51 protein-coding genes (2 of these 51 cut by a window edge) are annotated in these 57,671 nt (G+C 46.9%); 9 read left to right on the top strand and 42 right to left on the bottom strand.

Going from position 1 to position 57,671, the window contains the following annotated elements; all coding sequences use genetic code 11:
* The 4 genes from ACR1R9_RS06125 to ACR1R9_RS06110 all read right to left on the bottom strand — a co-directional run.
* Nucleotides 1–329, bottom strand: partial view of a GNAT family N-acetyltransferase gene (locus ACR1R9_RS06125; RefSeq protein ID WP_433921509.1) — the 5' portion only. It extends 154 nt beyond the left edge of the window; the window shows 329 of its 483 coding nt (coding positions 1–329); the start codon lies at nucleotides 327–329; its stop codon lies beyond the left edge, outside the window.
* A gap of 204 nt (nucleotides 330–533) precedes the next feature.
* Complete coding sequence (locus ACR1R9_RS06120) at nucleotides 534–1,826, bottom strand: L-lactate MFS transporter (protein ID WP_175383106.1); 1,293 nt, start codon at nucleotides 1,824–1,826, stop codon at nucleotides 534–536.
* Nucleotides 1,827–1,946: 120 nt separating this feature from the next.
* Nucleotides 1,947–2,759 carry a LytR/AlgR family response regulator transcription factor gene (locus ACR1R9_RS06115; protein ID WP_076288239.1) on the bottom strand — a complete coding sequence of 271 codons (813 nt, stop codon included), beginning with the start codon at nucleotides 2,757–2,759 and terminating at the stop codon, nucleotides 1,947–1,949.
* A 10-nt stretch (nucleotides 2,760–2,769) separates the two neighbouring features.
* On the bottom strand, nucleotides 2,770–4,422 hold the full coding sequence (locus ACR1R9_RS06110) for a LytS/YhcK type 5TM receptor domain-containing protein (RefSeq protein WP_433923754.1): 1,653 nt from the start codon (nucleotides 4,420–4,422) through the stop codon (nucleotides 2,770–2,772).
* Between the two features lie 691 nt (nucleotides 4,423–5,113).
* Between ACR1R9_RS06110 and ACR1R9_RS06105 the strand changes: the two genes are divergently transcribed.
* Together ACR1R9_RS06105 and ACR1R9_RS06100 are read left to right on the top strand one after the other, a co-directional pair.
* The gene (locus ACR1R9_RS06105) at nucleotides 5,114–5,479 is read left to right on the top strand and encodes a hypothetical protein (protein WP_433921510.1); all 366 of its coding nucleotides are present in this window, start codon (nucleotides 5,114–5,116) and stop codon (nucleotides 5,477–5,479) included.
* 44 nt (nucleotides 5,480–5,523) lie between these two features.
* Nucleotides 5,524–5,700: a hypothetical protein gene (locus ACR1R9_RS06100; protein WP_433921511.1), complete on the top strand. Its 177-nt coding sequence runs from the start codon at nucleotides 5,524–5,526 to the stop codon at nucleotides 5,698–5,700.
* A 140-nt stretch (nucleotides 5,701–5,840) separates the two neighbouring features.
* Here ACR1R9_RS06100 and ACR1R9_RS06095 read toward each other — a convergent pair whose 3' ends face one another.
* The 5 genes from ACR1R9_RS06095 to ACR1R9_RS06075 all read right to left on the bottom strand — a co-directional run bounded on the left by ACR1R9_RS06095 (nucleotide 5,841) and on the right by ACR1R9_RS06075 (nucleotide 12,151).
* Nucleotides 5,841–6,377 (bottom strand): nucleotidyltransferase domain-containing protein, encoded by a 537-nt coding sequence (locus ACR1R9_RS06095; protein ID WP_099858244.1) that lies wholly within the window; start codon nucleotides 6,375–6,377, stop codon nucleotides 5,841–5,843.
* 566 nt (nucleotides 6,378–6,943) lie between these two features.
* On the bottom strand, nucleotides 6,944–7,231 hold the full coding sequence (locus ACR1R9_RS06090; RefSeq protein ID WP_053784316.1) for a stage VI sporulation protein F: 288 nt from the start codon (nucleotides 7,229–7,231) through the stop codon (nucleotides 6,944–6,946).
* 114 nt (nucleotides 7,232–7,345) lie between these two features.
* Nucleotides 7,346–9,391, bottom strand: a complete 2,046-nt coding sequence (gene recG, locus ACR1R9_RS06085) for an ATP-dependent DNA helicase RecG (RefSeq protein ID WP_433921512.1) — start codon at nucleotides 9,389–9,391, stop codon at nucleotides 7,346–7,348.
* 10 nt (nucleotides 9,392–9,401) lie between these two features.
* Nucleotides 9,402–10,265, bottom strand: coding sequence for a DegV family protein (locus tag ACR1R9_RS06080; protein ID WP_175383109.1), 864 nt, complete (start codon nucleotides 10,263–10,265; stop codon nucleotides 9,402–9,404).
* A 77-nt stretch (nucleotides 10,266–10,342) separates the two neighbouring features.
* Entirely contained in the window at nucleotides 10,343–12,151 is a 1,809-nt protein-coding gene (locus tag ACR1R9_RS06075) for a DAK2 domain-containing protein (protein ID WP_433921513.1), read from the bottom strand.
* 643 nt (nucleotides 12,152–12,794) lie between these two features.
* Between ACR1R9_RS06075 and rpmB the strand changes: the two genes are divergently transcribed.
* Nucleotides 12,795–12,983, top strand: coding sequence for a 50S ribosomal protein L28 (gene rpmB / locus ACR1R9_RS06070; protein ID WP_024631107.1), 189 nt, complete (start codon nucleotides 12,795–12,797; stop codon nucleotides 12,981–12,983).
* A 196-nt stretch (nucleotides 12,984–13,179) separates the two neighbouring features.
* Here rpmB and spoVM read toward each other — a convergent pair whose 3' ends face one another.
* The 19 genes from spoVM to ACR1R9_RS05975 all read right to left on the bottom strand — a co-directional run bounded on the left by spoVM (nucleotide 13,180) and on the right by ACR1R9_RS05975 (nucleotide 34,777).
* Nucleotides 13,180–13,260, bottom strand: coding sequence for a stage V sporulation protein SpoVM (gene spoVM / locus ACR1R9_RS06065; RefSeq protein ID WP_019424875.1), 81 nt, complete (start codon nucleotides 13,258–13,260; stop codon nucleotides 13,180–13,182).
* A gap of 166 nt (nucleotides 13,261–13,426) precedes the next feature.
* Nucleotides 13,427–13,678 (bottom strand): hypothetical protein, encoded by a 252-nt coding sequence (locus ACR1R9_RS06060; RefSeq protein WP_024631109.1) that lies wholly within the window; start codon nucleotides 13,676–13,678, stop codon nucleotides 13,427–13,429.
* Between the two features lie 2 nt (nucleotides 13,679–13,680).
* Nucleotides 13,681–14,340, bottom strand: coding sequence for a ribulose-phosphate 3-epimerase (rpe, locus tag ACR1R9_RS06055; RefSeq protein WP_053784310.1), 660 nt, complete (start codon nucleotides 14,338–14,340; stop codon nucleotides 13,681–13,683).
* A gap of 1 nt (nucleotide 14,341) precedes the next feature.
* The gene (gene rsgA / locus ACR1R9_RS06050; RefSeq protein ID WP_076288235.1) at nucleotides 14,342–15,259 is read right to left on the bottom strand and encodes a ribosome small subunit-dependent GTPase A; all 918 of its coding nucleotides are present in this window, start codon (nucleotides 15,257–15,259) and stop codon (nucleotides 14,342–14,344) included.
* Between the two features lie 62 nt (nucleotides 15,260–15,321).
* Nucleotides 15,322–17,529, bottom strand: coding sequence for a Stk1 family PASTA domain-containing Ser/Thr kinase (gene pknB, locus ACR1R9_RS06045; protein ID WP_433921514.1), 2,208 nt, complete (start codon nucleotides 17,527–17,529; stop codon nucleotides 15,322–15,324).
* Nucleotides 17,526–18,302: a Stp1/IreP family PP2C-type Ser/Thr phosphatase gene (locus ACR1R9_RS06040; protein ID WP_063565604.1), complete on the bottom strand. Its 777-nt coding sequence runs from the start codon at nucleotides 18,300–18,302 to the stop codon at nucleotides 17,526–17,528. The genes pknB and ACR1R9_RS06040 overlap by 4 nt, the downstream gene beginning before the upstream one ends.
* 7 nt (nucleotides 18,303–18,309) lie before the next feature.
* Nucleotides 18,310–19,350: a 23S rRNA (adenine(2503)-C(2))-methyltransferase RlmN gene (gene rlmN / locus ACR1R9_RS06035; RefSeq protein ID WP_063565754.1), complete on the bottom strand. Its 1,041-nt coding sequence runs from the start codon at nucleotides 19,348–19,350 to the stop codon at nucleotides 18,310–18,312.
* Between the two features lie 232 nt (nucleotides 19,351–19,582).
* Nucleotides 19,583–21,100 carry a 16S rRNA (cytosine(967)-C(5))-methyltransferase RsmB gene (gene rsmB / locus ACR1R9_RS06030; RefSeq protein WP_433921515.1) on the bottom strand — a complete coding sequence of 506 codons (1,518 nt, stop codon included), beginning with the start codon at nucleotides 21,098–21,100 and terminating at the stop codon, nucleotides 19,583–19,585.
* On the bottom strand, nucleotides 21,097–22,050 hold the full coding sequence (fmt, locus tag ACR1R9_RS06025) for a methionyl-tRNA formyltransferase (protein WP_326065825.1): 954 nt from the start codon (nucleotides 22,048–22,050) through the stop codon (nucleotides 21,097–21,099). Before fmt ends, rsmB begins: the two co-directional genes overlap by 4 nt.
* 12 nt (nucleotides 22,051–22,062) lie before the next feature.
* Nucleotides 22,063–22,551, bottom strand: coding sequence for a peptide deformylase (def, locus tag ACR1R9_RS06020; protein WP_024631117.1), 489 nt, complete (start codon nucleotides 22,549–22,551; stop codon nucleotides 22,063–22,065).
* A gap of 182 nt (nucleotides 22,552–22,733) precedes the next feature.
* Nucleotides 22,734–25,283: a primosomal protein N' gene (priA, locus tag ACR1R9_RS06015; RefSeq protein WP_076288231.1), complete on the bottom strand. Its 2,550-nt coding sequence runs from the start codon at nucleotides 25,281–25,283 to the stop codon at nucleotides 22,734–22,736.
* A gap of 1 nt (nucleotide 25,284) precedes the next feature.
* Entirely contained in the window at nucleotides 25,285–26,520 is a 1,236-nt protein-coding gene (gene coaBC / locus ACR1R9_RS06010) for a bifunctional phosphopantothenoylcysteine decarboxylase/phosphopantothenate--cysteine ligase CoaBC (protein WP_076288230.1), read from the bottom strand.
* Between the two features lie 118 nt (nucleotides 26,521–26,638).
* Nucleotides 26,639–26,854: a DNA-directed RNA polymerase subunit omega gene (rpoZ, locus tag ACR1R9_RS06005; protein WP_024631120.1), complete on the bottom strand. Its 216-nt coding sequence runs from the start codon at nucleotides 26,852–26,854 to the stop codon at nucleotides 26,639–26,641.
* A 155-nt stretch (nucleotides 26,855–27,009) separates the two neighbouring features.
* Nucleotides 27,010–27,582, bottom strand: a complete 573-nt coding sequence (gene gmk, locus ACR1R9_RS06000) for a guanylate kinase (RefSeq protein ID WP_024631121.1) — start codon at nucleotides 27,580–27,582, stop codon at nucleotides 27,010–27,012.
* Nucleotides 27,583–27,595: 13 nt separating this feature from the next.
* Nucleotides 27,596–27,856, bottom strand: a complete 261-nt coding sequence (gene remA, locus ACR1R9_RS05995) for an extracellular matrix/biofilm regulator RemA (RefSeq protein WP_006209218.1) — start codon at nucleotides 27,854–27,856, stop codon at nucleotides 27,596–27,598.
* Nucleotides 27,857–27,907: 51 nt separating this feature from the next.
* Entirely contained in the window at nucleotides 27,908–28,807 is a 900-nt protein-coding gene (locus ACR1R9_RS05990) for a YicC/YloC family endoribonuclease (RefSeq protein WP_076288229.1), read from the bottom strand.
* 19 nt (nucleotides 28,808–28,826) lie between these two features.
* Entirely contained in the window at nucleotides 28,827–30,716 is a 1,890-nt protein-coding gene (locus ACR1R9_RS05985; RefSeq protein ID WP_433921516.1) for a bifunctional homocysteine S-methyltransferase/methylenetetrahydrofolate reductase, read from the bottom strand.
* Between the two features lie 176 nt (nucleotides 30,717–30,892).
* Nucleotides 30,893–31,726, bottom strand: coding sequence for a diaminopimelate epimerase (dapF, locus tag ACR1R9_RS05980; RefSeq protein WP_076288227.1), 834 nt, complete (start codon nucleotides 31,724–31,726; stop codon nucleotides 30,893–30,895).
* Between the two features lie 186 nt (nucleotides 31,727–31,912).
* Complete coding sequence (locus tag ACR1R9_RS05975) at nucleotides 31,913–34,777, bottom strand: calcium-translocating P-type ATPase, SERCA-type (RefSeq protein WP_433921517.1); 2,865 nt, start codon at nucleotides 34,775–34,777, stop codon at nucleotides 31,913–31,915.
* 313 nt (nucleotides 34,778–35,090) lie between these two features.
* Here ACR1R9_RS05975 and ACR1R9_RS05970 point away from each other — a divergent pair, with 313 nt between their 5' ends.
* Nucleotides 35,091–36,857: an Rqc2 family fibronectin-binding protein gene (locus tag ACR1R9_RS05970; RefSeq protein ID WP_433923755.1), complete on the top strand. Its 1,767-nt coding sequence runs from the start codon at nucleotides 35,091–35,093 to the stop codon at nucleotides 36,855–36,857.
* A gap of 376 nt (nucleotides 36,858–37,233) precedes the next feature.
* On the opposite strand, the gene ACR1R9_RS05965 is transcribed toward ACR1R9_RS05970, so the two are convergent.
* The 8 genes from ACR1R9_RS05965 to ACR1R9_RS05930 all read right to left on the bottom strand — a co-directional run bounded on the left by ACR1R9_RS05965 (nucleotide 37,234) and on the right by ACR1R9_RS05930 (nucleotide 45,788).
* Nucleotides 37,234–38,094, bottom strand: coding sequence for a PHP domain-containing protein (locus ACR1R9_RS05965; RefSeq protein WP_433921518.1), 861 nt, complete (start codon nucleotides 38,092–38,094; stop codon nucleotides 37,234–37,236).
* 63 nt (nucleotides 38,095–38,157) lie between these two features.
* Entirely contained in the window at nucleotides 38,158–39,075 is a 918-nt protein-coding gene (locus tag ACR1R9_RS05960; RefSeq protein ID WP_076288223.1) for a selenium metabolism-associated LysR family transcriptional regulator, read from the bottom strand.
* Between the two features lie 131 nt (nucleotides 39,076–39,206).
* The gene (locus tag ACR1R9_RS05955) at nucleotides 39,207–39,644 is read right to left on the bottom strand and encodes a hypothetical protein (protein WP_063565592.1); all 438 of its coding nucleotides are present in this window, start codon (nucleotides 39,642–39,644) and stop codon (nucleotides 39,207–39,209) included.
* A 216-nt stretch (nucleotides 39,645–39,860) separates the two neighbouring features.
* Nucleotides 39,861–40,124: a YlbG family protein gene (locus ACR1R9_RS05950; protein WP_063565591.1), complete on the bottom strand. Its 264-nt coding sequence runs from the start codon at nucleotides 40,122–40,124 to the stop codon at nucleotides 39,861–39,863.
* Nucleotides 40,125–40,203: 79 nt separating this feature from the next.
* The gene (locus ACR1R9_RS05945; protein WP_076288222.1) at nucleotides 40,204–40,641 is read right to left on the bottom strand and encodes a YlbF family regulator; all 438 of its coding nucleotides are present in this window, start codon (nucleotides 40,639–40,641) and stop codon (nucleotides 40,204–40,206) included.
* Nucleotides 40,642–40,782: 141 nt separating this feature from the next.
* A complete protein-coding gene (locus ACR1R9_RS05940) occupies nucleotides 40,783–42,693 on the bottom strand; it encodes a helicase-associated domain-containing protein (RefSeq protein ID WP_433956423.1) in 1,911 nt (636 codons plus the stop codon).
* Between the two features lie 49 nt (nucleotides 42,694–42,742).
* On the bottom strand, nucleotides 42,743–44,419 hold the full coding sequence (locus ACR1R9_RS05935) for a DNA repair helicase XPB (protein WP_433921520.1): 1,677 nt from the start codon (nucleotides 44,417–44,419) through the stop codon (nucleotides 42,743–42,745).
* Nucleotides 44,420–44,618: 199 nt separating this feature from the next.
* Entirely contained in the window at nucleotides 44,619–45,788 is a 1,170-nt protein-coding gene (locus ACR1R9_RS05930; RefSeq protein ID WP_076288219.1) for a M20 family metallopeptidase, read from the bottom strand.
* A 212-nt stretch (nucleotides 45,789–46,000) separates the two neighbouring features.
* Here ACR1R9_RS05930 and ACR1R9_RS05925 point away from each other — a divergent pair, with 212 nt between their 5' ends.
* Nucleotides 46,001–46,348, top strand: a complete 348-nt coding sequence (locus ACR1R9_RS05925) for a YugN family protein (RefSeq protein WP_053784292.1) — start codon at nucleotides 46,001–46,003, stop codon at nucleotides 46,346–46,348.
* A 13-nt stretch (nucleotides 46,349–46,361) separates the two neighbouring features.
* Nucleotides 46,362–47,648 (top strand): putative lipid II flippase FtsW, encoded by a 1,287-nt coding sequence (gene ftsW, locus ACR1R9_RS05920; RefSeq protein ID WP_175383118.1) that lies wholly within the window; start codon nucleotides 46,362–46,364, stop codon nucleotides 47,646–47,648.
* A gap of 158 nt (nucleotides 47,649–47,806) precedes the next feature.
* On the opposite strand, the gene ACR1R9_RS05915 is transcribed toward ftsW, so the two are convergent.
* Entirely contained in the window at nucleotides 47,807–48,169 is a 363-nt protein-coding gene (locus tag ACR1R9_RS05915; protein ID WP_024631137.1) for an Asp23/Gls24 family envelope stress response protein, read from the bottom strand.
* Between the two features lie 183 nt (nucleotides 48,170–48,352).
* On the opposite strand from ACR1R9_RS05915, the gene cax reads away from it, so the two are divergent.
* Nucleotides 48,353–49,423, top strand: a complete 1,071-nt coding sequence (gene cax, locus ACR1R9_RS05910) for a calcium/proton exchanger (RefSeq protein ID WP_099858258.1) — start codon at nucleotides 48,353–48,355, stop codon at nucleotides 49,421–49,423.
* Between the two features lie 193 nt (nucleotides 49,424–49,616).
* Here cax and ACR1R9_RS05905 read toward each other — a convergent pair whose 3' ends face one another.
* From ACR1R9_RS05905 to ACR1R9_RS05885, 5 genes are all read right to left on the bottom strand, one after another.
* On the bottom strand, nucleotides 49,617–49,910 hold the full coding sequence (locus tag ACR1R9_RS05905) for a YlaN family protein (RefSeq protein WP_024631139.1): 294 nt from the start codon (nucleotides 49,908–49,910) through the stop codon (nucleotides 49,617–49,619).
* 225 nt (nucleotides 49,911–50,135) lie between these two features.
* Entirely contained in the window at nucleotides 50,136–50,381 is a 246-nt protein-coding gene (locus ACR1R9_RS05900; RefSeq protein WP_433921521.1) for an HPr family phosphocarrier protein, read from the bottom strand.
* Nucleotides 50,382–50,477: 96 nt separating this feature from the next.
* Nucleotides 50,478–51,593 carry an aminopeptidase gene (locus tag ACR1R9_RS05895; protein ID WP_175383119.1) on the bottom strand — a complete coding sequence of 372 codons (1,116 nt, stop codon included), beginning with the start codon at nucleotides 51,591–51,593 and terminating at the stop codon, nucleotides 50,478–50,480.
* A gap of 110 nt (nucleotides 51,594–51,703) precedes the next feature.
* The gene (locus tag ACR1R9_RS05890) at nucleotides 51,704–52,570 is read right to left on the bottom strand and encodes a hypothetical protein (RefSeq protein WP_433921522.1); all 867 of its coding nucleotides are present in this window, start codon (nucleotides 52,568–52,570) and stop codon (nucleotides 51,704–51,706) included.
* 131 nt (nucleotides 52,571–52,701) lie between these two features.
* Nucleotides 52,702–54,681 carry a diguanylate cyclase gene (locus ACR1R9_RS05885; protein ID WP_433921523.1) on the bottom strand — a complete coding sequence of 660 codons (1,980 nt, stop codon included), beginning with the start codon at nucleotides 54,679–54,681 and terminating at the stop codon, nucleotides 52,702–52,704.
* 463 nt (nucleotides 54,682–55,144) lie between these two features.
* Between ACR1R9_RS05885 and rpsD the strand changes: the two genes are divergently transcribed.
* Both rpsD and ACR1R9_RS05875 read left to right on the top strand, forming a co-directional pair.
* Nucleotides 55,145–55,744 (top strand): 30S ribosomal protein S4, encoded by a 600-nt coding sequence (gene rpsD, locus ACR1R9_RS05880; protein WP_076288214.1) that lies wholly within the window; start codon nucleotides 55,145–55,147, stop codon nucleotides 55,742–55,744.
* A 357-nt stretch (nucleotides 55,745–56,101) separates the two neighbouring features.
* A protein-coding gene (locus ACR1R9_RS05875) for a transglycosylase domain-containing protein (protein WP_433921524.1) crosses the window boundary here: on the top strand, nucleotides 56,102–57,671 show its 5' portion. The gene runs 1,550 nt beyond the window's last position; the window shows 1,570 of its 3,120 coding nt (coding positions 1–1,570); its start codon is at nucleotides 56,102–56,104; the stop codon falls past the right edge of the window.

Here is a 57,671-nt window from a genome sequence, read left to right as displayed (position 1 = left end):
GCCTGTGCCTGAATAATCAGCCGAGCTGCGATGGAAGTCCCATGTCCTTTCCCCCAATGCTCCGGCAGAATCATGTAACCCATCTCCGCCCGGGACGGATCGGATTCATCCGGGATCAGTTTCGCGTAGGCCATGCCTACCCCATCTTCACCAGATATCCGATAATAGCCACAATTGTTGCCGAGATTATAGTTCAGCATGGATTCAAATTCCGCCGTAGCTTCATGCTCAGGCAGAGCACGTTCGGTAATCTGTTGCATGACTTCAATATTGGACACAAGTGCATAATAATCAGCAAAATCAGATGGTGCATATTTCAAGAAATTCATGACGTACATACCTCCTCCAAATGGCTAATAAGGACTTGCTCTTTTTATTTCACCTAGAGTATACCAGAAGCAAAGTATGCATTGCACACAACCACTTCATGTACAGAAGTCTCATCCCTCTCAGGTTGAGCCGGTACCAAAAAAGCGGCCTCCGTAGAGACCGCCAGCTTGCTTTTTATAAAATAGAACTAATCCCCACTACGATCAGCTTGCCCGGGATGAAGGGTTAAGATTCATCTGCTGTTCCCGTTGGCGTGTACGACGTCCTTGACCCGGAGGCGTAATAATCAACGCCAGCAAGAGCGAGACGGCACACAGTACAGCGATCACAATAAAGGTAAGATGGAATCCACCCAGCAGGGCGCTGATAAACGATCCAGCCAGGGCACCAAATCCAAATCCCTGATAGATCACGCCGTAGTTTTTGCTCTGATTTTTCAGTCCAAAGTAATCTGCCACAATCGCCGGGAAGACCGTGATATTCCCACCAAAGCAGAACGCGATAGCGGCCACACAGGCGAAGAAGATGCCAAAGCTCAGCGGTACCAGACTCAGCGTCATTACGGCAACAGCCGTAACCAGCAGTGCTCCGGCAATAACTTTCATCCGTCCTACTTTATCCGACAGCGCGCCCAGAATGATACGTCCAGCGGTGTTAAAGATGGCAACCATCGCCACCGCATTCGCAGCTGTAGCCACATTAAGACCTGCCAACTGAACACCGATGTCTTTCACAATACCAATCAGATACAGTCCACTCATACATGCCGTGAAGAAAATAACGAACAGCATATAAGCTTCTTTCGTACGCAGCATTTCTTTGACCGTATAATCATGACGTGTTACTTGTTGCTTCCCACCGTCCGTGCTGCTTGCAGCCGGAGCTTGTTCACGTACAACCGCTTCACGGATCAGGAACGAGCCGCCTACAATCAATACCAGTACAATAATGCCCCAGTACATAAAAGCTTGAGCAGGACCAACAGCACCGATTAATGCCGAGTTCACGTATTTGAACAACAGACTGCCTGTACCAAAGGCCCCGACCGAAATACCTGAGATCAGACCTTTTCGTTCAGGGAACCACTTGATCAGGTTGGACAGGGAAGTAATGTACGCCGTACCATCCGCGAATCCAACCACAAATCCGGCCAGAATATAGAGCAGTGTCAACGAACTCACTTGAGAACTGAGCACGAGTCCCAGACCCAGCACAACTCCGGCTACCCGAATCAGGCGACGAAGCCCCCATCGTTCTTGCAGTCGACCTGCAAATAGTGTGGCAAATGCCAAAGCAAAGCTGGTAATCGAAAAAGTTATCGCGACCGAGCTGACGTCCCATCCGAAACGATCAGACAACGGTTGATTAAATAAACTCCAGGTGTAGATGGTTCCGAGACCCATTTGTACAATAATGGTACCCAGTACAATAAGCCAGCGGTTCATTTTCATAGTTGTAGATGCTGAATTAGGTGCGGATGAAATAGCTGCTTTCATCGTGATCTCCCCTTTGCCGATGTCATATATATGAATGCGTTCACAAGCTAATCATACATGAAAGGGGATTCATTACACCGATTTGAGCATGAGTTGCATCAGATGCGGAATGAAATGCCTCTAGATGCGCATGAGCTGCCTGAATTCTTTGACTTTGCCCCGGCTAACGGGCACTTCAGCCTCCAGATCACGTAAACGAAGCAGGTACGTATTGTTAAACCAGGGCACAATTTCACGAATTTGAGACAAATTCACCACGTAAGAACGATGGCAGCGGAAAAAGGTTTCCTGTGGCAATCGACCGTGAAAATCCGAAATGCTGACCGGCATCGTAAACTCACCGTTTTTGGTATACACCTTTGTCACTTTCTCTTGAGCTTCCGCATAATAAATATCGGCGGTGTCAGTCACAATAATATTGTCATTGCGCAGCAGATTGATGCGTCGTCCCGTCTGGGCATTGGATTCCCGCGCCTGCAGATTTGATGCAGACCATTCATCGTTTGTTTGAGCCGTATTGTGAATGGGTCCATCATCACTGCCACGTTCACGTTCGTCCTGCTCATGATCTCGTTTGAACGCCGTTTCGAGTTTATGCAGCATCGTGGCAATTCGTTTCTCATCATAGGGCTTCAGAATATAGTCAAACGCCTCCAGCTCAAACGCTTCAGCGGCATGTTCCTTGTACGCCGTTGTGAATACGATATATGGCTTGCTCGCAAACTTCCCAATATGATGTGCCAGCATCATGCCATCCAGCGAAGGGATATTTATATCCAGAAAAATAACGTCGACTTCCTGCTCCTGCAGAAACTTCAGCACATCTAGTCCATCTTCCAAACAATCCACCACTTCAATTTGGCTATGTTCCTGTATCAAGTAATTCAGTTCCTCACTGGCCGGAATTTCATCTTCAACAATAAGTGCTCTCATTAACGGTTCATCACCTTGTCACTACATCTCCTTTGGGTACATCAAATAAAATATCAGTTCCTTGATCCAGCCGAGTAATCGTTAACCCTTGTCCATAAATGAGCTTCACCCGCCGATGCACGTTGTACAACCCGATCTGGTTGGCTGGCATCCGGTCATGGTATACACGCTCAATAATGTCGGCTCCAATGCCTGGTCCTGTGTCACTGACCCCAATTCGCACAAAGTCAGGATAGTCCTGTACCCGAATCCGTACGGTTCCGGGTCCCTTTACCTTGAGAATACCGTGAATAATGGCATTTTCCACAAGCGGCTGAATGACCAGACTTGGAATATGCACAGCCACCTCATCAATATCATAGATCACGTTAAGCCTGCTGCCGAAGCGCGCCTTCTCGATTTCCACATAATTGCGGACTTGCTCCAGCTCTTTGTGGATATCAATAAGCTCATCCGATAGCTCCAGGTTATAACGCATATATCCAGACAGATTCACAATCAGCTCGCGCGCCCGATCCGGCTTGGTTCGAATCGATGAGGCAATCGCGTTCAGCGCATTGAATAGAAAATGAGGATGAATTGTGGTCTGCAATGCACGAAGCTCCGCTTTATTGGCGGCAGCCTTGATCTCCTCTACACGTGATACTTCCATCTGGGTGGAAATAATCTGGGACAGGCCCACAGCCATCGTTTGCAACGGATACGTAATCTTGTACGCTTTGCGGTAATAGATTTTCAGGGCACCCGTCACTTCGCCCCGCTCTTTGAGCGGAATGATGAGCAGAGAGTGGATATCCGGCGTTTTCTCGTCAATGACATCATTGCTGATCGTAATCTCTCCGCTGGAGATCGTCTTCTTCGTCATCTCACTAATAATTTCATTACCGATGTGATATCGTTCCTCACCAAATCCCACATAAGCCAGTACATTTCGAGTATCCGTAATCGCAACCGCATCCGCCTGAATATCCTCCTGAATAATCCGACAGATCTTCCGCAGAGAGTCTTCATCAATGGAACGGAAGTACGGCAAGGTCTTGTTGGCAATCTCCAGCGCCAGCTTAGCCTGACGAGCTGCAATCATTTCCTTTTCCCCTTCTACACTCTGCACCAGCAGCACGATCAGTCCAATGTTCACCTCACCCAATATCATCGGCAGCGCAATCTTCGAGACAATATCGGCACCCAGAGGATCGGGATAGGAATACAACAGGATAAGCAGCATCGTAAGCGCCTCACAGATCATTCCCGCCGCAATACCGATCATCCAACGCTTCGACTTAGGCGTATACTTATGTATATACCCGGAGACCAGACCTGCAAGGATACTCGTAATCAGACACGGAATCGCCGTGACACCATCCATATCGATCAAATACCGATGCACCCCGGAGACAATCCCCGTAATGATGCCCACAGGCGCTCCAAACAGAATGCCGCCAGACATGATCGCAATAATGCGCACATTCACCAGCGAGCCTTCCACATTAATACCGGTATAAGTACCAAAGATGGCAAATGCACAGAATAACAACGTAACCGCAATGTACTCCTGCCATCTCAATTTTCCCTTTTGCAAAATCTGTCTAAACCGCGGTATTCTCGATAGAAAGAATAAAAATATAATCAGCAGTGCCGCCCGTTCAAACAGCCCCAGCAGCATCGTAAACATCTCCGTCAATCTGACTTCCTCCACATCCGTCAAAAATAAACGCCCCTCATCGCAGCAGCGTTTTCCTCACTTTGATTTCCATATAAGCTTGTATGCAACAGTTTACCGCTCCAATAGGAGGAAAGCAAAGTCGATCCTGTGAAAATAAGATGACTAAAGTCGCTAACCTATTGAACAGACAATACGGAATTCATTTTTCTCCAAACCTTTCTCTTCCCTGCCAACAAAGCTTCACTTTCCTACACATAAAACTCTACTTCCAGAAATCCACTGTGTTATAATTAATTGGAACATTATGCTAATTAATTAACTGAAATTTATTTAAGAAAGGTGTATTTAAATGTTTGTAATGCTACTGTTAGGCTTACTCCTGCTTTTTAGTGGTTTGTGGTAAATCATTTACTTTATCTCGAAACGTACCCAAAACCCTAATCGCTCGTCTGCTCATGTGCTGAGAGTGATTTTAAGTATTTCGATCCTCGTACTAATAGTTGAAAACTACATATACGAAACAACAGTACCTTCTAATGCCATTTTAATTTTAGTATTTATTGCATCCTTAATAGCTACGAGCCCTTTTTTTGTTAAGAATAAAGAGTGATGGGATGACACTAGAGGACCTGCAAAAAATTTTGTTAATAAGGATTATTTATAACTAGTTCAGCAATCAACGGAGGATAAAATGATAACAACAATCCAGCAGGTTTTGAAAGTTATCTCTGACCGAGTTTCAGTTTATACAGATCTGGATTGGATTATAGCTGGTTCAACAGCTTCTTTGATTCAAGGTTGTAACAATTTCCGGCCGAATGATATTGATATCTTGGTCAAACAAAACTGTGATGTTGATAAAATCGCCAACTTATTTATAGATTATTTGCCCGAAACAAATCCCTCCCTTCTATTCAACAAAAATTGGGTTTCTACAAAGCGCTTACCAACCTTTATGATAAATAACGATAGAGAGAAATGGGCTTTTGCCCGACTAACATTTATAGCGTCATTATTGAAATTGCCAACACCGTGTCGGACGAATACCTTGAATTAAGCCCTGTAGTCTGGGAATTAAAAAGATATGAGGAGTTTTCTGGAATGCTGATTCCCGTGGTCCCCTTAGGATTGCAGCTGAACTCCAGTTATGAACAAAAGAAACCGGATCGCGTCAAAGCAATCAGCGAGGTCATTAAGTTGAAAAATCTGGATCTACAATTCATGGAGAACTATTTATCAAGCAGCTCCTATCGACAGCTCATAGAACAATTTAGATGATAATTCAAATAAAATCCGTTTAGAATCTGCAAATAGGTGTTTCATAAGCAACTTTTCCCCGGCAAATATAAAGAAGAAACCACTCCTCACAAAATGGAGTGGTTTTCTGAAAGTTAGAACTAAACCTTTGGTTCGAACAGTCAATTTAACTCTGCTATGATACGATGTAAAACCTTTTTGCTTTCTACGTCTTTTGGCCGTGGTATCCTGCCAATCTGTTCGTAAACCTCTTTCTCTTCCAAGAGCTGCCTAGGGTTCAAGACATAAGCTGATATTCCGTTCAACATAAAACGTTGTGGTAACAAGGAATCAAACCGCCAGACCCACTCAGGTAAGCCGTTCATAATAATGCTTCTATCCTCCGATGTGGTTATATAGCAAAAAGTGATGTCTACGCCATCCTTCTGGAAATCGGATTGCCTACCTCGAAATTCTTCTTTGACGGTAACCTGTTCATATCCAGCTTCGACAAGAGCCGACTCTAACTGATCTCGGTATTGTATCCAAGTTATCAAGTCTATATCGTCATGTAGACGGGTGACCTTACCAAGTAAAAAATCAATTGCCCATCCGCCACGTAACCAAAAATCAATTTTCATTGTTGCAGATATTGTACTGATTTCACTTAATAAATTTAATTGTGACTCTGTTTGAGTTTGGAAAAGTGGATCAATCATATTTAACCTCCTGTAAAGCAGTTCTTCGCTTCTCTATGTAATCACCTGTTCAATACATTCCATTTTTAAAGGAGCAAAGCTCATGGTACCATATGTTGGAATATATTTCTATATCGTCAATTATCCTCTATTTCCCTCGGACATGCCTCAGTACTCCATATTTATCTACCATTGATTGACGATTTCTAGCACTCCATTTCTGCATAAATCCATAAATCCTCCTTAATATTCACAATACCATATGGCTCTCACTGCCTTAAACAAACAAAAGGGCGGTTCATAAGTCATCTTGCTGACTTATGAACCGCCCATCCACTATAATTACTTCATACACATTCGATGTAATTTGGTTTTTATAAAATGAACTTCCAGTTACACAGTAACGGAGAGTGCAGAACCAATCTGGAGAAGCGAAGCGCTCGCCTTTATCACCGGATTTTACCCTTTCAAAGGGTAATTCAAAAAAATCCGGGGATAACAGCGATTGGAAGATGGTACTGCACTCGGAGTGGCCACGTGTAACACCCAGTAGTTCATTTTATACCACCCAACATTCCATCGAATCCCTACCTAAACATGCCCCACAACTTAATCAAATGAAACGTATTGTTTGGATCAATCTTCTGCGCAAGAACAAAAGCAACAAATTGTTCCTCCTGAGTCGTAGAAAAATTCTCGTTCAAAATGACCGCTGACGACTTGACCAACCTTCTCACCTTGGCCTTATCCTGCAAATCAGACTTGGTGACCCCATCTATCAACTTTTTGATACGCTCTTTGACAGCGGGATTTTTCATCTTTGTTTTGATCCGCTCCACCAGCTGCGGACTGATTCCATATTGTTGGTAACCCAAAACGTACAGCACCTCCTGAATAATGAACTCACTTCTTATTCATATGACAGGAGGGCCTGTACACTTGACATTTTCCCACGGAAAATGTGGAAAACCACACATCTACAGCTCCGATTAATCGATCAGATCACCTTGGAATACCTGCTGCTGCTGTAAAAAGTCACGTAAAGGAGCGTAGTCAACAGACGTCCAGAAGTTCGCATCCGCAATCAGGCTGGACACATCATCTCGCGCCTGCTCCAATATGGCAAAATCTGCAACCATGTCGGCAAGACGGAACTCCGGTAATCCACTTTGCTTGGTGCCAAAGAAATCGCCCGGTCCCCGCAGATCCAGATCTCGACGGGATACTTCGAATCCATCTTCAGTTTCCGTCATGACCTTCATGCGCTCCTGCCCAACTTCTGTCTTGGGATCAGCAATAAGCACACAATAGGAGGCATGAGCGCCCCGACCGACCCGGCCACGAAGCTGATGCAGCTGTGACAGACCGAAGCGGTCCGCATCCATAATAACCATCAGCGTTGCGTTAGGCACATCGACCCCGACCTCCACAACCGTTGTGGAGACCAGGAGCTGAATTTCGTTGCTGTAGAAGTCCCGCATCATCTCTTCTTTCTCGCCAGCCGTCATCCGTCCATGCAGCAGACCTACACGGTACTTCGGAAAGTTCTGCTGCATCTGGATATGCAGGTCAATCGCATTCTGTACATCCAGCTTCTCCGACTCTTCAATGAGCGGACAGATCAGATAGGCCTGACGTCCCTGGTCCACTTCTCGCGAAATAAAACCAAGTACCCGGTCCATCATGTCGTGCTTAACCCAGTACGTTGAGATTGGAATCCGTCCCTTTGGACGTTCCGAGATGGTCGATACCTCAATATCACCAAAAGCCGTAATCGCCAGTGTTCGCGGTATCGGCGTCGCCGTCATCGTTAACACATCCGGGTTATAGCCTTTACGCCGCAAAACGCTGCGCTGATTCACACCGAAGCGATGCTGTTCATCCGTAACGACAAGACCCAGATCGCGGAAAAATACATCTTCCTGGATCAGAGCGTGTGTACCGACAACGATATCGATCATCCCCATCTGCAAGGATGCAATCAGATCTTTGCGCTTCCGTCCATTCACACTGCCCGTTAACAGACCCACAGTTACGCCAAAGGGTTCAAACAGCTTTTGCAGTGAGCGCATATGCTGTTCTGCCAGAATCTCCGTAGGGACCATCAGAGCCCCCTGAAAACCGGAACGAACGGTCGTATACAGCGCAATCGCTGCAATAACCGTTTTACCTGAGCCTACATCTCCCTGCAGCAACCGGTTCATCGAATACGGTGAACGCATATCATGCAGAATTTCAAGCTCTACCTTCTTCTGCGCATCCGTCAGTTCAAATGGCAAACTGCGAACGAACTCCCGAATCGTCGTATTATCCGTTGTGTGTACTACACCATCCATACGATCCCGGTTCAATGCACGATAGGCCTGCATCTTGAGTTGAAACAAAAATAACTCCTCATACACCATCCGTTGTCTGGCCTGCTGGCCTTCCCGGTTATCCTGCGGACGGTGAATCCCGGCAATCGCCTGTTTGCGAGCCATGAATCCATATTTCTTCATGAGGGATTGAGGCAGAATTTCGGGGATCATTTCCCCGAATTGGACTAACCCCTGATTAATCGTTTTGCGCATCCAGGACTGCGTAAGCTTGCCGGTTACGGAGTACACAGGCTGCAGCGTGCCCGAACGCCCTTCCCCTTTATCCGGGAACTCCGAATCCGTTACGGTCATCTGCATACGTTTCTGTTCCCATTTCCCTGTAATGACAATCTCCCGATTGGGCGTAAGCTGCTCCTTGAGAAAATGCCGATTGAACCAGGTGGCTGAGATCATCCATTCTTCCGTCATCACTTTACAGGTAAGACGTGACTTTTTGCCATAACGTTGCAACACCGGGATACCCATCACTTTACCCTGTACCGTAATTTTATCCCCGTCCTTCACTTCACTGAGCGAACGCAGCCGATAATCCTCATAACGAAACGGGTAATATTCAAGCAAGTCTTTTACAGTAGAGATGCCAAAGGCGTGAAGCTCTCCCTCTTTGAGAGCACTCACGCCGCTAATTTGTTTTACCGATATTTCTTCCCATTTCATGTCTAATCCCTCATTCCGGAACAGGCCACATAAAGATGGCAATTACGCCTGGCCCAACATGGCTGCCAATGACGGCCCCAATATTGGTATATACCACTTCATTCAGTGTAAAATGCCCGCGTAATTGCTCTGCACAAGCGATCGCCGATCCAGGGTCTGCGGTATGACCTACCGCAAGATTAACACGTTGACCCGCCAGATCCTGCTGAAACAGCTCAATAATGCGTGCCATGGCTTTTTTGTGACCTCTGACTTTCTCCACTGCGTAAATAACGCCTTCCTCATCAATGGACAAGATCGGTTTAATATTCAACAGTGTTCCCAAGATGGCCGCAGCCTTGCCTATCCGACCGCCTTTCTGCAGATACTCTAATGTATCTACAAGAAAGAACAGCTTGCGGCTCTGCTGCATGGCTGCTACAGCCGCAGCGATCTCCGCAGCGGACTTGCCTTGTTCAGCAAGCTCGGCAGCCTGTACGACCAATAAACCATATCCATAGGATGCAGACTTCGAATCCAGTACCGTTATGTCTCCCTCACGTTCCAGCAACGATTTGCCAAGCAGTGCCGATTGATAGGTACCACTCATGCCGGAAGACAAATGAATCGATACAATGGGCCGCTCTGGGTCCTCATCCAACAATGTGTTATAGATATTCATAAAATCGGTGGGAGAAGGCTGTGAGGTTGTAGGCAGCACGGATACCTTCTCCAATTTTGCATAGAACTGTTCCGAAGTCAGATCAACGCCGTCTGCATAAGCTTCCTCCCCGAACAAAACACGCAGCGGAACAACATGAATCCCGTATTTATGGATCAGTTCTTCCGGTATATCTGCCGTGCTATCGGTTACGATCGCAACCTTGTGGCTCATCAGATTTCCTCCTCTTTGCTTAAGTGCTATTAGTGCATGTTCAAAAAGTTAACTGGGAACTTTTTGAACAACCTCTATTAGGACTCTACAGAGAACAAATAATAATAAACCGGCTGTCCTCCAAGATGCACCTCTACCTCAGCATCAGGATATTGTTCTTCAAGCCATGCGACAAGCGCAGCGGTAATCTCAGGGGTGGCCTCGTCCCCTTCAAGGATGGTCACTACTTCATCTCCGCTCTCCATCATCTGTTGCAGCAGGCCTTCACATGCGTGCAGCATGCTTTCATCCGTTGCCACGATCTTGGAATTATGGATACCGATATAGTGCCCAGCTTTGATATCAAGCTCGTCATATTGTGTATCTCTGACCGCATGAGTCACTTGACCGGACTGTACCCGGCTAATCGCCTCAAGCATATGGTCACGATTGGTTTCCGCAGATTCATCCTCCTGGAAAGCAAAAGCCGCTGCCATGCCCTGAGGGATCGTCTTGCTCGGAATTACAATAATTCGACGCTCATCTTCAAGCAACTCGCGAGCCTGTTCGGCAGCAAGTACAATATTGGAGTTGTTCGGCAAAATAAATACCTGCTCTGCCGCGATCGAACGCACCGCTTTCACAAAATCTTCAGTGCTCGGATTCATCGTCTGTCCACCAGACAGAACAACATCCACGCCGAGACTCTGGAAAATCTCCGCAATGCCTTCACCAGAAGATACCGCGATGAAACCATATGGTGCCATCTCGTCTGCTGGGAGCACAGCTTTTTCCACGCTACGCGTCGCTTCAGGAGGAATCTCTGCGAACAGCTCAGGCGAAGGCGCAATGTCCATACCTGCAGTCAGCAGATCACGATGCTGCTCACGCATATTGAGAATGTGAATTTGTGTGATTTCTCCATAACGGAGAGCTAGATTTAATACATCCCCAGGTGTCTTGGAATGCACGTGAACCTTAATCACTTCATCGTCAGCAATAATAATGATGGAGTCCCCGTTAACTGACAACGCTTTCCGGAATGCTTCGTCATCAAATGCAACGCCTGCGTTCTCTCCAAGCTCACGGTTAATAAAGAACTCCATGTCATATAGGAACTCAATATCTTCCGTTTCCAGTCGTGCTTGGGCAGACATTGGCATCTCCGGCACGATTACCTGCTGTGCAGGCTTCGCAGAAACCACTTCTGACGGTGCAGCTGGTTTCAATGCAGATGCCGCTACGGTTGGTTGTACGTCTCTCTGGAAGGATGTACGACTTGCCCCATCCGTTTGCAGCAGAACGTCCATAAAGCCTTCGTAAATATATACAAGCCCCTGACCGCCCGAATCCACAACACCGACCTGTTTCAATACAGGCAGCAATTCCGGAGTCATTGCCAGTGCTTCTTTTGCTTTTAACAATACTTCATTCATTAATTCAGTTATATCATTCGTCCGTCTTGCGTAGTAGCTGGCATGTTTCGCCGCTTCCTTGGCTACGGTAAGAATGGTCCCTTCAACGGGCTTCACTACGGCTTTATAAGCTGCGTCCACACCGTTCTGCAGGGCTGCGGCGAACTGGAGTGTATTCAGTTCCTCGTAAGGAGCAGCTGAACGACTGAATCCGCGGAACAATTGCGATAATATTACTCCGGAATTCCCCCGTGCACCCATAAGCAGGCCTTTTGATAAAATACCGGCAGCTTCTCCGATGGAGGCAGAACTCTTACGTTTAATCTCTGCCACTCCTGCACTCATTGTCAAATTCATGTTCGTTCCCGTGTCACCATCCGGCACAGGGAAAACATTCAGGGAATTGACGTGCTCTGCATGCTGTCCAAGTTGTTCCGCTCCGGCAAGTACCATTGCGGTGAAATCTGTTCCATTTAAAGAACGTATACTCAAGTGAGAATTCCCCTTCCTAGCTTGATACACGAACATCTTGCACCAAGATGTTATCTGGTCTGTTCATGCGCAAACGCTTATCGCGTTATTCTTCGTCCATACCTTGTCCGGCACAGGCATAATAATACATAATGTCAGCCGGATTAACGGTCTGGGCGGCCGGGCAACCGATATCCTGCAATTGCTCTGTAACCCCTAACTCGGGGCATACGGATATGCACCGGTATCAAGAGCCGGCATGAATGCCGCATGGAGACTGGTGCCAATGATGGAATGCCGCAGCTCACAGCGTTGCCAAAAAAGCAGACCACCGACCTTTAAGGCCGGTTTTTTCTCCGGCTTCCCCGCGGCAACAGCCTGTTCACCGCTGTATTATGGACTATTCAACATTGTACTATATTAGACAGGAGAAATAAATAAAGTTTTTGGATCAGTTGACGAAGCTTTTTTCAATATGATATTATATTCAAGTATTGTTTTATGCAGGTTTAGTAATGGAAATGATCCGGCTATGCCGGCTTGAACAACGCCATTAGCTACTGGAACCTGACCATTGCGGTCAGGAAGAACAATTTAGCCCGTTTGGAATGGCATTCGTGTCTCCTTAGGGCAACTGGTTATTTTAGGATAGGAGGTGTAATCTATGTCTCGCAAATGTTATGTGACAGGTAAGAAACCGGGCACCGGTAACCACGTATCCCACGCTAACAACCGTAACCGTCGTTCTTGGGGCGTAAACGTTCAGAAGGTCCGCATTCTCGTGAACGGTAAACCAAAACGTGTATACGTAAGCACCCGTGCACTGAAAGCCGGTAAAGTGACTCGCGTATAATCACGCAAAGCTACTATAAATCGGGTAAGCAAAAAGCACCTTGTTCCTTGCAGGTGCTTTTTTGGTATTCAGAAATAAAATCATGAATACACACATCAGCATGTGAATGGCCGCCGCATGGCGCTTCGCAGGTCCGAATTCCAGATGATCCTGTAGCCAAAGCGGCGGTATTCGCCAATGGAACCTTTTAATCATGTCAGTTCTTTTGAAACGTATTAAGAATCGCCTTTACAAACCCTCCCAAAAACTTCGGCAGTTTGAATGTGTAAAATTTCATACTTCACCCTCCCCATCATGCTCATGCATCCGCCGTATCCTATGCTCCAGGCCTTCCTTGCCTTAAACACGACAAAAAAGGCTACATGAGAAACCTGCTCATGTAACCATATTTATGCGGAACCCTCTGTCCCTATTCCACAATGACGAGCCTGTTATTAGGTCATTTAGGTTTGGGTAGGGATATATTGATAGACAGCGATCATGAATACACTCAATAAGTAATACAGTATGCTGAATATCACAAAAGTAACCCGAAGTCCTGTACGGTCAAATTTGCGGAAGTACATAATGACAACACCAACCCCGATCAATGACGTAATCGCATTGTATGGGGATTGAATAACCGCAAACATAGCCAGCACCAGTCCCGTAACGAGACTCGCAGCCATTGTCCACAGCGTCTCCTTGAGGTTCATGCTCAGCCTCCGTAACTACTGCGAATTTCGGCAATCGCGGCAGCGCGATCTTCACGTCCAAATACAGCACTTCCCGCAACAAGCACATCCGCGCCAGCTTCAACCACAAGCGGAGCCGTGTCGGCAGCAATACCGCCATCCACTTCAATATGCACGTCATGACGTCCTTTTTCGTTAAGCCAGCTACGAATTTGCTTGATTTTGTTCATCGTGCCAGAGATGAAAGCCTGTCCACCAAAACCGGGATTTACGGTCATGACAAGCACCATATCCACATCGTCCAGCACTTCCTGAATAGCACTCGCCGGAGTTCCCGGATTAAGAGCAACCCCTGCCTTAACTCCCTGTTCTTTGATCAGATGAATAACGCGGTGCAGATGCACACAAGCCTCGGCATGAACCGTAATAACCGCCGCACCAGCTTTCGCAAATTCCTCCACATAACGTTCTGGGTTCTCGATCATCAAATGCACATCAAGCGGCAAGCTTGTATGTGGAGCGATCGCTTTTACAATCGCAGGTCCAAGCGTAATATTAGGGACGAAATGACCGTCCATGACATCAACATGAATCCAGTCTCCGCCAGCAGCTTGGGCTTCCGCCACTTCCGCGCCGAGACGGGCAAAATCCGCAGATAAAATAGATGGTGCAATTTTAATCATATTAATACCTCCGCTTTTTGTCTTTCATTTCTGTAAGGAATTGTTCGTAGTGCTGATAACGGCTTTCGGAGATCATTCCCTCCGCTTTGGCTGCAAGCACCCGACAACCTGGTTCGTGCGTATGGGTACAGCCTCGGAACTTACATTGATCCGCATATTGAGCGAACTCCCGGAAACAAGTGGATAACTCCTCCACACCAATCTCCAGGAAGTCCAGTTGGCTGAATCCCGGCGTATCCGCGACAAAGCCACCATTATCCAGCGGTATGAGCTCCACGTGCCTGGTGGTGTGTTTCCCTCGGCCAAGGCGCATGCTGATTGCACTGGTCTCCAGGGTTAGACCTGGCATCAAGGCATTCAGCATCGAAGATTTACCTACACCGGATTGCCCGGAGAATACGCTAATCTTGCCGGCAAGACGCTCCTTGAGCAGTTCATTGCCTTCACCGGTTCGTGAACTGGTAGAGATAACTTCATATCCAATTTGCTCGTACATAGCTTTTACTTCTGCTACTGTATCACGGGCATCGTTTTCTGGATCAGCCAGGTCCTGCTTCGTGAGCACAATCAGTGCATCCAGTCCAGCTTGTTCGATATGTACCAGGAATTTGTCCAACAGATTGAGATTCATGTCCGGTTCCTTAACGGAAAATAACAGAACAGCCAGACTTACATTGGCAACAGGTGGACGAATTAACTCCGTTTCACGTTTGCGAATCTCATCTACTGTTCCTTCTCCGTTCTCTGTCAGCATATAGCTGACACGGTCACCCACAAGTGGTGAAGTACCCCGTTTTCTGAAGATACCTCTGGCCCGACATTGAACGGCGGAGCCTTCAACCGAAGGCACCCCGCTGTCTTCCAGTGGCATGACATAATAGTAACCGCTTAGCGCTTTAACGATGATACCTTCTGGCATAGCTCCGTCGCCCTCCTTTAATTTACAGTACATTTACCCTGAACGTCGGCAATAAGCCGCCCTTATGGACGGCTTGATGCGTTAACGACTTCCTTTTTCTTGTCTTTTCCTTTGGCGAGACCATTTCCGTTCTTCATCGCAGAAGTATCTGCTTCGTCATGCTCCCCTTCACCCTCAACAGGTGTATCCGGTTCACCTTCCTGTTGTGTATCCACGGTGCCTTCATCACCACCACCGCCTTGTTCAGGCTCCTCCGTTGTTGGAGGCGGCTCTGCACCCTTCTCAGGCTCAATGGTAGGCACAACTACCGTTCCGTTCTTGGCATCACTGTAGGACACCAGATACGTATCCAGGAATTGGCCATCCCGGTAGACAGAGACAACACCATCGACGTTTGGAGCCAAAATAAGCGGAATTGTCAGCATTTGGGCAGACTTGATTGTCCGGGTCCCCCATTCCTGACTTTTGCCACGAGCATCCTCGAAAGTAATTCGAATTTTGCTGTTCTTTCCTTCTTCTTTTGGTGAAACGTTAATGTTATAGGCGTAGTTCAATGCCTCTGGCGGATATCCAGTACTAATGAAAATGGTGATTTTGTCACCAGGATTCACGTCTGCACCGGCTTCCACAGGCCATTGCTGTGTCACTTTGCCTTTATCTACAGTGTAGCTAAACTCTTCCTGAACTTGAGCAAGGATTAAGCCGGCGGATTGAAGCTTTTTCTCGGCCTCGCTTCGTGTGAGATTTTTCAAGTCAGGCATTTTTATCGTTTCGGATCCTTTGCTCACAGTCAGAACAATCTGAACCTCTGCCGGATCGTATTCTTCATTCACCCCAGGAGTTTGGGACAGAACCGTACCCGCAGATTTATCATTTGAAAATTCCTCTTTTCGCTGGATCTGATCCTCTTTGATTCCAAGTCCGGTGAGTTGTGAGACCGCCTCATCATAAGATTTGTCTTTGAGATCATTCATCTTCAACAACTCTTTTTCTGCCCCAACGCTCAGCTGGACCTCAGAGCCTTCTTTGACCACATCGCCTTCATTTCGGGTCTGGTCAAATACGATACCTGGGTCCACATCCTCCTTGTACTCCCGGATGACATTATCACTGACCACAAGCCCTTGATCCTGCAACATTTGACGAGCCTTTTCCTCGGTTTGGCCAATGACATTGGGTACAGTCACATCTGGCACAACAAGCATGCCTTTCACGTACCATACAACTCCAACCATCGCGATTAGAATAAGCACGGTCAACGAGATCAGCAGTGCTGGCTTCTTCCAGTTCTTTGTTTTGGTTTTGCCCTTGTTGTTATCTTGGTCAGACTCCATCACGGGTATAGCACCTGTGGATGTAACTCCACGTGGCTCCGGCTTGATCGCCGGCATAACACGGGTCTGATCGATATCATCCTCATCCGGAAAATCAATTTTCGTTTCATTACGTCTTTCCGGCATCAGGCAGGTTTCCAGATCCGTCTGCATTTCTTTAGCAGATTGGTAACGCTCCTGCGGATTTTTGCGCATGGATTTAAGAATAACGTTCTCCACGCTTTGCGGGATAAGCGGATTAAATTTGCGAGGTTCATCAAACTCTTCCTGCAAATGCTTCAAAGCAACGCTAATTGGACTCTCTCCCAGGAACGGAAGCTGACCAGTCAGCATTTGATAGAGTACTATACCAAGAGAATATAAGTCCGACTTCTCGCCAGTCACGATGCCTTTGGCATGCTCAGGTGAGAAGTAATGTACGGAACCGACTACTGAGCCGGTCTGTGTAATCGTTGTGGACGTAACCGCACGGGCAATCCCGAAATCCGTTACTTTCACACGGCCATTACGACCAATCAATATATTATGCGGTTTGATATCCCGATGAATGATCTGATTATGATGTGCATGATCGAGAGCATCTGCAATCTGGGAGGCAATTCGAACGGCCTCGTCCACCTGCAGAGGCGCCCGTTCTTTTATAATTTCATTCAGGTTTTTACCTTCAACATATTCCATGACAATATAATGAACATCATCTTCCTGTCCGACATCATAAACACTAACTACGTTAGGATGTGAAAGCGAAGCTGCTGATTGTGCTTCTCTGCGGAAACGGCGGATAAACTCTTCGTCATGCACAAATTGCTGCCGTAACACTTTGATGGCAACGTTCCGGTTGAGCAACAGGTCCTGGGCCTTATACACAAGAGCCATGCCGCCACCGCCGACACGCTCGATCACTTCATAGCGTCCGCCTAGCTGGTGCCCAATCATGACTCACACCCCGTTTCCGATATCACGGAACCTTCCTTTTGCAGTTCGAATAATGCCACCGTAATATTGTCATCTCCTCCAGCAAGCAAAGCCAGCTGAAGCAGGCGATCCGCACGATCTTCCAATGCCAGTTCCAGATTACCTGCGACCTGAATGATCTGCTCATTGCTGACCAGATTACTAAGCCCATCACTGCACAGGAGAAGAACTTCGCCTTCTTCCAGCTTGACGGTATCCAGATCCACCTTCACTTCAGCATCTGTCCCAAGAGCACGTGTCAGCACATTTCGACGCGGATGATGAGAGACATCTTCTTTGCTGATCTGACCATTTTTGAACAATTCATTGACCAGTGTATGGTCCTCGGTCAACTGGATCACATGTTTGTTTGCAATTTTGTATGCTCTGCTATCACCGATGTGACCAATAACGCCTTCCGTATCATTTAATAACGCCGCAACCACGGTAGTTCCCATGTTGTGGTAATTATCATCCGAGGAGGCAGTACGGAAGATCACTTCGTTGGCATGCAAAATAGCATCGCTCAATGCGGCTGACAAAGACGCATGTGAAAGACCCGGCTCAAGCGTTCCCAGATCCTGCACCAACGTCTCTACCGCCAGACGGCTTGCCGTATCTCCTGCAAGATGTCCGCCCATACCATCGGCAACAATACCCAGAATATAACCTGTATCGAGATTTCGAATCCAGGATGAATCTTCATTCACCGAACGCACCCGTCCGATATGGCTCACATGAACTGTTTTGATCAAAACGTTCTCACCTCAACTCCATATGCTTTGCACGAAGCTGACCGCAAGCGGCAGCAATATCATGTCCCTGTTCACGACGAATGGTTACATTAACACCCTGCTCCGAGAGAATCTTCTGAAAATTGAAAATATCGCTTCTGGATGTTCTTACGTACTTGCGCTCAGGTACATGGTTGACCGGAATCAGGTTCACATGGCACAACATGTTCTTAAGCACGCTTGCGAGTTCTGCCGCATGTTCCGGCTGATCATTCACACCACCGATAAGTGCGTACTCAAACGTAATTCTGCGCCCCGTTTTCGCCAAGTAATAACGCAAAGACTCCATTACATCCTCAAAAGGAAAACGGCGGTTTACCGGCATCAATTTAGAACGCAATGCATCATTTGGCGCATGGATGGAAATCGCCAGGTTAATCTGTGTATCTTCATCTGCAAACTTGTAAATGTTTGGTACGATTCCACTTGTGGACACCGTGATATGGCGCTGACCGATATTCAGCCCTTTTTCGTGAATCATGATACGCAGGAACGTCATTGTTGCTTCATAGTTCTCAAAAGGTTCACCTGAACCCATGATTACGATACTGCTGACCCGCTCACCGCGTTCGTCCAAAATTTTCTGGGCTTGCACAACCTGAGCGACAATTTCGCCAGCTGTAAGGTTACGTTTCAGTCCACCCAGCGTGGATGCACAGAACGTGCAGCCAATCCGGCAGCCAACCTGTGTTGTTACACAGATGCTGTTACCATAGTTGTGCTTCATGATAACTGTTTCGATCGCATGATCATCATGCAGACCGAACAGGAATTTCACCGTTCCATCTTTTGATTCAAACTTCGTAATTTCAGTAAGTGTAACGAATTCAAATTGTTCAGTCAGTTTTTCACGCAGCGCTTTGGACAAGTTCGTCATTTCACTGAAATCATTCACACGTTTCACATAAATCCAGTCGAAGATCTGACCACCGCGAAAAGCCGGCTCCCCGTTCTCAACAGCCCACTGTTGCAGCTCCTCCAGGGAATAATCATATATAAAAGGTTTCATTTTGTTGTCAACACCTATTCCTTCTTTTCTTTTCATTCTTCCTATTCTATCACAAAGACCACGTTACATCCATGTATACCCTTGATGCCTGTACTTCATGCATTATAACACCTCAATGCCTGCATCGCACCCTATCATCACATTTTACTGATGTTGAACACCTTCAGTCTAATCACAAAGAAATCCGCCGAAGTTCCCCTCGGCGGCTATCCTTCAGTGCTCTATTAAACTGTTAATCCGCTATCCTTGTCAACCTGGCAATGAAAAATCCGTCACTGTGAGCGTACTGTGGCAGGATCTGCACACCACCGTTCACAACCTTCCAATCGGCTGTCTCCATACCAGACCAAGCAGAGTCTTCAGCGGCTTTGTATTCCGGATGCCGGGCTAAAAAGTCAGCGACCCTATGCTCGTTCTCCGCAGGCTCGATTGTACACGTACTATACACCAGAATACCACCCGGCTTTAATAGCGGTGCAACCCGATCCAGCAGTTCACGTTGAAGATTGGAGATATCGTGAATATCTTCCGCAGTTTTCGTCCATTTGACATCCGGCTTGCGGCGAATAACACCTAGACCAGAACATGGCGCATCCAGCAGAATGCGGTCAAATGACGCCTCAGGATAACGCTCATCCAGATCAAGTGCATCCCCTGTTACAGCATCAATACAGCTAAGTCCCAGACGATCTGCCTGATCCATGATCAACTGACGTTTGTGAGCATGTACATCATTGGCCACAATTCGTCCACGGTCCTGCATTTTCTCCGCCATATGGGCTGTCTTTCCGCCAGGAGCTGCACAGCAGTCCAGTACAGTCTGACCATCTTCAGGCCCAACTGCCTCGGCTACAAGCATGGAACTTTCATCCTGAACGGACAGCAAGCCATCCCGATACCAGGACGTATGTGCCATGTTGCCACCACTGCGTACGAGAATACCGTCCGGACTAAGCCGGGAAGGTTCCACGATAGCACCCGTGCTCTCCATCTCCAGCATTAATTTCTCACGTGTAGTCATTGTTGTGTTCACACGAACACTAACCGCAGGCGGTTCATTATTTGCACGGCAAATCGCTTCCGCTGTCTCTTCGCCATATTGGCTGATCCAGCGTTCGACCATCCACAGCGGGTGTGAATGCTCCAGTGAGATACGTTCAGCTGCAGGCAAATGTTCGGGAATGCGCAGTTCATCACGATTGCGAATCATGTTCCGTAGAACGCCATTCACCATACCGGAGATGCCCTGATGACCTAATTTCTTAGCCAAGTTGACGGCTTCACTCACCACCGCGTGTTCCGGAATACGGTCCAGATATAACATCTGGTACACGCTGATACGTAGCAGGCTGCGAACCCAAGGTTGCAACTTGGATACACCTTTGGCTACATAGCGTTCCAGAAAATAATCAAGGGTATTCCGTCTTGCGATCGTACCATAGACCAGCTCTGTAGCTAGTCCGGCATCTGCCGGACTTAGCTCGGCCTCTTTCAGACGCCGGTTCAGCTCAAGGTTGCTGTAAGCTCCCTCTTGCTCAACGGCGCTGAGTACCTTTACAGCGAGTGCACGAGCAGATGTTTTAGGCCGCTCCGAGCGTGATGTACCGTTGACCGAAGGGGACGCAGATGAATTTCCTGCACGACCCGATTTCCCCTGGTTGGGACGGGGTTTATTTCCTCCACGTCCGGACGTATTTCCTGCGACTTTATGACTATTTGCAGACGGACGGCCCGGTGTATTTCCGCTCATTGCAGCACCGTTCCTGGTTTCAGAGTGCCACCACGGGCAAAGTCAGCAGCTTGCATCACTTTTTTGCCTGCAGGCTGAACCTCAGTAAGCCAGAGAGAACCGTCCCCTGTGCGAACTTCAATGCCGTTTTTGCCCAATTGTAATACCGTTCCCGGCTCAGCTTGTCCAGCAACCGAAGAAGAGAGTACATCCGCCTGCTTCGGATTTGCTGCTGCCCAGACCTTGAAAACCTGCTCATCCCACATCGTGAATGCACCCGAGAACGGCACAAGACCGCGAATTTGATTAAACAATTCACGCGACGTGCGATTCCAGTCCATCTTCTCGTCATCCCGAGTCAGATTACGAGCATACGAAGCCTCGGCTTCATCCTGTGGGACAGCCGTTGTTTCGCCTGCTACCAGCCGCGGCATTTCTTCCTGAAGCAATTTGGAGCCTGCTTCACTGAGCTTTACAAACATGGACCCTGACGTATCTTCATCCGTAATCGCTACTTCCACACGTGAGATCATATCTCCCGTATCCAAGCCTTCCGCCATAAACATCAGTGTAACTCCCGTCACTGGCTCTCCATTAATAATGGAGCGTTGAATCGGGGCACCGCCGCGATATTTTGGCAAAAGAGAGCCATGCACGTTCACACATCCACGAACGGGCATATCCAGCACAGCTTTGGGCAGAATCTGCCCAAATGCCGCAGTCACAATCAGGTCCGGTTTCCATTCAGCCAATTGGGCTACAGCTTCTGGAGCACGCAGTTTCACTGGTTGAAATACAGGCAGGCCGTGGCGTTCTGCCGCAGCCTTGACTGGTGTTGGTGTAAGTACCTTTTTACGGCCCTGTGGTTTATCTGGCTGTGTTACTACCCCAACCACGTTATATCCCTCGGCTATAAGCATATCGAGAGACGGAACTGCAAATTCAGGCGTTCCCATAAAAACAATATTCAAATCAATCACTCCTTAGTTACGACGCGGCCCGGTTTGATCGGCTGCAATTTCGTATACCTTTTCAGCAATATCCGTAAAGAGTACACCATCCAAGTGGTCAATCTCATGTTGGAATGCACGTGACAACAATCCGCTGCCCGTAATAATCAGTTCCTTGCCTTCACGGTCCAGCCCTTTGACTGTAACTGTCTCAAAACGACGCACATCACCGTTAATGCCAGGAATACTCAAGCATCCTTCGGGTCCAAATTGCTCTCCCTCGCTCGAAATAATCTCCGGATTGATCATCTTGATCAGCCCCTGTTCATCTCCGCAATCGATCACAATCAGGCGTTTCAAAATACCAACCTGTGGCGCAGCCAAACCTACGCCTTCTGCGTCATACATCGTATCTGCCATATCATCCAGCAGTTTCTGTACATTGGGTGTAACTTTGGTTACTTCTTTAGCTCTTTTGTGTAGTACCTCATCCGGTTCTTTCACGATAATACGAATAGACATGTTGTAAGCACCTTCCTAATCCTCATCATAATTTCAGGACATCAAGCTCATTTCAAAAATAAGTACTGATTTTCTGCTATGTAGCAGGTATCAAAAACTGATTTTAAGATCGAGCCATCATTCATGTTGTTTTTAATCTATGTTTATACCGCTTGTTTACATCCGCATTTTACTACAAATGCTCACATTAACATTTGCGGGTCTACATCCAGACTAATTTGCAGCTTCTGCGCCTGAACATCGTCGTCCATGCGCCGGGCGGTCGCGAGCGCCAGTCCAATGGCGTCGACATCCCCCCGCCATTTTATCATACATTGGAATCTGTATCTATTCTTGATCCGAGGAATCGGTGATGCTACCGGGCCAAGCACATCAAAGGCATCATTACTGAAACGGTCCAAACTACCTAACCAGCCAGCAGCATTTGCCTTTTCTTTCAGTATTCGTGTGTAGTTCTCAGCCAACCGGATCAGTACCGGAAGCTGCTCATGTGAGAAAGTCACCAAAATCAGGCGACAGTAAGGCGGATACTGCAAATTGCGCCGATGCAATAATTCCTCACGGACAAACGAAACATAGTCATGCTGGCTCGCATGCCCAATCGAATAGTGCTCTGGTGTATAGGACTGTACGAATACCTCGCCTGGCAGTTGATGTCGACCAGCACGGCCGGCCACCTGGGTGAGCAGCTGAAATGTTTTTTCGGCAGCCCTGAAATCAGGCAAATTGAGTGCGGAGTCTGCGGTGATGACACCAACCAGAGTGACATCAGGAAAATCAAGCCCTTTGGCAACCATCTGGGTTCCCAGCAATACGTCTGCCTTTTTCTCACGAAACTGCTTCAATAACTTCTCATGCGAACCTTTTTCGCTCGTTGTATCCACGTCCATCCTAATAACACGAATACCCGGAAACAGCTTAGCCAATTCTTCCTCTACCCGCTGTGTACCTGTACCGAAATATCGAATATGCTCACTACCGCAATCCGGACACACTTCTGGTGCTGCTTCCGCATAACCACAATAATGACAACGAAGATTGTTTGAGCGCTGATGATAGGTTAATGAAATATCACACTCGGGACAGCCTGCAACGTATCCACAACTGCGGCACATCACAAAGGTAGAATAGCCACGTCGATTCAGCAAAAGCACGGTCTGTTCCCCACGCTCCAACCGCTCTTCCAGCCCTTTATGCAAGGCACGGCTGAACATCGAGCGATTTCCGTCCTTCAACTCTTCACGCATATCAACAATTCGTACCTCCGGCAGCTTATTTCCAAGTGCGCGGGTAGGCATCTCCAACAAAAGTGGTGCAAAATCATCATTGCTCTGCGAACGAGCAGCATAGTAACTTTCCAGCGAAGGTGTCGCTGAACCCAGGACAACGACCGCCTGGTGCTGCTGTGCTCTTTTTACCGCTACATCACGGGCATGATATTTCGGGGTTTCTTCCTGTTTATATGAAGTCTCGTGCTCCTCGTCCATAATGATCAGACCAAGACGACTAAACGGAGCAAAGACTGCTGAACGGGCGCCAATGGCAACTTTCACCTGGCCTTCCCTAATTTTGCGCCACTCATCATAACGCTCTCCACCAGACAAACGACTGTGCATCACAGCAACCTGATCACCAAAACGTCCTTTAAAACGCTCTACCATCTGCGGTGTCAATGCAATCTCGGGTACAAGTACAATTGCCTGCCGATCCTGTTCAATACAGCGCTGAATGGTCTGGAGGTATACTTCCGTCTTGCCACTGCCTGTTACACCATGAAGCAAAAAGACGCCATGGCGCCTTTCCTGTAATCGACCATTGATATTGTTATAGACTAGCTGCTGCTCGTCGGTCAGATTCAGTGGCTCGGTCGCACGAAACTTACGTCCCTGATAAGGGTCACGAAAGACTTCGACGTCCTCCGTCACAACTAACCCCTTCTCCTCAAGCCCTTTGACTGTAGCCGCTGATACCTGAAGTGTGGACAACAATTCTTTCATCGCCATCGGCAACAGTTCTTTCATTTCCAGCAAGAAAGCCAAAACTTCTTTCTGCCGTTGCGCCTTTGCCGGGAATGAAGTCAATGCCTCTTCCGCAGCCGCTGCATCCACAGCTAGATTAATGGATTTCATCGTTTTTTTATTCAGCTTGTCCTTAATTGCCTGACTTTCCAGCAGGACACCACTGAGCAACAACTTCTTGATCAGCGCAGCATGATTGGGGTATTTACGACTCAATTGTTGCAGGGGAACCTGCCCACGACTCTTCACAAAACGAATAATATCTTGCTGCACTTTTTCTGAAGTCGATTCTTCTCCCCATACAAAAAGAACTTCTTCGCCTGACGCAGAACCTGCCATTTGTCCATCCAGGGCATCTCCAAGTGAGATATACCGTTCTGCTTTCCCTTTCAGCGCAGTCGGTACCATCACCTGCAAAGACAAAATACGGTTGCTGGCATAACGTTCACTCATCCACTCGGCTAATTCAACCAAATCTTCAGACAACGGTGGAACGATATCCAGCAATTCCTGAATCGGTTTGAGTTTGAAAGTCTCCGTTCCCGTGCGAGGCACCAGATCAATTACGAAACCTTGCACCGTCCGATGACCAAAAGGTACACCTACCCTGCTGCCAATCTCAATCCATTCACGCATGGATTCCGGCACCAGATAATCAAACGGCCGGTCCGTTTCCTTCACAGGAACATCGACAATAACCTTGGCGATCTCCATATTAATTCCTCCCGGCAATGCGCTCCGCCGCAATCGAAAGCAACCGGCGGGCCACCTCTTCCTTGGCCACCACCTGAAGCTCTTCCACCAAACCTTCACGGTCATAGATGTGCACCGCGTTGGTATCTGTTCCAAATCCGGCACCCGTCTGCGTGACATCATTGGCTACGATCAGATCACAGTTTTTCCGTTCCAGTTTCTCACGTGCATACATTTCTAATGAATTTGTCTCCGCAGCAAAACCAATCAAAAATTGATGGCTCTTCTGCTTGCCCAGCGTTTCAAGAATATCTATATTTTTAATAAGTTCAAGCGATAATGTATCGCCTTTCTTCTTGATTTTCTCCGTGTACACTTCCTTGGGGCGATAATCCGCAACAGCCGCGGCCTTAACCACGATATCTGCATCATCCCACTCACCTGCTACCGCATCATACATATCCTGCGCAGACTGTACCGGGATCACCTTTACATTGGCTGGCGGCTGAACCTGGGTATTCCCCATAACCAAAGTCACATCTGCCCCCAGATCACGAGCTGTCGCTGCAATGGCAAAACCCATTTTTCCAGAGGAATCATTGGTAATATATCTCACCGGATCAATGCGTTCAATGGTACCTCCTGCAGTGACCACAACCTTCTTCCCGCTCAACAAGGAAAGCTGTTCGTTACGTTCCCGTTTGGCAGACTCCTGCTGTTCAAAAAATCGTTCCACCACATCGACAATTGTCTCTGGTTCTTCCAAACGTCCTTTGCCCACATACCCGCACGCCAGTTGACCTTCACCCGGTTCAATCATCATAGTTCCGCGCTCCGTTAACAGGCACATATTATGCTGCACAGCCGGATGATCATACATATGTACATTCATCGCTGGCGCAATCATCACCGGTGCAGTGGTTGCAAGCAAGGTTGTAGAGAGCATATCATCAGCCATCCCATGTGCCATTTTGGCAATCACATTGGCTGTTGCCGGAGCAACCAAAACAAGATCGGCCATATCAGCCAGATGGATATGCGAGACGACCGAAGGCTCCCGCTCATCAAATGTATCACTATATACCACATTTCGGGTCAAGGTTTGCAGCGTTAATTCGGTAATAAACTGTTTCGCGGAATTCGTCATAATGACATGAACGTCCGCTCCTTTTTGCACCAGCCTGCTGCATAATGTAGCCGCTTTGTATGCGGCTATGCCGCCAGTCACACCAAGCACGATTTTTTTACCGTTCAACATGGTTATCCCCCCGATATACGACGTTTATAATGATGAATAGAGAAAAAAATAACAACCTCGCGGTTGTCAAATAAATCCGGCTTGCGCCGTATGCAGTTGAAGAGCAGCCGCAGGCGGCTTACTCTTCTTCCTCTTCGTCCTGTCCTTTGATGACAACGAGCAGATCACCATAAATTTCTTCAAGTGCAACGCCAACCTGTTTATGGGATCTGGCATTTCTCAAATCCGTTTTCTCACCTTCACGAAGCTGTCTTGCCCGGCGGGAAGCGGCAACAACAAGGGAATACTTGCTGTCGACTTTGTTCATCATTTCATCAATAGAAGGATACAGCATATTTACAAAACACCTCTTTGCATTAGTATAATCACAATTCGCCGCCTGACGGAATCATGGTGCACCGCTGGATACACTAACCAGACTGGAGCTGCTCTACATATATACTATGACAGCAGCTCCACTGATTATCGCATTTTGCGGCGGCAATTGGATTATTTATTGATCTTACAATGTTCGGCGATAATGATGCTTTCTATTCGTTTACACGCCAAATCAATTTCATCATTAACGACAGCGTAATCGTACTGCTCCAGCAGACTGATCTCATCTACCGCGACGGACATCCGATGATCAATCGTCGCCTGACTTTCCGTACCACGGCCCTGAATGCGATCTTTAAGCTCGTCCAATGAAGGAGGCAACAGAAATACAAAGATCCCTTCCGGGAACTTTTCTTTCACTTTCAACGCGCCTTGAACTTCAATCTCAAGAATGATGTCCCGGCCCTCGTTAATCGTTTTCTCCACAAAATCACGCGGTGTTCCGTAATAATTCCCTACATATTCTGCGTGTTCCAACAATTGATCTTCAGCAATCATGTTCAGGAATTCTTCATGGCTTCTGAAGAAATAATTGACGCCATGTTCCTCACCCAGACGTGGCTGACGAGTCGTTGCCGATACAGAATAAATCAATTCCGGCACCCGTTTGCGCAAAGCGCTGCATACTGTACCCTTCCCGACCCCTGATGGGCCGGACAACACTACCAGTAATCCCTTAGACATATTACACTCCATTTTATTCGTCGTTGTCATCATCTTTCGAAGAAAGACGATGGGCGACCGTTTCTGGCTGAACTGCAGACAGAATGACATGATCGCTATCCGTAATAATAACGGCACGAGTACGTCTTCCGTATGTTGCGTCTATCAGCATATGACGGTCTCTTGCCTCTTGTATAATTCTCTTGATCGGCGCCGATTCCGGACTCACGATGGATATAATCCGGTTCGCCGATACGATGTTACCGAATCCAATGTTAATGAGTTTGATTGCCATAATCAGGTTCTTCCCCCTATACATGCGACTCTTTTGCCGAAATATGACCGTTCATTCGATATTCGCCGCTTGCTCACGAATTTTCTCCAGTTCCGCCTTCATCTCGACAACACGGTTCACCAGAGCCAAATGGTTGGCTTTTGATCCAATCGTATTGACTTCCCTATTCATCTCCTGAATAAGAAAGTCCAACTTGCGGCCTACTGGCTCATCACTTTTCAGCAGCTCCCTGCTCTGTCCAAAGTGACTCAGTAGACGCGTAAGCTCTTCCTCTATGTTAGAACGATCGGCAAACATAGCAATTTCCATACCCAATTTATGCTCGTCAAAAGGGAAAGAGCCTTCTTCCTGCATTTCCGTAAGCCTTTGTCTTAACTTGTTGCGATGATCACTCACCACAGTCGGCGCAAGAGCAAGCATCTCGGTATGCAGTGATTCCAGACGACTGACACGTCGTTCCAGATCACTGGCCAGATGAAGACCCTCGCGGGCGCGCATCTGCTCCAGACCGGATAAAGCCTCTTCCAACCCCTGCTGCAGGACACGCTCCCATTCGTCTTTCTGCTCTTCCGGAAGCGAACTCGTCCCATCCGAATGAACCATGACATCTGGAAGTGCCAGCATATCCATAATACTCGGTTTGCCCTGCATACCATAGCGGCTCTCCAATTGCTCTGCGGCCTGAAGATAGGCCCTGACCGCCTGCTCATTCAGAACAGCGGGAAGAGCCTGGTCTTCATCTTTTTCTTTCATTACATAAACATCAATCCGCCCACGTTTTAAGCGGCTCTGTACCTTTTTCCTCAATCCGTCTTCATAACACGTCCATTCTCTTGGGAGACGCATCATCACTTCGCAATAACGATGATTGACAGACTTGATTTCCAATTGTACCTTATAGCCTCCAAAATGAAAGGCGGATTGACCGTATCCGGTCATACTGAATGACATCGGCATCACATCCGTTACACTATTGTAATTGATTATTAGGGTTGAAACAAGTAGGACATTGATGCTCCGACTTCTCCCACACATATTGGGTCAATTCGGCCGTCATACTATAGAACATAAATGGAGTCATTAAATAGATTCCTTTGAAATGTTTTGTTGCTACATCCAGAAGCTCCTTGGCGATCTTCACACCCATCGCTCGACCTTCTTCGCCTTCAAGACCAGCCATCCGGGAACGCACTTCATCCGACAGCTGAATACCCGGAACCTCATTATGCAGATATTCGGCATTTCGTCCGCTGGCTAAGGGCATTACCCCTACAAAGATCGGCACTTCCAGATGCTTGGTCGCTTCATGCATGGCTGCGATTAGTTCAGGATCGTATATCGGCTGCGTCATAATATAATCGGCTCCGGAAGCAATCTTTTTCTCAAGCCGCTGTACAGCCTTATCCAGATGTTTCACATTTGGGTTAAATGCGGCACCGATAACAAATCCCGCCTTCTGCTTGAGCGGTTTACCGGAGAAGGATACGCCGTCGTTCAACTGCTTGATCATACGTATAATTTCAAAAGAAGTTAGATCATATACCGAGCTTGATCCGGGCAAGTCTCCAAATCGTGCAGGGTCACCTGTTACAGCGAGTACATGATTAATGCCTAGAGCATCAAATCCCATCATGTGCGATTGTGTCCCGATCAGATTCCGGTCACGACATGCAATATGCACCAGTGGGCGCAAACCTGTTCGATCCTGAACAAGATGGCCGAGAGCCATATTACTCATCCGGGTAACAGCTAGGGAATTATCAGCCAATGTTAACGCATCTGCACCCGCCGCTTTCAATGTCTCGGCACCTTTCATAAACTTCGCAATGTCGAGATCACGTGGTGGGTCAAGTTCGACGATGACCGTATGGCGTTGTTTGACTAGATCCACAATCGTAGGCTGCCCACCCCGTCCAGACCGTTCATCTACATTCTCATGCAGGATAATACGCGGTTTCGACTCGGATGGGTCAGGTTCCAATATTGGAACAGGTGTGTATTCAACAAGAGCCTGGGCAATTGCCGCAATATGATCAGGTGTCGTACCACAGCAACCTCCGATGATACGTGCGCCCAGATCAGCGAATTGCACTGCCGTCTGTCCGAAGTATTCCGGGGACGCTCCATAACGGAACTGACCATCGACGTAATCCGCTGCACCCGCATTCGGATAAACAGACATTGGGACACCGATACGGCCTGACACCGTCTCCATCGCCCGCATAATTCCGTTTGGACCGGAACGGCAGTTAAAACCAATGACGTCTGCCCCTTGCTCACGCATGATTCGGAAAGCTTCTGGCATCGTATATCCATCCAGTGTGTGCCCTACATCCTCAACAGCGAACTGTCCAATCACGGGCAGATCACTCAGCTTGCGAGCCTGCAGGAGGGCGATATCCATCTCCTCGATATCATAGAAGGTTTCGAGCAGAATACCGTCGACTCCTTCATCGAGCAGTGCAAAAATCTGTTGCTGATAGAAACGCTTCAATTCACTTGTTGATACGTTCGTCCGCTTTCCTCCACGAATGGAGCCAACCGCGCCAAGAACATAACCGTTTGCGCCAGCTACTTCTTTGGCGATACGCACACCGGCACGGTTGACATCCTCGACCTTGGACTCCAGACCAAACTTGGACAACTTATCGTAATTGGCAGAGTACGTATTGGTTTCATGAATTTCCGTACCTGCATCGCGGTAACGACGATGCACATCTGCCACCACTTCAGGTGATATCAAGTTCAACTCTTCATAAGAAATCCCTACCGGGAATCCCATCTGATACAGGAAAGTTCCCATCGCCCCATCCCCTATGAGGACCCGTTCCTGCATTACACTGCGTAAATCCGCCTTCATCCCTTTTCCCCCCGCCTGACTGATCATTTCATACTAATGTAACACAAAAAACATCTGAAAACGAAGAAAAACACAGGTTTTTCGTGAAATTCAGTTTCTATAACCCTCTGGACTAGTAGGAATTCATATAATTGCAAAAAAAGAGGCCCTAAGGCCTCCTCATTTAAACGTATTCTTTACGAAGTGACTCCCTTGAAAACAACTTCAGCAGGTCCAGTCATGTACACGTGGTTGTCGGCTTCGTTCCACTCAATATGAAGATCGCCACCCTTGAGGCTGATCACCGCTGTACGATCCGTATGTCCGTTCAGAACGGATGATACTAGTGTTGCGCAAGCTCCGGTTCCACAGGCAAGTGTTGGTCCAGCACCGCGTTCCCACACACGCATGTCCACATAGCCGCGATCGCGAACCGTTGCGAACTCTACATTGATTTTTTTCGGAAACATGGGATGAACCTCAAGTAGTGGCCCCCATGTCGAGAGATCAAAATTCACAGCATCATCCACATAAATGACTGCATGAGGATTACCCATGGAGACTGCCGTAAATTTGAACTCCTGTCCATTTGCTTCGATGGAATGATCCACCACCGGATTGGCATCCACGGTGGTTGGAACCTGAAGTCCATTCAGGATAGGCTCTCCCATATCCACACGAACGGTTTCCACTTTACCATCACGAATGTTCAAGCTTACTGGTTGTACACCCGCACCGATGGTTTCTATCGTAATCTGTTCTTGGGTCACATGGCCGTGATCATATACATATTTGGATACACAGCGTATGGCATTGCCACATTGCTCTGCTTCCGAGCCGTCCGAGTTCATGATGCGCATCTGAAAATCCGCCTTCTCTGAAGGCAGTATATAAACCAGGCCATCCGCGCCGATGCCGAAGAAACGGTTGCACCATTTTACAGCCAATTCTGCGGCATCAGCCGGAAGCTGTTGTTCTCCAAACACAACAATAAAATCGTTGCCGAGTCCGTGCATTTTTGTAAATTCCATAACCTTGCCCACTCCTTTTGGCAGTCTGCTGCCAAAGCGTTATTCTTGCTTCTCTCTACAGGATACCCTGGATATTCATATCCAACATTCACAATAAAAAAAGCTATCCTGCAAAATGCCGAGGAATCTCGCCTCGAATCATTTTGAGGATAGCATAACGAAAACGATAAGCAATTGCTATTGATTTTATGCCGAAAACTTTGTACTTTTCGGTACGAAGCGCCCAGGGCCCATGCGGCGACGGTTGCGACGACCTCCCCACACACTGCCCACTCCCATAAGGAAGGTTGGAATACCTGCGGCAACGATGGAAATGGCCCATTCACGCATACCCAGGGGTACGGTTTTGAAGATAGGCTGCAACGGCTCCACATACATGACCGCCAGCATTAGCACGATAGATGAAATGACGGCAAACACCAAATATTTATTCTGCAATGGATTCCGGTGGAAAATGGAACGGGAACTACGGCAGTCAAATACATGAATGAGCTGTGCCAAAACGAGCGTAGCAAAGGCAACAGATTGAGCTTTAATGAGCTGACCTGGTTGATCTGGCGCCGCCTGTAGGGTAAGCCAGAAGGCCCCAAGTGTACAAAGCCCGATCAACACACCCCGACTGACAATTTTCCAGCCCAGTCGTCTGGCAAAAATATTTTCTTTGGAACCACGAGGCTTGTGTTCCATCAGATCTTTTTCCGGCTGATCCACACCGAGCGCCATTGCTGGCAATCCATCCGTCACCAGGTTGACCCACAGAATCTGGATCGGCACGAGTGGCAAAGGTAATCCCATCATCATCGCGAAAAACATCGTTAAAATCTCGCCAACATTGGATGCCAGCAAATACCGGATAAACTTGCGGATGTTCTCATAAATATTACGTCCTTCTTCAATTGCAGCTACTATAGTAGAGAAATTATCGTCACTCAGAATTAACGCCGATGCTTCCTTCGTCACATCCGTGCCGGTAATTCCCATCGCAATACCGATGTCTGCTGCTTTAATGGCTGGTGCGTCGTTCACGCCATCTCCAGTCATCGCTACGACATGTCCTTTGCGCTGCAATGATTTTACAATCCGCAGTTTGTGCTCAGGTGATACTCGTGAGAACACGTAAATGCCCTCCACCTGTTTATCCAGTTGCTCATCCGTCATGCCCGCCAATTGCTGGCCGCTAAGTGAAGCCCCACCTCGTGGAAGGATACCCAACTGCTGGGCGATAGCCTCTGCGGTTGTGCCATGATCACCGGTAATCATAACGGTACGTATGCCTGCTCTGCGACAAGTCGCAATTGCATCCCGTGCCTCACGCCGCGGTGGATCAATCATGCCTGCAAGCCCGACAAAGACGAGTTGGCTCTCGGCAGCATGTTCATTCTCTACTTTTTCATCTGGCCGTACATCGCGGTAAGCCATCCCGAGAACCCGCAGTGCAGAACCCGCCATATTCTCGTTCGCCGCCATGACTTTCTGCCGCAGCGTTCCTGTGAAAGGTACAACATTGCCTTCCCACAAAATGTAGCTGCATTGCCCAATCAGCACATCCGGTGCACCTTTAGTGTAGATCGTGCGCCCACCCTGATGATGAACCAGAACGGACATCCGCTTCCGATCAGAATCGAACGGAAATTCCTGCTCACGTGCATATAACTCTTTGAGACCAGCTGGGGTAAGCCCCATTTTGGAGGCCAGTGTTACGAGTGCCCCTTCCGTAGGGTCGCCTTTCAGCTCCCATACCACGCTGTCTTCCTTGACCGTTTCATTAACATGATCTTTCTTTGTACTTTTCTTCGCTTCTTTCTTACTATCCTTATTTGTCTCTTTGCCTTTCTTTTTATTCCGCATCTCATCTGCAACACTCTCGATAATACTGGCATTGTTACATAGTGCGCTGATCTGAAGCATTCTCCGCAATGTCTGGTCACTCTTCAGTTCCAAGGTACGACCATTCTCCAGCATCTGTCCTTCCGGTGCATAACCATCCCCGGTGACCTTGATGCTGCGGCCCTCCAGCCACACGTCCGTAACCGTCATCTTGTTCTGGGTCAACGTACCCGTTTTATCCGAACAGATGACCGATGCACAACCAAGGGTTTCGACGGAGGGAAGCTTGCGCACAATCGCTTTTCGCTTGATCATACGCTGTACACCCAGGGCTAGCGCAATCGTTACAATCGCTGGTAAACCCTCTGGTATGGCGGCAACTGCAAGACTGACCCCTGCCAGAAACATGCCTACTGCCGGTTGTCCATGCAGAATTCCTGCAACAACAACCATGACGGTTAATCCGAGCGCCACAAAAATCAAAATTTTACCCAGCTGTTCCAGCCTGTGTTGCAGCGGTGTTTCCTGTTCCTCCGTATTCTGGATCAGGTCGGCGATTTTGCCCATCTCGGTATCCATGCCTGTCCGGATCACAACGCCCTTGGCTGTACCGCGAGTGACCATCGTCCCCATGAATCCAATGTTCTTCTGATCTCCTAGCGGTACGTCATCCGCTGCTATGGGACGGCAATGTTTGCTTACAGGAACTGATTCACCAGTGAGCGCAGATTCCTCCACATCGAGGCTATTTGTGGACAGCCAGCGCACATCGGCAGGAATACGATCACCACTCTCCACAAGCACGATATCCCCTGGCACCAGAAGTTTGGCTGCAAGATGAGCTTCCTGACCCGACCTTAACACTTTGGCCAGTGGAGCCGACAATTGTTTCAATGCACGAAGGGAACGCTCCGCCCGGAATTCTTGTACGAATCCAAGAATGGCATTAAGGACGATGATGGCAACAATCGTTACAGCATCCAAGTATTCTCCAAGCAATCCGGACACCAGTGTGGCCCCCATCAACACCAGAACCATGAAGTCCTTAAATTGATTAAGCAATAATGTAATTGGAGATATGCGCTTTCCTTCGCTCAGCTCATTCGAACCGGCGGCCTTCCTCTTTTCTGTTGCAGTTTCTTCGGTTAACCCATCCTCAAGACTGACGCCAAGAGTGTTACGAAGCTCTTCAACGCTTAGTTGGTGCCACTTGGTATGTTCCATGCTTCAAAGTTCCCTCCCAGTCTGTATTTCCTCTGTAAAACGTCACACCTACTTCACCGGCTATGCTAATCAACAGGTTGTACGCGATGCCGGACAAACTACCTGCTCTATATGTATTCGGACAGGACCCTAATTAGCACCCGATGGCGAATCCTTTCCCTGATGGGCAGAATAAGCTAAAATAAAGGTCTGCGGTCATACACGCAGTTGCAATCCGAGTTTTTGCTATGTAAACGAATACGAATCTGCAACGGGTTCTTTTTACATATCCCGGTGTTCATTTCAGTTATAGATAGAGAGGACGTTGAAAAAAATGGCATTGGACGGCATCGTAACACGAGCTATCGTACATGAACTGCAAGGCTGCAAGGGCGGACGCATCAGCAAAATACATCAACCTAACGGGCATGATGTTGTACTGACCCTCCGTGCTCAGCGTGGAAATAGTAAATTGCTTATTTCGGCTAGCCCGACTTATCCGCGTGTGCATTTTACCGAAAAGACGTTTATTAACCCTACTGAAGCTCCAATGTTTTGCATGCTGCTGCGCAAACACTGTGAGGGAGCGATCATCGAGGAGATCCGTCAGATTGGCATGGAGCGGATTATTCATATTGACGTGCGTCAACGTGATGAACTGGGTGATGTTTCAGTCAAAAGGATCATCATTGAACTGATGGGGCGTCACAGTAATATTGTTTTGGTCGATCCGATAACAGGAACGATTCTGGATGGAATTCATCACGTAACCCCGTCCATCAGTAGTTACCGGGTCATTATGCCTGGATTTTCGTACACCGAACCACCAGAGCAGCATAAAAGCAATCCACTGGAAGTGAGCAGCACTGAATTCCAAGATAGCTACACTGCTGCTGAAGAAGAAGCTTCTCGCTGGCTGGTAAATTCATTCAGCGGTCTTAGTCCCCTGATTGCAGTGGAGATTACCTCTCGGGTGTCTGCTATTAAAGGTGACGATCAAGCTGCAAGTGAAGGTGAGGTTCGAATCGAAGCCGATGCACTTTGGACTGCTTTTGAGTCCGTCATGGGACCAGTAAGAGATAATAGTTATACACCTGTGACCGGGCAGAACGCCAAAGGCAAAATGATTTTCTCGGCCGTTCAGCTTCAGAGCATTCAGGACGCAGAGAAAACCTATGACACGATGAGCAAGTGTATGGAGGATTATTACGGAGACAAGGCCGAGCGGGACACTGTCAAGCAAAGAGTGAGCGATCTGCTTCGTTTTCTGCAAAATGAGCGCAGCAAAAACATCAAAAAGCTCGACAACCTGAACAAGGATCTGCTGGAAGCTGACGATGCGGATAAATTCAGATTATGGGGTGAGCTGCTGTTTGCCTCCCTTCATCAGGTTAGTAAAGGGGACAAAAGTGTGGAGCTTGTGAACTTCTATGATGAAGATCAAGCGAACATTACCATTCAGCTTGACCCATTACTTACACCGTCTGACAACGCTCAACGTTATTTCAAACGATATAACAAATACAAGAACAGTCTGGCTGTTATTCATGAGCAACTTGGAAAAACGAAAGACGAGATTGACTATCTCGACAATCTGCTCCAGCAACTGTCTATCGCATCCATGAACGACATCGAGGAAATTCGCGATGAGCTTGTGCAACAGGGTTATCTTCGTGACCGCAACAAAAAAGGCAAAAAGAAAAAGAAAAACGACCGCCCTACCGTGCATCAGTTTACTTCTTCAGAGGGAATTGAACTTCTCGTAGGTAAAAACAATCTGCAAAATGAGTACGTCACCAACCGTCTGGCTTCTTCCAATGACACTTGGTTGCACACCAAAGACATCCCGGGTTCACATGTCGTCATTCGCAGCACTGACTTTGGCGAAGCAACCCTGGAGGAAGCTGCACAACTCGCGGCTTACTTCAGTCAGGCCAAAGAATCCAGCAGCGTTCCGGTGGATTACACCTTTATCCGACATGTCCGCAAACCAAGTGGCTCCAAACCAGGCTTTGTCATTTATGACCACCAGAAGACCCTGTTTGTGACGCCGAACGAAGAGCTGGTTAAAAGTTTGCCATCCACGATCAAAAATGGATAAGTTGTTTGCTTCAATCCTGTAAGACAACGTAAAATCCCCCAGAACAATAGACTGTTCGGGGGGGATTTTCTTTGTTTCTCAAAAAACCATGGACTTAAACTGGTGATTGGATGTGCTTACATGTCCTGGATCACAGCAGCAACCAACGAGCGGGCACAGCAGTTATTTGAACGTCTTGGAGCTGCTCGCGGCACATGGGTGAATTATTCCATCACCTAGCCTAATTATATGCAATCAAAAAGGACATAAAGACATGGATAGCGACTAACACTCACCCCATCTCTATGTCCTTCTTTATTTCATATTCAATTTTAGCACGATGACAACCGATCTCTTCTCCCCCAGTCTCATGCAACAAATGAAGAGAGTTTCCGAATCAAGACTTCCCGGCTGCAGCCCGGAGTTTATCGAGTACATCAATGGTTACCGTTTTGCTACCTAGATCCCCGTGGAATACTACCCCTTGTCTTACACCATGGTAATCTGAACCACCTGTTTGAATGAGCCCAAATTCCCGTGCCAACTCCGCATATCTGAGCTCCTCTTCTGGTCCATGATCCGAATGAACCACTTCAATACCGTCAGGTTGGGCGTCCACCAGAATACGACGAACCAATTCATCGTCTGCGTATAAACCAGGATGAGCAATAACAGCAGCACCACCTGCATCTTTAATCCACTGACATGCATCTTCCGGTGCAACTCGGGGAACCGACACATAGCCCGGTTGACCTTCAGCCAGATAACGATTGAACGCATCCCTCATATCAGCTGCATAACCTTTCCGTACCAACACATCGGCCATATGAGGTCTACCGATGCTTTCATCTGGTTCCAGTGGTCGGCCCAAGCCATCAATGACCTCCTGCCAACTGATTTCAAGTCCAAGCTCCTGCAGTTTGGCGATGATCAGATGATTGCGTTCTTCCCTCGCTTCTCGAAGCCCGCGCAGTCGTTCCAGAAATTTCTCACCTTCTGTATTCACATAATACCCCAGCACATGAATATCCTTGCCATCCGCTCGGGTACTTATCTCTACCCCTGCCACAACGTCAATTCCATACTCACGGCCAGCCCGCTGTGCCTCGGCTACCCCCGCTACAGTATCGTGATCCGTCAGCGCAACCGCAGACAGTCCTCTTTGTTTGGCAAGCTTTACATTCTCGGCAGGTGGCTGCATTCCGTCCGACGCTTGGCTATGCGTATGAAGATCACAACGTCCGTTAGATTGATGCATGAATAACAGCTCCTTCTTATATCAAATGATTAGCTGAACGAATTTTCACATTATATAATCCTCTTATTCCGCTCGTCCTTCTGATGTTGTCTGCTCATGCTGACGTAAATAATTCAGGAAAGCTACTGCCGATAAGGGAAGTAATGAAGATTTCAGATGTATAGCATAGAATTGTCGTTTGAACTCAAGCCCACGAATATCCACGATATGAACCAGTCCAAGAGCTAGTTCATGCTGAACCGACGACGGGGATAACATCGTGATACCCACACCCGCTTCCACGGCGGATTTCACAGCACCTGTACTGCCAAGTTCCATCACCACATTCATGTCCTGCGGATCTATATTTCTCTTCTGCAACTGATCTTCCATCACCTGACGGGTGCCTGAGCCTTTCTCCCGCAGTACAAATGCGTAGCTCAGCACATCTTCCAGCTCTACTTCACCACGATCTGCCAGTGCATGTCCTGCCGGGACAACCAGCTTCAATTCATCCTGCATGACCGGCTCTACAATCATATCCGGGTGGTGAACTGGCGCTTCAATCAGTCCAAAGTTAAGCTGATGTTTTAGGATATCGTCCATAATTTGCGTAGTATTCATCACTTTCATAACGATCGAAATATCCGGGTATTGGCGAGCAAAAGGGCCCAGCATTCGTGGCAACACATACTCACCAATCGTCAAACTTGCCCCGAGCTGCAATCTGCCTTGGAGCATCTGTGTAAACGCAGACATCGCTTCATCTGTTTGTCTGACCAACTCTACACTGCGTTTGGCGTGAGGCAGTAATGTCCGACCCGCCTCGGATAATTCTATTTTCTTGGTAGAACGATGCAGCAGCTTGGTCCCAAAATAATCCTCAAGCGATTGAATCTGCATCGTCACCGCAGGTTGTGTCATATGTAGTGCTTGCGCAGCCGCTGAAAAACTTCCCTTCTCTGCTACGGTATAAAAAATATGCAATTGATGAAAATTCATATCTTCGCCCCTCTTCTGTACGCTTACCCCATTGTAGCCGATTTCATGATTTCCAACAAAAAAAGCATGCAGCTTGTCTGCATGCGATGTAACCTGAATCTATCAATTCGAAAATATGGATTATTCCAAACTTACTTATGCTTACGACTGTTCTTGACAAGAGTCATTCGTCTTGAATGTCTTAGCCAAGAATAATACGATTTTAAATCCCGCAGTTCAATTGTCTCGGACATTTTTCCCAGAAACGTAACAACAATCATCTTATGAAGCGGATTGCCAGCGATATCATATTCCCCTTCAAGTTCAGAAAATTCAGCAACCACGACCAGATCTTCGTCAATCAGGTAAACATCCTGCTCATTACGGTAGTATGGTGTAATACGGTCCTGCTTCAGACACTCCCATAACCATGCCGCAATATGGTCATCATCATTACGTGCCGGCTCAATACGGTCTGCATACCGCATCTTGGCATGATTGGTAATGACGATGTCGGCCACTTTTTTGTCTCCAAGAGCCACGAAAAAAGGCTCGTACGTGCTCCAACGTTGCATCACCTTATCACGCATGGGAATCACTCTCCACCAGATAGGACTTTCTATCTATTTGTTTACCCAATATATTACAACATAAGTCCCGCAATCTCAAGGCGTAACTTCAGTATTTTTCACAAAATCCAGTTTATGCATAATTCAATAAAAGAGCGGCCCCGAAGGGCCCCTCTGGTTAATCGTTTGGAAATGTACAGTGGCAACAAGTTCACTGTACATTTCCAAACCATTTTGTTATATCCCGTAAAAACTCGTTTTGTCCATCGTTTTGCTAGCATACTCTGTTTTGATCTCATTCCGGTAGGAACGTTCGACCTTGCGCACATAGGAAAGTCTGTTCACATTTTTCATCGTATCTTCAGCCCGCTCTGCATTAACATACATGACGACATAATGCATACGGCGGGAGATGTAATGAACGGTACCATATTTTTCGAGATTACGAGCCGCTTTCAAATCACTGACCCAAATAATGAATCCTGTCCTTTCCGCAAACATCATTTTCCCCGCCTTTCTATAATGGAGACCGGAGCCTTGGAAAGGTCCGGTCTGTCATGAATTTTTTTCTGATCAAATCTTAGCTACAACCACACTTGCCTCCGCTACCGCAGCCGCCCTTCGGATTCGGATCATTGCTCGGTACCTTAATGGTCGTTGACACGGCGAATGCAATCGTCTCCGACATCTGGAACAACATATCGTCCAATGCCTTCTCCGCCTGTTTGAAGCGGGCTACCGCCTCGAAATGTTCCAATTCAAGCTCTAAAGCCTGAACCTGATCTTTTGCGGCGTGATAGTCCGGGTGAAAATGCCCAAAACGCTGGGTTTCTTCGAATAGTTCCTTTTTGGCGTCCAGCTTGCGTATTCCCGCCTGAATTTCAGGGTTCGTCTCCACTTGCTGCTTCCAATATAAATAATCCGATACTTCGGCTGATTGGTTAATCATGTCGCCCAGTTCATATGCGCCCGTTAACACTTGGGCCATATCGACCGTGTTCATTTCCGCTACGCTCATGAAATTCATCCTATCTATATATAAAGTTCTACTTAACGTAGACTACTTCATCATATCATATCCCCGAAAAGTTAAGAAGAGTTTTTCCTGCAAATAGAAATAAAGGGAACAGGCGATCTGCTTTGGCAAAGTCGATCAAGTTTATGCATGGTTCGGAATAATAAGGCGAATCTGGTTCCATTCGTTAGGCGAAAAAGTACGGCGTTCTGCGGGATCTGTTCCACCATCAGATATGTACCAGCCCGTTAGAGTCCAATCTTCATGACCCTGAATCTGATCGGGGATAACATAAATGATACTGCTGTCCAGCTTCAGACCCAGTTTTGTCTGCCATTCAATGGCTTTTGCAGCAATCTGACGAGCCGTAGACACATGATACCCTCGCCACTCGTTATGCCACATCTCCGGAATCTCTCCGTATCCGGGATAAAGACCCGATTGTTCCGTGATGGAATGATCCTGTTCATACGTGTGAAGTTTGGAGTCGTCTTGAATGAGCCCAACTCTTCCACGAATATAAAAGAGTTCCTTCGGTACCTTAAGTTCGTCTTTGAACTCATCTGCTCCGACAATGGATTCATCTGCAATGACTTCCAACTTTGTGCGGTTCAACTTCTCAAGTAATTCACTTCTCGATTCATATATCCATGTATCCTTTTTCTTGACTTCATCCGTTGCTTCATCCTGATTAACGTTCTGTCCAGCATCCATGTGAAGTCTCTCTGCCTCCTGTCCCCACTGCTGGATTGCTAGCTCCACATGCTCAGGTACTCCCGAGCCAGCATAGCGTTTAAGGAAGTTTATCATTACATCCGCTGTAAGACCGATCTCGGATGCTACAACGATTCGTTCCTTCGTAATCCGATATATGGACATTCGATCACGACTCATAAGTTCTGCACCAATGTCCAGATTCCAGCGGACCTTGGGGGTTACATCTGGCGGGACCATAATTTCAAAGTCAGGCTGCACAAAAATGGTATTCTTTTCGGCATGTTCCGCTTCATCATTCGCCAAGTTCAGTAAGATTTCAGGATCAATCTGCCAGCGAAAAAAAAGCTCTCTTGCTGCTGACTCACCCACCTCCCCATATCCTAAACCTGCCAGAACATTGAGCCACCCCCGGATATGTTTTAAGAAGTTTAATCTTGAAAAACCTCCACTCTCTCTGCTTTCAATTACATCTTCCTGCCCATCGTGGTCTAAAGTTCCTGCTGGAATACTCAACCATTCATTTCCCCGTGAAGCAAACATTAGCAATTGCTGACGAAAATGCTGAAGTTTAGGCTCCGCTATACCATATCGGTCCATGCATACGCTATAAATTTCTCGGTGCATTGAAGACCACGGCATCGTTAACCAGTGAGAAAGACGGTCAGGTGACACAGTCATCCGATTATGCGTCTGTTCAATCAAACCCAGACTGAGCAGCAAATCAATCACAAGGGCCACATGGACCGGGTACACATCTTCATGATCGTAGCAAATACCTAGTTCGGCAAAGTCTTCAGGGCCCAGAACTGTCATTCGGCTTAATCGCTGCACTATTTTCTTGTGGATCGTTCCCTTACTTGTTAATGGAAGTCCTCCTTGGGCTTGACCTTCTCTTACCATCCAAGCCAATACATGCAGAAGCTCTGCAGCAATATCTGGCTTAGCCTCTCGAATAATCTTCACGTGTTGGACTTCACTAATGGATATGGACTTAGCTTGTGTCATTTCATCCTGTAATACATGCACTTTCTGCTGAACGAACTGTTCGACCCGTGCCACATAGGCAATAGTTAACAAAGAAAGTAGTGATTCTGGTATGTAATACAGGCGTTCTCCCCAAGACTTGCGCACAGCTTTGATCCAGCCTTTATGCCGAAGCGCTATAAACGCGGTTACTGCTTCAGCTCTGCTAAGACCATCCATAGCCCACTCTGCTGATGTCAACATGTTGGAAAAGGGTTGTCCGGCAAATTTGCAGAAAATCACACCGAGTACCGTTCTTTCAACGCATGAAAGCTCTTTTAATGATTTTACATCCAGATTACCTTGTGTATGCATTGCTTATCATGCCTTTCCCATTATTTTAAGTAAAGGTGTACACACTTTTTCATTGCAATTCATGAATGATTTTGTACTCATATCCTTGTTCGACCAGGAACATCTGACGACGTAATGCAAACTCCTGTTCCTTACTGTCCTCGGATACCAAGGCATAGAAATAAGCTTTATTTTCTCCGGACTTCGGCCTTAAGATCCGACCCAATCGCTGGGCTTCTTCCTGCCTTGAACCGAAACTTCCGGATATTTCAAGTGCAACAGCAGCATCCGGCAGATCTACGGCAAAATTGGCAACCTTGGATACTACAATTGTTTTGATCTCTCCACGTCGGAACGCTGCAAACCATCTCACTCGTTCTTGTTGGGACATTGTACCCGATATAAGCGGCGCTTCAATTTCCCGGGCAATGCTCTCGAGCTGATCCAAATACTGCCCGATGACAAGCGCTGGCATCCCCTCATGATGGTCCAATATCCGTCTGATCACAGCTAATTTGGCCGGATTTTCGGCTGCAAGGCGAAATTGATGCTTCACCTCTGCTTCTAAATAGTTTGATCGTAGTTCCGGAGTAAACGGGATGCGTATCTCCTGGCACTGTACATTAGCTATCCATCCTTGCTGCTCCAATTCTTTCCATGGCATGTCATATAATTTTGGACCAATTAGTGAAAATACATCCTGTTCACAGCCATCCTCACGCACCAATGTTGCTGTCAATCCCAGTCTTCTCGTAGCCTGAATATCTGCAGTAGCCCGAAATACAGGTGCTGGCAGCAGATGGACCTCATCATAGATGATGAGCCCCCACTGACGTTCACTGAGCAATTTGATATGAGTAAAATCAGCATCTTTCGATTTTCGATGTGTAAGAATTTGATAAGTAGCCACAGTCACAGGTTTAACCTGTTTTTTCTGACCGGAATACTCACCAATTTGTTCACTTGTTATCGTTGTTTTGTCCTGCAATTCCTGAATCCATTGCCGTACGGATGTGGTGTTCGAGGTCAAGATAAGGCATTCACATTGCAAACGTTCCAATACCGCCATCCCAATAACTGTTTTGCCTGCACCGCAAGGGAGAACAAGCAGGCCACTTCCTCCCATGCCTTCGCTACCTTCAAAAGCATCCACAGCATCTCGTTGGTACGGTCGCAACTGGAAGCTGTCCGAACTGTCACTTTGAGTATTCGCTTTCCATTCAAACGGAAGACTTGTTCCTTCTCGATATCCCGCATAATCCAGCACTGGATAACCCAAGCGGGTCAACTCCCGTTTCAGCAATCCGCGTTGCTCACCGCCAAGCAAAAGCTCATGGGGATCGACACGCTCCATCCGAAAAGCCGAGATGGTTTTCATACTGCTTAATTCATCCAGCAATCGTTCGTCTTCGCTCACGAGACGCATTCTCCCATGAACTGCCTCTGGCTTCAATTGCAGCTTCCCATATTGATAGATAATTCTCTGAATATCTTGAATCAGGGCCGCAGGAACATTCCAACGAGACACTGATTCCAGACTTGCTATCACTTGATCAGCACTCCATCCGAGTGCAGCCGCATTCCACAGTGATAATGCAGTAATACGATATGTATGAAAAGCCGCAGGTGTCTTCACCAGTTCCGCATACATCCCTAATTGAGCTCTGGCCTGATCAAATCCGGGATGACCCACTTCAAGCAATACTGTAAAATCACGCTGCACAATACAGGCGCCCGTTTTCTCCATTCCGCTTCCTCCCTAATTTAAAAATGATCTATATGTTTTTCTGAATAACAGGCATCACAAAAAGTCCAGTTTCGGTTTCTTCCGAAATTGAACCTGTATAATACAACAGTTCGACCTTAATTTAAGCTTTATAAAGACCTAACAAAAAAAGCACCCTGCCCATACCTTGGTATGAATAGGATGCCCAACTATAATCAAATCATTCGGCTGTATATCCTTTAGCCATTGCTATAAATAGTTTTACAGCATTTTGCATGGCATCCTCATCAAAGTCAAACTTTGGATGGTGATGCGGATAGATGGCATTCTTCTCCGGGTTGCCTGCTCCGACAAACATAAAGCAGCCAGGAATCTGTTGCAGGTAATAAGCGAAATCTTCAGCTGGCATCAACATCGGTGACTTCTGTACCTGGTCTGCACCAAATACATCTACCGCTTCCTTGAAGAAACGCGCCGTTTCCTGCTCATCATTCACGACTGGAGGATATCCCATAATATAATTCAACTTCGTCTCAGCACCATAGATCTCTCCGGTCTGAGCCACGATCGTATGCACACGTTCCTTCATCATACTGCGTGTCTCTTCATCAAAGGTTCTCACCGTACCCGTCATTTTGCATAACTCGGCGATGATATTCTGTGCTGACCCTGCCTGCATCGTGCCAATTGTCAATACTGCGGGACGCAAAGGATCTACTGAGCGACTGACAACCGTCTGCAATTGCATTACTAGGGCGGAACCTGCCACGAGGCTGTCCACTGTGGATTGCGGCATGCCGCCATGTCCACCTTTTCCTTTGATCTCAATATAAAAGTCATCTGCCGCTGCCATCATCGGCCCCGGAGTACTTGCTGCCACGCCTACAGGAAGCGGGGTCCATAGATGAATACCATAGATGACATCTACCCCTTCCAGTCCTCCGTCTGCAATGACCTTGAGAGCCCCACCTGGAAGCAATTCTTCTGCAGGTTGGAACAAAAAGCGAATCTCACCCTTGATCTCATGTTTATGACGGCTGAAGTACAATGCCGTGCCTAGCAAAATGGATATGTGACCATCATGACCACAGGCATGCATGGCTCCTGCTTGTTGTGATGCATATTCAACGTCCTTCTCGTCCTGGATTGGAAGTGCGTCCATATCTGCACGAAGCATTACGACAGGCCCTGGCTCGTCCCCACGAAGACTACCTATAACCCCGTGTCCGCCAACGTGCCGTTTCACTTCAACGCCAAAGCTCTCCAGCATACCCGCTACAAAAGAGGATGTCTTCTCCTCATGAAAGGAAACCTCAGGATTCCGATGAAGATGACGACGCCATTCTACCATGTGGATTTGCAGGTCATTCCACCATATATTATTTGTCATGTCTCTCCATCCTTTCGCTCTCTATACGGGACTTTCATCAAGCCCGAACCTTCCTCTTGAAACCTATTGCTGTATATTGTAGCAGAATTGGAAGAAAACCGATACGAATGACCGCTTGAAAGCTTGCACGGGAAGGGGAAACATACTATCATAAAATAGAGAAAAGAACGAGATTTATACTCTCGGAAGCTTATGAGGAGGATCAGACGCTTATGATTTTTGAGAATACAGGCTTGGATGGCTTGAAGAGCGACTTGGCATACCTGGATGAGAGCGCCGAGAAAGTCGGATTTGTCCGGTGGCAATGGGAATATTATCGTGCTACATATGACTACAAAATTGAAGATGAACAAACCAAATCGGAATACTTTGTACGTATTAATACCCGTGCGATAGACGGCAAACTCGAAAAACCGGATACGGTTCTCGCAGTTGAAGCTGTTTATCTTGGAAAAGCAACCTTTCCACATGGTCTGGATTATGACTCTACCGTACCGCAGCCAGTCGTGAAGCTGGCGGCCCAAAAATTACAGCAGCTTAAAGAACTGCTGGAAGCTTAGGCTGGGCCGAACCATGAAACAACAAACGGCCCAAACGAAAACGAAGAGAGGCACGCCGGATTTCCAACTGCTAATCCTCACTTTATTGTTGGTGGGCTTCGGACTGGTGATGGTGTTCAGCTCCAGTTCCAGCATTGCAATTGCAAATAAAAGTTTTAACAATGATGCCCTGTTCTTCACGAAAAAACAACTTATGTGGGCGGTTATCGGTTTAGTGGGCATGTTTTTTGCCATGAATATCCGATTTAACAAATACAAAAAACTTTATGCACCATTTTTCTTGTTCACGACGGTATTGCTCCTGATAGTTCTGGTATCAGGAAAGGTGCTGAACGGCGCACGAAGCTGGATTCACATTTTTGGCTTCAGTATTCAACCCGCCGAGTTTGCCAAAATCGCTATTATTCTGTACCTCGCTGCACTGATTACCAAAAAAGGTGAACGGTTCAGGGATCTAAGGACAGGATATATTCCCGTGCTGGTGATTGTCGGGTTCATTGCAGGACTGATTATGCTACAACCGGACTTTGGTACATGCTTCATTCTTGTGGCTACTTGCGGTCTGGTCATCTATGCTGGTGGAGCAAGTATGAAACACATTATGGGTTCCATCCTGCTGGTTGTGCTGGGAGCGGCATTAGCACTTGGAGCGAATGCCCTGTTTTCTTCCATGTCTTCTTCAGATACTGCCAATAGCACTACAGCTACGGAAGCTACACAGAACTACAAAATTGGGCGGATACAAGCGTTCCTTGATCCATTATCCGATACGACAGGTGGAAGCCTTAACCTCTATCGCTCCCTTGTTGCAATTGGAGATGGAGGCATCACCGGCTCCGGGATCGGACAAGGTACGATGAAGCTGCATTATTTGCCAAATGCTTATAATGACTTTATTTTCTCCGTCATTGGGGAAGAGCTTGGCTTTGTTGGAACTGCCCTGTTTCTGTTGGTCTACCTATACTTCATCTGGCGAGGCATTATCGTCTCCCTTCGCTGTCCCGATCCATTTGGGACGCTGGTTGGGATTGGTATTATGGGATTAATTGCAATCCAGGCTTTTATCAACATTGGGGGTGTGACCCAGACCATTCCGGTGACAGGGGTTACCCTTCCGTTCATCAGTTATGGCGGCACCTCACTATTTGTGATGATGGTGGCCATGGGAATTCTGCTTAGCATTTCGCGTACCAATAATTTGGACGTCATCAAGGAAGAGAAAACGAAGTCGGTGACGGTTCAGACATCCCGTACCTCTCCCGCACTTCGTTCACGTGAATCTATTCGTCGAATTCGGTAATGCGAAGCAAACGTGATACGAATGGTATTGAAACAAAATGAATTGGAAACAAAAAAAGACTTGGCATCGAATTCGATGCCAAGTCTTTTTGCTGTTGTCTATCTAGATGAAGAACCAGGTCAACATACCGCTGTTCTTGCATCACGGATTGCTCAAGTTTACAGATCGTCGCCTCTGAAAGATACGCCTTCTACCTTTACATTGACTTCAACAACACGTAACCCGGTCATGGTCTCTACCGCTTCTCTTACATTCTGCTGGAGCATGCGGGAAACTTCATGAATCGGTGTCTCGTACAGGACGATGATGCGCAGATCAATGGCTGCTTCCAGCTGGCCGACTTCCACGCCTACGCCTTTCTGTACGTTTTTACCGCTCAGGCGCTTGGCCCAGCCCTCTGACAATCCTCCAGACATTGCGGCAATTCCGGGTGTCTCCATCGCAGCCATTCCGGCAATTTTCGCCACTACGTCATCGGCAATCCGGATGTTTCCGCCCTCTAGTTGAAGTTGTTCTGCCATGCCACATCCTCCTTCACTTCGTTACTCGTATTTTAAATCCTTTCCACCCCAAAAAGCAAATTAAACTCAAAAAGATGCGTTTACAACCTACCACGATTTGGTTATATTGAAATATGAAAATAATCTCATAAGTGTTTAGTCATATCGTTTAAAACAAAATAATACGTTACCGAGGTGTTTGTTGTGAGAAACCGAATTTCATCCATTTTGCTGATTGCCACCTTTGCACTCAGCGCCGTCGCCCACTACTTGAAATGGGATTCGATTCTGCAATTCGTCATTTCAGCCATTTCGGTTATTTTTGTGGCCGGTTTTTTAGGCAAAGCCACCGAAAATGTAGCCCATTATGCTGGACAGCGGTTAGGCGGTTTTTTGAATGCTACATTCGGCAATGCCGCCGAATTGATCATCGCCATTTTCCTCGTCAAAGAAGGATTGTTCGACATGGTTAAGGCCAGTTTGACAGGCTCCATTATCGGTAACCTGCTGCTGGTGCTAGGTCTAAGTATCTTTGCCGGAGGACTCAAGTTCAAAATTCAGAATTATAACGTATCGCTTGCCGGTTTAAACGGCTCCCTGATGATTGTAGCCATCATTGCCCTGTTTATCCCAGCCGTCTTCCTGAATACCCATTCCATCACACAGAAGGATACGAACACACTCAGTCTCATTGTCGCAGGTTTGCTGATCCTTGCCTACATAGCGTGGTTGGTATTCTCCATGGTTACACACAAGAACTATCTCGCAGATGTCACAGTGGATGAAGATGAAGAATTGCCGCATGAACATGCACCCGAGTGGTCCAAGAAAAAATCAATTCTCTATCTCGTTCTTGCGACCGTCATGGTTGCCTTCGTCAGTGAATGGCTCGTTGGTACCCTTGAGGTGTTTACTGAACAATTCGGACTCAGCGAACTGTTCGTCGGTGCGTTCCTCGTAGCCATTATCGGTAACGCTGCAGAGCATAGTGCAGCCATCATGCTTGCCATGAAAAACAAAATCGGTGCCGCCGTGGAGATCGCAGTTGGCAGCAGTTTGCAAATCGCACTCTTCGTTGCTCCTGTACTTGTTTTTGTCAGTTTCTTCACTGGCAGAACGATGGACATTGTATTTACAACGATTGAGCTGGTCGCCATAGGCGTAGCCGTATTTATCGCCAAGTCCATCACCCAGGACGGTTCAACCAACTGGTACGAAGGTCTGCTCCTAATGGTTGTGTATGTTATTTTGGGTGTATCGTTCTTCTTGGTATAACAGTACTCCGATCATCCTAATTGATAGTCAAAAAAATTAGCGCGTAAAAGGCAGCCTGGAAATGGCATTTCCAGACTGCTTTTTTCTTTCTGCCTCTGCCTGAACCACATCAGACGAGCTGTTCCGATCCAGGCGCACAAAAAAAGCATGCAAACACCTGCATGCCTTCTATTCTGACCCACGCTATTGCAGGCTATTGCTCATTCTTCTTGTTCAAAGCTTCATATAGAATCGCCAGATTCCGCTCAAGCGCGCTTACCAGCTGCTTACCAGCACCTTCTGGAAGAAGCCCTGCACGAACAGCAAAATCGACTTCCTTGGAGAACCCATACATCTGTGTATCCAATACTTCCTCATAGAGAGGGCAGTAGCGGGTAGCCAGATTCTCCATCTGTACTTCAATAAGCTTCTGTATTTTATCTGCATCTTCTTGAAGAAGACTGATCGCTTTCAAGTGCAACTGGTCCTGCAGATCAGATGAAGTCATGCATTTTTCCCCCCTATGTCCCAAAAATCGCGTAAAGACGTTCTACCTCTAATATTAGACGAAATCAGGAGCTAATACAAGAACCTGACCAAAATAACCATAGATCTTGAAGAGCTTTATTCCTGCCTAATCCCCCTATTTTACGGAGGTCTTGCCCTACACCTGAATTATCTCATGCAAAAAAAGCATCTCTGCCATAATAGGCAGAGATGCTTCTTAGTGCCATTACTCGGATGCGATACTTACGTTCAGTCCATGTTTGGCAAATACTTCTGACATAGCTACTTTGGCTTCAGCTGCATCCGGGCCATGAACATGCAGTTCATAGCTGTGCGTGCTGATCAGCGTTGTAAACAGTCCGAGAATACTTTTTACATCGATATACTTGTTCTCTGAATGAAGCACGATTGAAGAAGTAAACTTGCTCGCTGTTTGAGCAATTTCCACTACCGCTGCGTTATTACTCGACATAGGAATCCCTCCGTCTTTTCACTTTTGGTATCATCTATTAATTACCACTACATGATACCGTGAATCCGCTTTCCTAGCAACAGCAAAATACTGTTCCTACTTCAGACGATCCGGATTGAGGCATTCCAGCTCAGGAATAACGAAAATCCCGTCTTTACGGATCAATACATCATCAAAATAAATTTCGCCACCACCGTAGTCTGGACGCTGGATCAACACCAGATCCCAGTGAATGGAGGAACGGTTTCCGTTATCTGTTTCTTCATATGCCTGGCCTGGCGTAAAGTGCAAGCTGCCTGCAATTTTTTCATCAAACAGAATGTCCTTCATTGGGTGCAGGATATGTGGATTAAATCCAATTGCGAATTCTCCGATATGACGAGCGCCCTCATCTGAATTCAGAATTTCATTGATGCGGTCTGTATCGTTGCTTGTTGCTTCAACAATTTTACCGTCTTTAAACGTGAATTTAATATTTTCAAAAGTAATGCCGTTATACAACGTTGGCGCGTTATAACTAATCGTTCCGTTCACGGAATTACGTACAGGGGCACTGTACACTTCGCCATCCGGAATATTTTTTTGGCCAGAACATTTCTCTGCACCGATATCTTTAATGGAGAAGCTCAGGTCTGTTCCCGGTCCAGTGATGCGCACTTTGTCCGTACGTTTCATCAGATTAGCCAATGAATCCTGTGCTTTGTCCATTTTAGCGTAATCCAGGTTACATACGTCGAAGTAGAAATCTTCAAACGCTTCTGTGCTTGTATTCGCCAGCTGTGCCATACTTGCATTCGGGTAACGAAGCACAACCCATTTTGTATGTTTTACCCGTTGCTCGCTATGTACCGGATGGGAATAAAGTGAATTGTACATTTTCATTTTCTCTTCCGGTACATCGGACAGATCATTCACATTCTCCCCTGCACGGATCCCAATGTAACAATCCATTTGCTTCATCCGGTTCAGATCGATCTCTGCCCAGGTTTTCATCATTTCTTCTGTCGCATTTTTGAGCATGGCACGCTGTACTGTTTTGTCAGTCAGCTGTACAAAGACGTTACCGCCTTTTTTGCCTACTTCTTCAATAATTGCATTAATCAGATCCCGTTCTGTGCCAATCATCTCAACCAGCACATTCTCGCCGGGCTGTACATCTACAGAGTAGCCCACCAGATTGGCTGCGAGCTTCTGAATTCTTGGGTCCTTCATCGTGTAAACTCCTCCTGTCATCCGCCATCCCCTGAATTGAACAACGGTAAATTACGATACTATTGTAGCACGCTGCAACGATCCCGTCAGCAGGCTGCCCCACAACTTATCTATTCATAGGCCCTGAAGTTTACATCTGTGACAAGAGCTTCTTTATTCCTTTTGCTGTTCAGGTCCTTATAGCTCACCTGGCTTTCCGAGGAAAGTCGCAAGGGCAAGCTAGTTTTCCGATCTACGGTTAGGTGATACACCGTCTGTACCTCGGCCTGTTTCATCATCTCTTGCATTGATGTTTCCCCTTGCTCCCACACTTTGTTCAAATCCTTCTCCAGTTTCTCCTGACTACCTTCCTTAACCGTAGTAGCCTTGTGCATATACTCCGCCCGAATCGCATTCATCTCGTCGTTAAGCTGCGCGAGTGCCCAAGTTTTGGCATCTTTTGGCGCGAGTTCAATTCGCAGTATTTTTGTTCGACGGCCTGAACCGTACTCGGACTTTATCGTTTTTTCCATACGATCGATACTTTCCATTTGAGCGATAGGATTAAAACGGGACAACGAACCACGCAGGGGCTCATGTTGGGCAGTTAAAGCCATCCATTGTCCTTGTTTCCGTTCAAATGATGCACTGAATCCGCTCGGTTGCCCGTTATTGTTAACAGCAGCGGCATTTACTCCTTTTACTCCCGCTCCGGCAGCAGTCACAGCTCCAGGCAGCCTCGTTTGCAAGGTCAAACGATCATGATTCTCCAGCTTGCCTTCAAATTTAAACTGATTTTCGAACAGCCCGCTGCTTTCGCGTCGTAATCCCGCTTCCCCGTCAAAACTCAACTTTTCTTTGCCTGCAATTCCGGATAAAGCCAGTGAAAATAATTCCTCGGGGGTTCGATCTCGCTCTAACAATCCACAACCAGGAGCACACAACACAACAATGCTCAGAATCAACAATAGCCCACGTATATACCGACGGTTCAACATGTTCTATTCCACCTTTCCATCAAACTTTCTCCATAGCCTGCCCCTCCCTTATTTGCTTATACTTCCTTCCTTTGGCATCGCCTCATCAAAAAATAAAGAGAGGACGACTCCGCAATCGGAATAGTCCTCTCTTAACGTGTAACTTCCTGTTCTTCCATGACGATCCGATTTCGACCACCATGCTTCGCATCATACAAGGCCATATCAGCCCGGTAAAATAACGATTCCACACTAACCTTCTCATCCATCCAGTTCCATTCGGCAATACCGCTGGATACGGTCACGGAAGGCCTTGTCTCCTCAGCGACTCTGGTACGAATGATTTCTGCATATTCCAGTGCCTGACGAGCACCAATCTGAGGCATATAAATAGCCAGTTCTTCTCCACCCCATCTGGCACAGATATCCTCAGGCCGGACGGAACTCGTCACAATGTCACTCACCTGTTTTAATACCTGATCACCTGTTTGGTGCCCAAACGTATCATTCACCTGTTTAAACTGGTCAATATCCACGACAATGAGTGAACCACAGAATTCATGAGCCTGACGTTCATGGATCACACTATCCAGATAATGCCTCACATACAGTCCTGTCAGCATATCCAGGTTAGCCAAACGTCGTACCTCGGCGTGAAGCGTTGCATTGGAGAGAGCAAGTCCAATATGAATGGACAACATCTGCAGCAGACGGTAATTGTCATACGAAAAATACTGCTTTTTTGGATGTCCCAGCAAAATGGCACCCTTCACTTCACCATTCACCCGAAGGGGTGAAGCAATCAATGACATAGAACCAGTAAGATCCATGAAGACCGATGACACTCTATCGTATTTCGCATAATTGGATAGAATGAGCGGTTCTTCGGTTTGATACAGTAACCCTGCGATTCCATAATCCATTGGAAACGATTTGCGACCTAACTCATTCACATTGGAAGACATCACTTCAAAGTGATCCGTACTGTCATTCAGTTGAAGAATACAACATGATTCAGCCTGAAAGATGTCCTTTAACTCCTGCTCGGAGAATTGATAGATCTCCATCAGCTGTAGGCTTTTGTTCAAACGTTGTGTCAGATCGTTGATTAGACGAAGTTCCTGGATCAACATATTCGATTGCTCGTGCAGTTTGGCATTTTCAAAGGCAGTTCCTGCTGTATCCGCCATCATCGTAATGAGTTGGAGATCGGAATCTTCCATTAACTCCTCATTCATCTCAATATGAAATACACCATAGATCCCTTGTTTACCTTTTAGAGGAAGGCCAACCTCCAGAATGCGATGTTCACCTTCATCCGATCGAACAACTATGAGCTTGCCCTCCATGAACGATTGTACACAGATGTCTTCTCCCCGTTCATGTACAAGCAACGGTTTGATACGTGGGTTTAGGCTGCTCTGATCCTGAGACATATACAATGTCATACGAGTTGTTGGATATAAGTAGTCAATGCTGTCGAAGACTTCATCCAATATCGCGTCCACATCCATTTTGTCATGCATCCGTTGAACGATTTGGAAGAGAATCGACCTTCGGTGTTCTTCACGTGCCGTTTGTTCATGAGCATGTAATAGATCCGTCATAAATATGTATTCAAATCTTCGGTAAAAGCAGGTACGATAATGCAATGCCTCCGATCGAACAACGGCTTCAGACGTTTCATCTCGATGTTGCTCGTAGGTTACAGCAGTGAAGACAGCAAACATATCCTTATTTGTCCTGGAGAATAAAGGTTCAGCCATTAGATGGTACTCTCCATTTTCAGTGGTTCCACGTAACGACTGGGCCTGTCCCGTTTCAAGGCATTGCATCACAGTCGAATGTACATCGAGCAATGGAGCCCCATCATTGCCTTGCCCCATACAGATCCCTTCTGTATTCCATACGTTGTATATTATCGATGATCTGTCTGAGTGCGACCTCCGTTGGGCGTGCCAGTCGGTGTATGCTTGCTGCAGCAGGGTTCCCAAATATGAAAAATCAAAAGGTGTGATGTCCATTTTTTGCATCCAGAATACATGCGCTTCGTGAGGAGCGGCAGAAGATGCGGAATCGCCCGAACTTCGCGAATCCAAGCTGGCTGGTTTACTTCTTAGATGTTCTAACATGTCAGGCGCTCCTTTGCACCGTTTTTGCATCCACTCGGATGCATTAATCTGCAGACGTTATCGCAAACCTGCAAATCCTATGCGATAACCTTAATGTACAAGATCATTTAAAGTTAAGATACAATCTATTTTACTCTCTTTAAAGCATTTTTGCATCCATATTTCAGAAAATTGTCCCATTATTTTGGGCCTAAGGACCTATCGACAAATTTAGACGTTTTTTTGCTTTTATCACACGCTTGACTTTGGTTCTAGTAAACTGTAAAATAAATTGTTGATGAAGACTACTAATGGGTCTTTAAATTTGGGCATTACCGGTTGTGTCACCCTCATTCTTTTTGTTGCTTTCAGGACAGCGGCTGAACTTTTCTGATCGTCTTATGCGTGGCTTAGCCCGCATCAACAATTTGGAGCGCAAACAGAGCCCTATATGAACTTTAACTAAAAAGGAGCTACTTTAAACATGGCACGTTACACTGGTCCTAAATTTAAATTGAGCCGTCGCCTCGGCATTTCCCTGAGCGGAACAGGCAAAGAATTGAAACGTCCTTTCCCTCCAGGTCAGCACGGAGCTAACCAACGGAGAAAAATGAGCAACTACGGTATGCAATTGCAAGAAAAACAAAAACTGCGTCACATGTACGGTTTGGGCGAGAAGCAATTCCGCACTCTCTTTGCTAAAGCGCAAAAAATGCAAGGTATCGCAGGTGAAAACTTCATGTTCTTGCTTGAGAGCCGCCTTGATAACCTCGTATATCGCCTTGGATTCGCTAACTCCCGCGCTGGTTCGCGTCAGTTGGTATCCCACGGTCACGTAACTGTAAACGGCAAAAAAGTTGACATCGCTTCTTACCAAGTAAGCACTGGCGACGTTATCAGCCTGCGTGAAAGAAGCCGCGGTCTTTCTTCCGTTAAGGAAGCTTTGGAAAACCGTTCGCATCTTCCGGCATACGTAGAATTCAACGATACTGCTCTGGAAGGTAAATTTATTCGTTTGCCTGAGCGTTCGGAATTGTCCCAAGACATCGACGAAAAACAAATCGTCGAGTTCTACAACCGTTAATCGTTGTAATTTCATTAAGCTTCACACCAAACAGCTGTCCGAGATTTTCTCGGCAGCTGTTTTTTTTATTTTAAGAGAAACAAAGAACAAAAAAATGGAGTTCATGCCCCCTGTATCAAATGTATGGAATGGCCTCCTTCCTATAAATAGTCTATTTTCATCCAAACTCGATTCTCAAGACTTCCACGTTTTACTGAAATTCTCCATGACTTCTCATGATATGTAATTCAATTCCGCATGATATATATCATAAACCAAGAAAGAATGGCAATTTTCGACCATTGCTTGTATTTCTCAGGCATGCAAACCAGCCTTTTTATGCTATAATAAGTGCTGTTAAAAGGAGGAAGACACTGAATGGTTGATGTTAATAAGAAAAAGCCCGATGAACAGCCTGCCCGCAAGCGCAGCTTCGCCCGCAGACTGGGTAGTTTCGTCAAATGGATGGTTGTCCTGGGATTCATGGGGGTACTATTTGTAGGCGGTGCTCTGATGGGATACGTCAGTTCCATTGTGAAAGACGAACCCGTCCGTTCAAGGGCGCTGATTGAACAAAAAGTCAGCGAAAACTCCATCACAGGCTTTGCTTACTTTGCCGACGGCAGCCCGATCGGTCAATTACGAACAGAAGAAGACAGGCGTCCGGTCACCTTTGACCAGATTCCGCAGAACGTTATTGATGCAGTCATTTCGATTGAAGACAATCATTTTTACGAACATAAAGGTGTAGACATGAGCGGAACGCTCCGTGCCGTGAAACAGAAAGTGTTAAAAGAATCTGTTCAAACTGGCGGTAGCACACTGACTCAGCAATTGGCCCGGCGTGTATTCCTCAATCTGGATCGAACCGAGGACCGGAAAGTGAAAGAAATATTACTTTCGCTCCGACTCGAACGTTTCCTGACCAAAGACGAAATTATGACAGCGTATCTGAACAAGGTTCCTTTTGGTAACGGCTCCAGTGGATATAATGTATATGGAGTCAAGGCAGCTGCCAAAGGACTGTTCAATATTAATGATTTGAGCACATTAAACACAGCTCAGGCTGCTTATCTGGCAGGATTGCCTCAGCTCCCCTCCTCTTATTCTGCCTTTAATGGAAAAGGCGACTTTGTTGAGGACAATTTTGAGCGTGCAATCAATCGTCAGCATCTGGTCTTGCGCCGTATGCTGGAACTGGGCAAAATTAATCAATCCGAGTATGACGAAGCTCTTGCTTTTGACATCAAGAGTTCACTCGCACCCAAAACCATCAAAGCTTACAATACTTATCCATACCTTATGATGGAAACAGAGCGTCAAGCTGCACAGATTCTAATGCAACTCAATTCGGATAAAGCTGAAGGCACGGATGCCAAAGCGGATACAGCCAAGGATACGGATACAGATACACCGCAAAAAGAAAGCAGTGTCCTGCTGGAAGAAGCTCAGCAGCAATTGCGTACAGGTGGATATCGTATCTACACGACGATCAACAAGAGTATCTACAAAACGATGCGTACTATTGCCGAAGATGACAGTAATTTCGCTGCTGACGATCCCGTGAAGGGAAAAGAACAGACTGCTGCCATGTTGATCAATCACAAAACAGGCGCCATTCTCGGCATGATTGAAGGCCGTGATTTCCAGGATGAACAGATGAACTATGCAACCCAGATGGTGCGTCAGCCAGGTTCAACTATGAAACCTATTGCTGCTTATCTGCCTGCACTGGATGAAGGGCTTGTTCAACCAGCTTCCATTATTGATGATTCACCGATAATTCTGAAGGACGGCCAGACTGGATTCCATATTCCGAAAAATGCCAACAATCGCTACCAGGGACTTGTGACTGCCCGTAGAGCACTCAACTACTCGCTGAATGTTCCGGCGCTGAAGCTGTTCAACGAAGATGTTGGTATCGACAAATCATGGGCTTTCGCCAAGA

Origin of the sequence: Paenibacillus taichungensis, from assembly GCF_050994985.1 — a bacterium.
Lineage (GTDB): Bacteria > Bacillota > Bacilli > Paenibacillales > Paenibacillaceae > Paenibacillus > Paenibacillus taichungensis.
The sequence above is the reverse complement of the archived record's forward strand: the minus strand, read 5'-3'. Positions and strand labels throughout refer to the sequence as shown.

Bases quoted from the DNA above. Each gene is read 5' to 3' on its own strand.
- ACR1R9_RS06120 (WP_175383106.1), bottom strand. From the start codon at position 1,826: ATGAAAGCAGCTATTTCATCCGCACCTAATTCAGCATCTACAACTATG.
- ACR1R9_RS06115 (WP_076288239.1), bottom strand. From the start codon at position 2,759: ATGAGAGCACTTATTGTTGAAGATGAAATTCCGGCCAGTGAGGAACTG.
- ACR1R9_RS06110 (WP_433923754.1), bottom strand. From the start codon at position 4,422: ATGCTGCTGGGGCTGTTTGAACGGGCGGCACTGCTGATTATATTTTTA.
- ACR1R9_RS06105 (WP_433921510.1), top strand. From the start codon at position 5,114: ATGATAACAACAATCCAGCAGGTTTTGAAAGTTATCTCTGACCGAGTT.
- ACR1R9_RS06100 (WP_433921511.1), top strand. From the start codon at position 5,524: ATGCTGATTCCCGTGGTCCCCTTAGGATTGCAGCTGAACTCCAGTTAT.
- ACR1R9_RS06095 (WP_099858244.1), bottom strand. From the start codon at position 6,377: ATGATTGATCCACTTTTCCAAACTCAAACAGAGTCACAATTAAATTTA.
- recG (WP_433921512.1), bottom strand. From the start codon at position 9,391: ATGAAATGGGAAGAAATATCGGTAAAACAAATTAGCGGCGTGAGTGCT.
- ACR1R9_RS06080 (WP_175383109.1), bottom strand. From the start codon at position 10,265: ATGAGCCACAAGGTTGCGATCGTAACCGATAGCACGGCAGATATACCG.
- rpmB (WP_024631107.1), top strand. From the start codon at position 12,795: ATGTCTCGCAAATGTTATGTGACAGGTAAGAAACCGGGCACCGGTAAC.
- spoVM (WP_019424875.1), bottom strand. From the start codon at position 13,260: ATGAAATTTTACACATTCAAACTGCCGAAGTTTTTGGGAGGGTTTGTA.
- ACR1R9_RS06060 (WP_024631109.1), bottom strand. From the start codon at position 13,678: ATGAACCTCAAGGAGACGCTGTGGACAATGGCTGCGAGTCTCGTTACG.
- rpe (WP_053784310.1), bottom strand. From the start codon at position 14,340: ATGATTAAAATTGCACCATCTATTTTATCTGCGGATTTTGCCCGTCTC.
- rsgA (WP_076288235.1), bottom strand. From the start codon at position 15,259: ATGCCAGAAGGTATCATCGTTAAAGCGCTAAGCGGTTACTATTATGTC.
- pknB (WP_433921514.1), bottom strand. From the start codon at position 17,529: ATGATTGGGCACCAGCTAGGCGGACGCTATGAAGTGATCGAGCGTGTC.
- rlmN (WP_063565754.1), bottom strand. From the start codon at position 19,350: ATGAAACCTTTTATATATGATTATTCCCTGGAGGAGCTGCAACAGTGG.
- rsmB (WP_433921515.1), bottom strand. From the start codon at position 21,100: ATGAGCGGAAATACACCGGGCCGTCCGTCTGCAAATAGTCATAAAGTC.
- def (WP_024631117.1), bottom strand. From the start codon at position 22,551: ATGTCTATTCGTATTATCGTGAAAGAACCGGATGAGGTACTACACAAA.
- priA (WP_076288231.1), bottom strand. From the start codon at position 25,283: ATGGAGATCGCCAAGGTTATTGTCGATGTTCCTGTGAAGGAAACGGAC.
- coaBC (WP_076288230.1), bottom strand. From the start codon at position 26,520: ATGTTGAACGGTAAAAAAATCGTGCTTGGTGTGACTGGCGGCATAGCC.
- rpoZ (WP_024631120.1), bottom strand. From the start codon at position 26,854: ATGCTGTATCCTTCTATTGATGAAATGATGAACAAAGTCGACAGCAAG.
- gmk (WP_024631121.1), bottom strand. From the start codon at position 27,582: ATGTCTAAGGGATTACTGGTAGTGTTGTCCGGCCCATCAGGGGTCGGG.
- remA (WP_006209218.1), bottom strand. From the start codon at position 27,856: ATGGCAATCAAACTCATTAACATTGGATTCGGTAACATCGTATCGGCG.
- ACR1R9_RS05990 (WP_076288229.1), bottom strand. From the start codon at position 28,807: ATGTCATTCAGTATGACCGGATACGGTCAATCCGCCTTTCATTTTGGA.
- ACR1R9_RS05985 (WP_433921516.1), bottom strand. From the start codon at position 30,716: ATGAAGGCGGATTTACGCAGTGTAATGCAGGAACGGGTCCTCATAGGG.
- dapF (WP_076288227.1), bottom strand. From the start codon at position 31,726: ATGGAATTTACAAAAATGCACGGACTCGGCAACGATTTTATTGTTGTG.
- ACR1R9_RS05975 (WP_433921517.1), bottom strand. From the start codon at position 34,777: ATGGAACATACCAAGTGGCACCAACTAAGCGTTGAAGAGCTTCGTAAC.
- ACR1R9_RS05970 (WP_433923755.1), top strand. From the start codon at position 35,091: ATGGCATTGGACGGCATCGTAACACGAGCTATCGTACATGAACTGCAA.
- ACR1R9_RS05965 (WP_433921518.1), bottom strand. From the start codon at position 38,094: ATGCATCAATCTAACGGACGTTGTGATCTTCATACGCATAGCCAAGCG.
- ACR1R9_RS05960 (WP_076288223.1), bottom strand. From the start codon at position 39,075: ATGAATTTTCATCAATTGCATATTTTTTATACCGTAGCAGAGAAGGGA.
- ACR1R9_RS05955 (WP_063565592.1), bottom strand. From the start codon at position 39,644: ATGCGTGATAAGGTGATGCAACGTTGGAGCACGTACGAGCCTTTTTTC.
- ACR1R9_RS05950 (WP_063565591.1), bottom strand. From the start codon at position 40,124: ATGTTTGCGGAAAGGACAGGATTCATTATTTGGGTCAGTGATTTGAAA.
- ACR1R9_RS05945 (WP_076288222.1), bottom strand. From the start codon at position 40,641: ATGAGCGTAGCGGAAATGAACACGGTCGATATGGCCCAAGTGTTAACG.
- ACR1R9_RS05940 (WP_433956423.1), bottom strand. From the start codon at position 42,693: ATGCATACACAAGGTAATCTGGATGTAAAATCATTAAAAGAGCTTTCA.
- ACR1R9_RS05935 (WP_433921520.1), bottom strand. From the start codon at position 44,419: ATGGAGAAAACGGGCGCCTGTATTGTGCAGCGTGATTTTACAGTATTG.
- ACR1R9_RS05930 (WP_076288219.1), bottom strand. From the start codon at position 45,788: ATGACAAATAATATATGGTGGAATGACCTGCAAATCCACATGGTAGAA.
- ACR1R9_RS05925 (WP_053784292.1), top strand. From the start codon at position 46,001: ATGATTTTTGAGAATACAGGCTTGGATGGCTTGAAGAGCGACTTGGCA.
- ftsW (WP_175383118.1), top strand. From the start codon at position 46,362: ATGAAACAACAAACGGCCCAAACGAAAACGAAGAGAGGCACGCCGGAT.
- ACR1R9_RS05915 (WP_024631137.1), bottom strand. From the start codon at position 48,169: ATGGCAGAACAACTTCAACTAGAGGGCGGAAACATCCGGATTGCCGAT.
- ACR1R9_RS05905 (WP_024631139.1), bottom strand. From the start codon at position 49,910: ATGACTTCATCTGATCTGCAGGACCAGTTGCACTTGAAAGCGATCAGT.
- ACR1R9_RS05900 (WP_433921521.1), bottom strand. From the start codon at position 50,381: ATGTCGAGTAATAACGCAGCGGTAGTGGAAATTGCTCAAACAGCGAGC.
- ACR1R9_RS05895 (WP_175383119.1), bottom strand. From the start codon at position 51,593: ATGAAGGACCCAAGAATTCAGAAGCTCGCAGCCAATCTGGTGGGCTAC.
- ACR1R9_RS05890 (WP_433921522.1), bottom strand. From the start codon at position 52,570: ATGTTGAACCGTCGGTATATACGTGGGCTATTGTTGATTCTGAGCATT.
- ACR1R9_RS05885 (WP_433921523.1), bottom strand. From the start codon at position 54,681: ATGTTAGAACATCTAAGAAGTAAACCAGCCAGCTTGGATTCGCGAAGT.
- rpsD (WP_076288214.1), top strand. From the start codon at position 55,145: ATGGCACGTTACACTGGTCCTAAATTTAAATTGAGCCGTCGCCTCGGC.